The sequence below is a fragment of the Tenacibaculum amylolyticum genome (assembly GCF_964511145.1).
Classification (GTDB): Bacteria; Bacteroidota; Bacteroidia; order Flavobacteriales; family Flavobacteriaceae; genus Polaribacter; species Polaribacter amylolyticum.
Genome location: NZ_CAZEFZ010000064.1, coordinates 42198 through 86118, shown reverse-complemented (window position 1 = coordinate 86118; position 43921 = coordinate 42198). Strand labels below are relative to the sequence as shown.

32 protein-coding genes and 1 pseudogene (1 of these 33 running past the window's edge) are annotated in these 43921 nt (G+C 30.2%); 27 read left to right on the top strand and 6 right to left on the bottom strand.

Features of this window, described 5'->3' with window-relative positions; genetic code table 11:
• The 10 genes from ACKTTC_RS15025 to ACKTTC_RS14980 all read left to right on the top strand — a co-directional run.
• On the top strand, positions 1-1472 hold a 1472-nt coding region (locus ACKTTC_RS15025), incomplete at its 5' end, for a T9SS type B sorting domain-containing protein (protein WP_408040666.1).
• A gap of 29 nt (positions 1473-1501) precedes the next feature.
• Positions 1502-2443, top strand: coding sequence for a PorP/SprF family type IX secretion system membrane protein (locus ACKTTC_RS15020; protein ID WP_408040665.1), 942 nt, complete (start codon positions 1502-1504; stop codon positions 2441-2443).
• Between the two features lie 11 nt (positions 2444-2454).
• Positions 2455-4581 carry an OmpA family protein gene (locus tag ACKTTC_RS15015; protein WP_408040664.1) on the top strand — a complete coding sequence of 709 codons (2127 nt, stop codon included), beginning with the start codon at positions 2455-2457 and terminating at the stop codon, positions 4579-4581.
• 98 nt (positions 4582-4679) lie between these two features.
• Positions 4680-5153 carry a hypothetical protein gene (locus tag ACKTTC_RS15010; RefSeq protein ID WP_408040663.1) on the top strand — a complete coding sequence of 158 codons (474 nt, stop codon included), beginning with the start codon at positions 4680-4682 and terminating at the stop codon, positions 5151-5153.
• Positions 5154-6566: a GspE/PulE family protein gene (locus ACKTTC_RS15005; RefSeq protein WP_408040662.1), complete on the top strand. Its 1413-nt coding sequence runs from the start codon at positions 5154-5156 to the stop codon at positions 6564-6566.
• Positions 6567-6569: 3 nt separating this feature from the next.
• On the top strand, positions 6570-7022 hold the full coding sequence (locus ACKTTC_RS15000; protein WP_408040661.1) for a hypothetical protein: 453 nt from the start codon (positions 6570-6572) through the stop codon (positions 7020-7022).
• Positions 7023-7025: 3 nt separating this feature from the next.
• Positions 7026-8282 carry a hypothetical protein gene (locus tag ACKTTC_RS14995; RefSeq protein WP_408040660.1) on the top strand — a complete coding sequence of 419 codons (1257 nt, stop codon included), beginning with the start codon at positions 7026-7028 and terminating at the stop codon, positions 8280-8282.
• A complete protein-coding gene (locus ACKTTC_RS14990) occupies positions 8270-8611 on the top strand; it encodes a hypothetical protein (protein WP_408040659.1) in 342 nt (113 codons plus the stop codon). The genes ACKTTC_RS14995 and ACKTTC_RS14990 overlap by 13 nt, the downstream gene beginning before the upstream one ends.
• Positions 8598-9050 (top strand): prepilin-type N-terminal cleavage/methylation domain-containing protein, encoded by a 453-nt coding sequence (locus ACKTTC_RS14985; RefSeq protein WP_408040658.1) that lies wholly within the window; start codon positions 8598-8600, stop codon positions 9048-9050. The genes ACKTTC_RS14990 and ACKTTC_RS14985 overlap by 14 nt, the downstream gene beginning before the upstream one ends.
• Positions 9051-9053: 3 nt before the next feature.
• Positions 9054-10187 (top strand): type II secretion system F family protein, encoded by a 1134-nt coding sequence (locus ACKTTC_RS14980; RefSeq protein WP_408040657.1) that lies wholly within the window; start codon positions 9054-9056, stop codon positions 10185-10187.
• A gap of 182 nt (positions 10188-10369) precedes the next feature.
• Here ACKTTC_RS14980 and ACKTTC_RS14975 read toward each other — a convergent pair whose 3' ends face one another.
• Positions 10370-10783, bottom strand: coding sequence for a type IV pilin protein (locus tag ACKTTC_RS14975; protein ID WP_408040656.1), 414 nt, complete (start codon positions 10781-10783; stop codon positions 10370-10372).
• 153 nt (positions 10784-10936) lie between these two features.
• Here ACKTTC_RS14975 and ACKTTC_RS14970 point away from each other — a divergent pair, with 153 nt between their 5' ends.
• The 8 genes and pseudogenes from ACKTTC_RS14970 (at position 10937) to ACKTTC_RS14940 (ending at position 22992) form a co-directional block, all read left to right on the top strand.
• The gene (locus ACKTTC_RS14970) at positions 10937-12115 is read left to right on the top strand and encodes a hypothetical protein (RefSeq protein WP_408040655.1); all 1179 of its coding nucleotides are present in this window, start codon (positions 10937-10939) and stop codon (positions 12113-12115) included.
• On the top strand, positions 12116-12631 hold the full coding sequence (locus ACKTTC_RS14965) for a hypothetical protein (protein WP_408040654.1): 516 nt from the start codon (positions 12116-12118) through the stop codon (positions 12629-12631).
• A 104-nt stretch (positions 12632-12735) separates the two neighbouring features.
• On the top strand, positions 12736-15837 hold the full coding sequence (locus tag ACKTTC_RS14960) for a hypothetical protein (protein ID WP_408040653.1): 3102 nt from the start codon (positions 12736-12738) through the stop codon (positions 15835-15837).
• A 7-nt stretch (positions 15838-15844) separates the two neighbouring features.
• Positions 15845-19942 carry a DUF6443 domain-containing protein gene (locus ACKTTC_RS14955; RefSeq protein WP_408040652.1) on the top strand — a complete coding sequence of 1366 codons (4098 nt, stop codon included), beginning with the start codon at positions 15845-15847 and terminating at the stop codon, positions 19940-19942.
• Positions 19896-20267, top strand: a complete 372-nt coding sequence (locus tag ACKTTC_RS14950; RefSeq protein ID WP_408040651.1) for a hypothetical protein — start codon at positions 19896-19898, stop codon at positions 20265-20267. The genes ACKTTC_RS14955 and ACKTTC_RS14950 overlap by 47 nt, the downstream gene beginning before the upstream one ends.
• A gap of 208 nt (positions 20268-20475) precedes the next feature.
• Positions 20476-20640 (top strand): annotated as a pseudogene (locus ACKTTC_RS20605) (IS1 family transposase); the annotation flags it as partial.
• Between the two features lie 166 nt (positions 20641-20806).
• The gene (locus tag ACKTTC_RS14945) at positions 20807-21580 is read left to right on the top strand and encodes an XRE family transcriptional regulator (protein WP_408040650.1); all 774 of its coding nucleotides are present in this window, start codon (positions 20807-20809) and stop codon (positions 21578-21580) included.
• On the top strand, positions 21577-22992 hold the full coding sequence (locus ACKTTC_RS14940) for an exonuclease domain-containing protein (RefSeq protein ID WP_408040649.1): 1416 nt from the start codon (positions 21577-21579) through the stop codon (positions 22990-22992). The genes ACKTTC_RS14945 and ACKTTC_RS14940 overlap by 4 nt, the downstream gene beginning before the upstream one ends.
• A gap of 19 nt (positions 22993-23011) precedes the next feature.
• Here ACKTTC_RS14940 and ACKTTC_RS14935 read toward each other — a convergent pair whose 3' ends face one another.
• On the bottom strand, positions 23012-24697 hold the full coding sequence (locus ACKTTC_RS14935; RefSeq protein ID WP_408040648.1) for a T9SS type A sorting domain-containing protein: 1686 nt from the start codon (positions 24695-24697) through the stop codon (positions 23012-23014).
• 313 nt (positions 24698-25010) lie between these two features.
• On the opposite strand from ACKTTC_RS14935, the gene ACKTTC_RS14930 reads away from it, so the two are divergent.
• The 5 genes from ACKTTC_RS14930 (at position 25011) to ACKTTC_RS14910 (ending at position 32202) form a co-directional block, all read left to right on the top strand.
• Positions 25011-25973 (top strand): MAC/perforin domain-containing protein, encoded by a 963-nt coding sequence (locus ACKTTC_RS14930; RefSeq protein WP_408040647.1) that lies wholly within the window; start codon positions 25011-25013, stop codon positions 25971-25973.
• Positions 25974-26144: 171 nt separating this feature from the next.
• Positions 26145-27092 (top strand): hypothetical protein, encoded by a 948-nt coding sequence (locus tag ACKTTC_RS14925; protein WP_408040646.1) that lies wholly within the window; start codon positions 26145-26147, stop codon positions 27090-27092.
• Between the two features lie 124 nt (positions 27093-27216).
• Positions 27217-28917 carry an MAC/perforin domain-containing protein gene (locus ACKTTC_RS14920; protein WP_408040645.1) on the top strand — a complete coding sequence of 567 codons (1701 nt, stop codon included), beginning with the start codon at positions 27217-27219 and terminating at the stop codon, positions 28915-28917.
• Between the two features lie 8 nt (positions 28918-28925).
• On the top strand, positions 28926-30632 hold the full coding sequence (locus ACKTTC_RS14915; protein WP_408040644.1) for an MAC/perforin domain-containing protein: 1707 nt from the start codon (positions 28926-28928) through the stop codon (positions 30630-30632).
• Positions 30633-30681: 49 nt separating this feature from the next.
• Positions 30682-32202 carry an MAC/perforin domain-containing protein gene (locus tag ACKTTC_RS14910; RefSeq protein ID WP_408040667.1) on the top strand — a complete coding sequence of 507 codons (1521 nt, stop codon included), beginning with the start codon at positions 30682-30684 and terminating at the stop codon, positions 32200-32202.
• 68 nt (positions 32203-32270) lie between these two features.
• Here ACKTTC_RS14910 and ACKTTC_RS14905 read toward each other — a convergent pair whose 3' ends face one another.
• Positions 32271-32795 (bottom strand): RNA polymerase sigma factor, encoded by a 525-nt coding sequence (locus ACKTTC_RS14905; protein ID WP_408040643.1) that lies wholly within the window; start codon positions 32793-32795, stop codon positions 32271-32273.
• A 302-nt stretch (positions 32796-33097) separates the two neighbouring features.
• Between ACKTTC_RS14905 and ACKTTC_RS14900 the strand changes: the two genes are divergently transcribed.
• A complete protein-coding gene (locus ACKTTC_RS14900) occupies positions 33098-34729 on the top strand; it encodes a tetratricopeptide repeat protein (RefSeq protein ID WP_408040642.1) in 1632 nt (543 codons plus the stop codon).
• A gap of 267 nt (positions 34730-34996) precedes the next feature.
• Entirely contained in the window at positions 34997-36877 is a 1881-nt protein-coding gene (locus ACKTTC_RS14895) for a tetratricopeptide repeat protein (RefSeq protein WP_408040641.1), read from the top strand.
• 50 nt (positions 36878-36927) lie between these two features.
• Here ACKTTC_RS14895 and ACKTTC_RS14890 read toward each other — a convergent pair whose 3' ends face one another.
• The 3 genes from ACKTTC_RS14890 to ACKTTC_RS14880 form a co-directional block, all read right to left on the bottom strand.
• A complete protein-coding gene (locus ACKTTC_RS14890; protein ID WP_408040640.1) occupies positions 36928-39603 on the bottom strand; it encodes a TonB-dependent receptor in 2676 nt (891 codons plus the stop codon).
• A 22-nt stretch (positions 39604-39625) separates the two neighbouring features.
• The gene (locus ACKTTC_RS14885; RefSeq protein ID WP_408040639.1) at positions 39626-40546 is read right to left on the bottom strand and encodes a FecR family protein; all 921 of its coding nucleotides are present in this window, start codon (positions 40544-40546) and stop codon (positions 39626-39628) included.
• A gap of 84 nt (positions 40547-40630) precedes the next feature.
• Complete coding sequence (locus ACKTTC_RS14880) at positions 40631-41155, bottom strand: RNA polymerase sigma factor (RefSeq protein WP_408040638.1); 525 nt, start codon at positions 41153-41155, stop codon at positions 40631-40633.
• Between the two features lie 538 nt (positions 41156-41693).
• Between ACKTTC_RS14880 and ACKTTC_RS14875 the strand changes: the two genes are divergently transcribed.
• Together ACKTTC_RS14875 and ACKTTC_RS14870 are read left to right on the top strand one after the other, a co-directional pair.
• Complete coding sequence (locus ACKTTC_RS14875) at positions 41694-41867, top strand: hypothetical protein (RefSeq protein WP_408040637.1); 174 nt, start codon at positions 41694-41696, stop codon at positions 41865-41867.
• 1962 nt (positions 41868-43829) lie between these two features.
• Positions 43830-43921 carry the 5' end (the start) of an MBG domain-containing protein gene (locus tag ACKTTC_RS14870; protein WP_456243513.1) on the top strand. Its footprint extends 7093 nt past the window's final position, so 92 of the gene's 7185 nt are visible here — the first part of the coding sequence; it begins with the start codon at positions 43830-43832; its stop codon lies beyond the right edge, outside the window.

Genomic DNA, 43921 nt, shown 5'->3' with positions numbered 1-43921 from the left:
ATGCTAATGGCGATACAGATACCGCTACAGTTACCATTACAGTAACTCCAGTAAACGATACTCCAATAGCGAATAATGATACTGCTACAGTTGCAGAGGATAGTATGGTTGATATTGATATTTTATCAAATGATAATGATATTCCTACAGATGGAGCATTAACAGTTTCAGATCCATTAAATGGAACAGTAACGATTAATGATGGAGGTACACCAAATGATCCAAGTGATGATATTGTGAGGTATATTCCAAATACAGATTTCAACGGAACAGATACATTTACCTATACAGTTTGTGATAATGCTAGCCCCGTAAACTGTGCTACAGCTACAGTGACAGTAAATGTTTTCACAGATACAGATGGAGATGGAATTGGAGATGTAGTAGATGTAGATGATGATAATGATGGAATTCCAGATGTAGATGAGGGAACTGGAGATACAGATGGAGATGGAATTATAGATAGCTTAGATTTAGATAGTGATAATGATGGTATTTTAGATGTAGATGAAGGAGGTAATGGAAATTTAGATACGAATGAAGATGGAGTTATTGATAATAATGATACAGGATATCAAGATGCAAATAATGATGGACAAGCAGATGATTCGATAGACACAAATGAAGAACCAGATATAGATGGAGATGGAGTACCGGATTATCAAGATTTAGATAGTGATAATGATGGTATAAATGATGTAATTGAAGATGAAAATGTAGATGTAAATAATGATGGCGTTGCTGACGGTCCTGATACAGATGGAGATGGTATTGTAGATAGCGTAGATAATGATCAAAGTGGATTTGGTGAAGGAGTTGGAGGAGAGTCTACAAATACAGATAGCGATGGAGATGGAGTACCAGATTATCAGGATTTAGATAGTGATGATGATGGAGTTAATGATGTTGTTGAAGGAGGGAACGATGATCTTAATGGAGATGGTTTAGTAGATGATCCAGGTATAGATAGTGATGGAGATGGTATTGCAGATAGTGTTGATGAAGATGATTCAAATTTTGGAGATGAAGGAAATGACGATATTAACAATACAGATCCTACAGATCCAAACAGTGGTGGAAATGGAGTGGTTTTCGATAGTGGTAATGATATTGATGGAGATGGTATTGCAGATAGTGTTGATGGAGACAGTACAATATTTGGAGATGCAGAAACTTGTTTGGAGCCTTATAATTTAATGTCGCCAAATGATGGTAATTCAGCAAATCAAACATTATATATTCCTTGTATTGAATTATATCCTAACAATACGATCAAGGTTTTCAATAGATGGGGGAATCTAGTATATACTGCAAAAGGCTATAATAATAATTCTGTTTCATTTACTGGACTATCCAACGGTCGTGCAACTGTTGGTGTAGATGAAAAATTACCTGTGGGAACATACTTTTATGTAATGGAACTAGGAGATGGTTCTAAACCTAAAACAGGATGGTTGTATTTAAATAGATAGAAGGAAAACAAGTAAAGAAAGTATAATTTATGAAGGGACAAAGAAAAAAAATACTGTTGATGTTTATGCTGTTTTTATCAGTATACGAATTGAGTTTTTCTCAGCAAGATCCTCAATACACACAATATATGTACAATACAATGAGTGTAAATCCAGCATATGCAGGTTCTAATGGACATACAATTATTACGGCACTAGCCAGAACACAATGGGTTGGAATTCAAGGAGCACCAGATACACAAACGTTAAGTTATGATACAACTATTGGTTATAGTGGAGTTGGTTTAGGGGTTAATTTAACAAATGACCAAATTGGTCCTTCTCAGGAAATCTATTTAGATGCAAATGTGTCCTATACAGTCAGATTAAGTGAAGAAGGAAATCTATCTTTTGGTTTGAAATTAGGAGGACGTCATTTAGCTATAGATTGGAGCAAAGGAACGGCTCGCCAACAAGAACGTCCTTTTAGCCAAAATGTAAGTGAGTTTTTACCAACAATTGGAGCAGGAATCTATTATCATAAATCAAACTGGTATGCAGGAATAGCTGTGCCAAATATTTTACGAACAGATCATTATGATGATACGATTGCAACTATTGCGAATGGAGATGGAGATATTGCTGAAGAACGTTTGCATTTCTTTGGGATTGCTGGGTATGTTTTTGATTTAAACGCTAATTTAAAATTTAAGCCAGCTACTTTGGTAAAGGTTGTTAACGGAGCGCCTTTGTCTTTAGATATTTCAGCAAATTTTTTGTTTAATGAAAAAGTTACTGGAGGTGTAGCTTGGCGTTGGGACGATTCAATTAGTGCTTTGTTAGGATTACAAGCCACTGATAATTTGCATATTGGATTTGCATATGATTTAACAACTTCAAATTATAGTAATTTTAATTCAGGAACTTACGAATTAATGGTAAAGTGGGAGGCTTCAAGAGGACAAGTAATGAAATCTCCAAGGTTCTTTTAAATTGGTGATTTATGAAGAAAATATTGTGTTTTTATTTAATGTTTTTCAGTGTTTTTAGCTACACACAACGTAAGTATGCAGCAGATAGATATTTTAAAGAGTATGCATATAAAAAATCAGCAGAATTATATAAAACGTTATATGATAAGGGAGATGATTCACAGTTAGTGATAGGGAGATTAGGAGATTCTTATTATTATAATATGAATCTTACTACTGCAGAAAAGTGGTATAAATTATTGTTAGATAAATATGAAAAAACAGCTTCTCCAGAGCATATTTTTAGGTATGCACAAGTTCTAAAAAGTAACGGAAAAGTTAAAGAATCTGATAGTTGGTTACGAAAATTAAAGCAGGTTAGAGGAAAAGACTCTAGAGCATTGGCTTTAGATAATAACGAAGATTATTTTGTAGAATATTCGAATAAGAAGAAAACCTTTGTTAATTTAAAAAACTTAGATATTAATACGAAATATTCTGATTTTAGCGGTTTTATTTTTGGGAATAAACTATACTTTGCTTCTACAAGACCAGAAGGTAGCAAGTTTGATAGGAAGTTATATAAATGGAATAATCAACCTTTTTTAAATGCTTATGTGGCTGAAGCAAATTTAACTGATGATACTACTTTGAGCTTATCGGTAAATAATGCTAAAAAGATGCCTTCAATTAATACACGTTATCATGAATCGAATGTGATATTGACTATGGATGGAGAAACCATGTATTTTACAAGAGATAATTATAATGGAGATGAGTTAAAAGTAGATAAAGACAGGGTTACTCATTTAAAAATATATAAAGCTTCATTAAAAAATGGAAACTGGGATGAAGTAGAAGAGTTACCTTTTAATAATGACAATTATTCCATAGGTCACCCAGCATTGAGTCCAGATGAAAAAACATTATATTTTGTATCAGATAAACCAGGAGGAATAGGGGCAACTGATATTTATAAAGTAGCAATTAATTCAGATGGAAGCTATGGCGAAGTAAAAAATCTTGGTCCTACAATTAATACAGAAGGAAGAGAAATGTTTCCAAGCGTAGATAGAGATGGAACTTTATATTTTGCATCAGATGGCCATTTAGGACTTGGAGCTTTAGATATATTTGAATCAAAAACTTCAGAAAATAGTTTTACAACACCAGTAAATTTAGGAACGCCTATTAATGGAGCTTTAGATGATTTTGGTTTTGTTATTAGTGATGATAAATCATACGGATACTTCTCTTCTAATAGGAAAGGAGGAAAGGGAGATGATGATATTTATAGTTTTGTAATTTATCGTTGTAAAGAAGATATTGCGGGAATTATTACTGATTCTAAAACAGGAGAACCAATCTCAGGAGCGGTAGTTCGATTAATAGATGAAAAGGGTGAACCAGTAAGTAAACAAATTACAGGAATAGATGGTAAGTATGCATTTAAAGAAATTGCCTGCGAAAATAGTTTTACTGTTTCAGCAGTGAAAGACGATTATAGGAATAATCAGAAAATAGCAGCGACAGAAGACATAAATAAGAAAGTCATTAATACAGACTTAACATTAGAATCTTTAATTGTAGAAACACCAGAAACTGTAGCACAAATTATCATAAAACCAATCTATTTTGATTTTGATTTATATACTATTAGAGAAGATGCAGAATATGAATTAGAACATATTGTTTCTGTGATGAAAAATAATCCAGATATGAAAATTCGTATAGAATCACATACAGATAGTAGGGGACCAAGTGCATATAATCGTTTTTTATCAGATAAGAGAGCAAAAGCTACTAGAGATTATATAGTTTCAAGAGGCATTGTGCCTGAGCGAATTGAAAGTGCTATAGGATATGGAGAAGATCAATTACTAAATAATTGTAATAATACTAATAAGTGCACAGAAGCAGAACATCAGCAAAATAGGCGATCATATTTTTATATTATAAAAGAAGGAGATAATATATCAATAACTAGTACTATTAAAGGAGGAGATAACGAAGGTGAAAAGTATTACGTTGTATCTTCTAAAGATACGTTATATAGTATTTCTAAAAAATTTGAAACTACTGTTGCTAATATTAAGAAAATGAACGGGCTAACAACTAATAATATACAGTTAGGGCAAAAATTGAAGGTTAAAGAATAATAGATATAGATTAAAGATAGATTGACAACATTTTGTTAAATGTAAACTATTCGTCATTCACAATTAGTAATTTAATGGTAGTTTTGTAGGAAAAACAATTGATTTATATACAATTAATACTATTACTAGGAATCTTTTTACAAGACATAAAAGAAAGAAAAGTATATGTTTTTCTATTGCTATTAGCTCTTTTAGTAGGAGGATATACTTATTATGATAATACATTTACGCCACAACTCTTTTTTATAAACATATTTACAAATGCAATGGTAGTTTCAATCATTGTGTTGTTGTTGTTTCTGTATACAAAATTTAAGATTAGAAAAAACTTTTTTCAAGCCATAGGATTCGGAGATATACTTTTTTTTCTAGCATTGTCGGTTAGTTTTCCAACAATTACATTTTTAGTGTTATTCTCATCATCATTATTATTTTCTTTACTATTATTTATTTCCATAAAATCTAAACTAAATAATAAAGCAGTTCCTTTAGCAGGATTTCAAGCACTATTTGTATTTTTAATTTTATTCATAAATTTGGTGTTTAATATTTTAAATCTATATGCTATTTAAATGAAAGAGAAAGACTATGATATTTCTACCGATTTAATTCAACTAATTCCTTCAGAATTAGCATATCAATACAGAATTATACCTGTTGAAATAAAAGACGAAGCATGTGTTTTTTTAACTGATAAAGAAGATGTTGATGGACTTCAAAATGAGCTAGAGATCATTTTAGGAAAAACAATACACTTAAAAGAAGAAGAAGAAGAACATATCAATAATTACTTGCTTACTAATTACAGAAAGCGAAAAAGTAATTCAACTTCAACATTACATTATTCAGATGATTTTTTGTTGAATATTATACATGAAGCAAAAGAAATAGGAAGTAGTGATATTCATTTTGAAGCATTTGAAAAGCAAAAACGAGTGCGTTTTAGAATAGACGGAAAACTAATAGAAAAATATTTAATAGCTATAGAAGAATATCCCAAAGTTGTCAATCGTCTTAAGATTATGGCAGGAATGGATATTTCAGAAAAAAGATTGCCACAAGACGGGAGAATTAATATTACTACGCAATATGAAGATTTCGATATAAGAGTTTCTTCTTTACCAACGTTGCATGGAGAAAAGTTAGTGCTTCGTATTTTATCTAAGAATAATGTTGCTATTCAATTAGATAAGCTTGGATTTACTTCTGAAGAAATTAATGTTTATAAAAATGCAGTAAAAAAACCGAATGGAATTATATTAATTTCAGGACCAACAGGATCGGGAAAAACAACTACGTTATATGCAACATTAAAAGAATTAAATAAAGAAGAAACAAACATTCTTACCATAGAAGATCCAATAGAATATACCCTTGCAGGAGTGAATCAGGTACAGCTAAAAGAGGATATTGGATTAGATTTTGCGAGTACATTACGAACTTTTTTACGTCAAGATCCAGATGTAATTATGGTTGGGGAGATTCGAGATGTAGCTACAGCAAACATGGCTATTAGAGCAGCTTTAACAGGACATTTAGTATTATCTACAATTCATACGAATTCTGCTTGGGGAACCATTTCTAGATTGATAGATATGGGAGTGCCACCATTTTTGATTGCAAGCACATTAAATGTTAGTGTTGCACAAAGATTAGTAAGAAAATTATGCAATCATTGTAAGAAAGAAGTAGCTACAAAAGATACAGATTTACCTGAAGAAATAGCAAAAGAAGCTATAATACCAACACACTATGAGGCAGTAGGTTGTGAAGAGTGCTATCAAACAGGATATAAAGGAAGAAAAGCAATTTATGAAATTATTCCTGTAACAAAAGCGATTGAAGCAGCTATTAAGAAAGAGGAATTAGAAATAGATAATTATTTAAAAGAACAGCAAATAAAGACATTAAAATATAATGCTATAGAACTCATAAAAAATGGAACAACATCTATTGATGAGGCATATTCATTATTAATTTCGTAGGAAATGAAAAAGCAGCAAAAAACATATATTTTAGGAGTTGTCGTAGTTATTGTATGGGGAATTGTAGGCTATCAAATTTTTAGCTATGCTAATCCAGAATCTGAAGAAATAGCAGAAATAGATTACCAAAAATTCAGACCTAAAGAAAATAAAGAAAAAGAATTGTATACGGTTTCTGTACATGAAAGAGATCCGTTTTTAGATACTTATAAAGCGCCACCAAAGAAGAAAAAAGGAAATTATAAACCAAAACCTAAAACAACAATAGCATTTCCAAATATAGTGTATAATGGAATGGTTGCTAACGGAAATACAAAGTCGTTTATAGTAACTATAAATGGTGCACAACAAATTATGAATAGAGGAGGAGTAGCTAACGAAGTTAAGTTGTTATCGGGTACATTAAGTAAGATTAAAATACGTTATAAAGGAGTAACTAAAACGATTGTAAAATAAAAAATGATTAATTGGGGTAAAAAAAGCAACGCAGGAGCACTGCAATATGTACTTGTTATTGCCACCGTTATAGTCATTATTCTATTAGCTTTTATTCAATTAGTATACTTACAAGAAAAATTGGCAATAAAAAGAAGTCAGTTTAAAGAAGCTATTTATAATGTAAATAATGGATTTGCTTACACAGCGGGGCAAGAAATACCTTACGATGTTATTGTAACGAAAACACTGTCAGAAAATGAAAAAGAAGAGACAGAATTTCTAAAAAAATCATGGGGAGTTTTTGATCTAGTCACGATTACTTCAACAGTAAATAAAGAAACATTTAAAAAAGTAGGATTGTTAGGGAATACAATTCAAAAGGAAATAGCTATTTATTTAGTAGATAATAATACACCTTTAATTGTGGTAGGAAATACAAGAGTTAAAGGAGATGTGTCTTTACCAAAACAAGGAGTAAAAAGAGGAAATATTGCTGGGAACTCTTTTTACGGTAACGTACTCATTAACGGAAATATTCGTTTGAGTTCTAATTCTCTACCAAAGTTAGCACAAGAAACTTCGATTAAAAACATATATAACAAAAGATATTTAAACGATTCAATAAAGAGTATTGAATTAGAGTATGATACTGAACTAATTCAGTCATTTCAAAAATCAACTCAATATTACGGTGTAGATGAAACCATAAAATTAGAAGGTGTTAATTTAAAAGGAAACTTTATTATAGAGTCTACTAGAAAAATAACAGTAACTAGATCGTGTACTTTAGAAGATGTAATTTTAATAGCGCCAACTATAGAAATTCAATCAAATGTTGTAGGTAATTTTCAAGCTTTCGCAACTAAAAAAATTGAAGTAAAAAACAATTGTAAGCTAAAGTATCCATCTGCCTTAGTTGTCTATAATAAAGGTAAAAAAGTAGATGAAGAGGAAGGAATTTTCATAGGAAAAGGAACTACAGTAAAAGGTGCAATTGTGTTTAAACAAAAGGAACAAGAAGGATTTAATTATAATCCACAAATAAAACTAGATCAATCAGCAACTGTAGTTGGACAAGTATTTTGTGAAGGAAATACAGAAATATCAGGAGAAGTAATTGGAGGTGTATACACTAAAAACTTTATAACTAAACAGTACGGTAGTACATATATAAATCACTTATACGATGCAAAAATCAATAGTGAAAAATTACCCTTACAATTTGCTGGATTAGGTTTAGATGCTAAACATAAAGGAGTTGCAAAATGGTTATATTAAAAAAAATAAAAGCATCTTCATTAAATGAAGTAATTGTAGCTACGGTAATTATTGTACTCGTTTTTTCTATAGCTATGGGAATATTAACAAATATTCTAAGAAATAGTATAAAAAGAGATACGCATCAACAAGAATTACTCATAAATGAATTAATCTACGATTTTAAAAATGAAAAGATCACATTACCTTATCTCTCTGAAGAAAAAGACTGGTCTATAGACATTCAAAAAGAAAAAGAAGGCAACCTTACAGTTGTAAATTTTACAGTTATTTCTAAAAAAAATAAAAAGAAAATAACACGAAAAATCATCTATAATGAAGAAAGTTAACGCATTTACATTAGGTGAGCTTTTAGTAGTAATGGTAATAGCAACCATAGTGGTTTCTATGGCGTTTGTAACATTATCAATGGTAAAAAAGCAAGTGTTTTCTATTCAAAAGAATTTTACAGACAAACAGGAAGTGAATTTACTAGAACGTGTTTTATGGCAAGATTTTAATAGTTATGGAATAGCAAATCTAAAAGATGCAAATTCCTTCTATTTTACAAATGGAGTAGAAGCTATTGACTACCAAATTTTCAATAATTTTGTGTTGAGAGGGAAGGATAGTATTTTTGTAACGGTACAAAACAAAGCGATGTTTTTAGATGGAGAAGAAGTAAATAATGGCGTTTTTGATGCTATGAAATTAGAAACAAAAGAATTCTACAAGAGAAGTATTTTTGTGTACTTAGAAAAAGACGCATCATTTTATCTGAATGAATAATATATGGGATTTGAAATAAAAAATATAGAGAAAAAGAAAGGACAAGGAAGTGATGGTTTTGATATTGATCAACTTTTAAAAAAAGAAATTTCTTTTGGAGGAAATTCTTTTTCAAATAAGAAAAAAGAAGCCTTTTATACTGAGTTGTATGTATTGTTACAAGCAGGATTAGAGCTAAAGGATGCTTTACAGTTAATAGCAAAAGAACAGAAGAAAGAAAAAGATAAAGCTGTTTTCAATACCATCATAGAAGAATTGATATCAGGTAAAAACTTTTCAGAAACACTTAAATCGCAACGTTATTTTTCAGATTATGAATATTATTCTGTACAAATAGGTGAAAGAACAGGTACACTACATAGAGTAATTGAAGAATTAAGTCAGTTTTATAGAAGAAAGAACGAACAGCGAAGAATGGTAATTAGTGCATTATCATATCCGTTGATTATATTATTTACGGCTTTTTTAGCAATACTTTTTATGCTGCAATTTGTTGTTCCAATGTTTGCCGAAATTTTCAGACAAAACAAAGTAGATTTACCATGGATTACGAGTAAAATTATCAACATATCAAACTTTACAAAAGCATATTATTGGGTGTTTTTAATAATCATAACAGTGATTATAGTTTTTAGAAAAACATTTGAGAAAAAGTTATGGTATAGAAAATTTAGTGCTTTAATTATCTTAAAAATCCCTTTTGTAGGTGAATATTTACGAAAGATTAAAATAGCGCAATTTACACAAGCTATAACCTTATTAACAGGAGCCAAAGTACCTTTATTGAATGGAATTCAGCTAACTCAAAAAATGATTACTTTTTATCCATTGCAAGAAGCACTACACAAAGTAGAATCAGATATTCTTGTCGGTAAAACACTATCCGAAAGTATAGGGAAGTATTCAATTTTCGATTCTAAAATGGTTTCACTAATCAAAGTAGCAGAAGAAACAAACCAAAACCAAGTAATTTTTGGACGACTTACAAATCAATACAATAAAGAGATAGAATATAAATCTAAAATGCTAAGTTCAGTAATAGAGCCTGTTATGATTTTAATTTTAGGAATTGTAGTAGCCACTATTTTAGTAGCCATGTATATTCCAATGTTTAAATTAAGTACAGTAATTGGGTAATTATAGATAAAAATAATTCAATACAAATTATTGTTTTTTACCTAGTAATAATAAAACGTACTAATTAATGAAAGAGTTGGAATAAGCTAAAAAATACCTTTTCTTTTGGTTGGTTTAAATAATATAAAGACTTGTTAATGTAATACTCGAATAATGTGTGAGGGATAATTTTAGTTAAAAAACTAATCTTTTACAACCTCTTTCAATCGTTTATCTTGATCTATTTCCCAAACATTAAAAGTACCATCGCCATCAAAATCACTAACAGCAGTAGCTCTAGCTTTAAAAGAATTTGTAGAAGCATCTATTATTTCATAACTATAATAAGCCGTTCCTCCTTGTTTTAAATTTGTCGGAGGAATAAAATCAATATCATTAAAATTATCAGCATATTTAGAATTCAGATAGAAAAAGTTCTTCTGTAAACCATATACTTGATTTAATTGAATTTTTGCTTCAATAGCTTTTGCTTTTGTAATTTGAGGCATTAAATTCGGAATTGCAATCATAACCAAAATACCAATAATCACTAAAACAACTAAAAGCTCTTGTAAGTTAAATGCGTCTACTTTTTTATTGATATATTTCAATTTCATATTTTTTGTTTTGTGAGATCAAAAGTATAAAAAATGAAATTATTTTTTACTTTTACAACTTTAATATTTATTGCTACTATGAAAAAAGATAGAAAGTTACAAAGAATGCTCTTTTAAACTGTAGCTTATAAACCAAAACCAATTATCTTTTTAATGATAAAAGATCAATTAATTTACGGAAAAAGTTTTTGTGCGGTAGAACATTCGTATACTAACGAAGGAAAAGAAGTATACTATTGCTTACAACTAAAAAAACAAAAAAAAGAACTACAAGTAGCAAGTTCAGATCAGTTTGATGATTTTGAAGCACTAACTGCACATTTAAAAAGCATAGGACAGCAACATGTTGTTTTAATTGTAAATAATAATCAAGTTTTATCAAAAGAAGTAACAGGAGTAAATGACAATTTAAATGCGTTTCAAAATGCATTTCCAACATTATCTGCAACAAATTTCTATTCACATACACATAGTACTTCAGAAAAACTATTTATAGCAATTGTCCGTAAAGAAATTATAGACAATTTAGTAAATACTTATGCCAAAGCATCAATTGCTGTAGTTGATTTCTCATTAGGAAATTTAGCATTGGGAACATTATCAGAAATGCTAGATGATACAGAAATATATACATCTAATGCATTGGTAGTTATTACAAATCAACAATTAACAAGTATAAAAAGTAAGCAGTTCCAGTTAGAGGAGTATACCATTAATGGAATTGGAATTTCAAGTAATTATATATTACAATTAGGAGCAATTGTTGCATTTTATTTGCAAAAAAATGTTCATCACGACTCTGAAAACCTTGAAGAATTTAAGCAAAAAAGAATTTTTAATTTGGGATATAAAGTCGCTTTAGTTATTATCTTTTTTGGCTTGCTAGTTAATTTTATGGTTTTTAATTCTTACTATGGAAAAGTAAATAGTTTAAATCAAGAATTGTCTATACATCGTGATGCAAAAAATAGATTAAAAGCATTATCGGTAACCGTACAAAAGAAGAAAAAGCTATTATCAGAGTTAGAAAACTCATCAGCATTTTCAGTAGCAAAATACATAGACCAAATCCTAACAGATATTCCTAAAACTATTGTTTTAAAAGAAGCAGCTTATCAGCCTGTTATTGGTAATTTGAAGAAAGGAAAAGAAGCACGATTTTCAAACCATCAAATAGTAGTAAAAGGAGTGTTAAATAACAATATAGATTTTAGCAATTGGATAGATGAAATTGAAAGAAAAGATTGGGTGCAAAAAGTATCAGAATTATCAATAGCAAAAGATAGAAGAAAAACAAAATCTAATTTTCATATTGTAATAACCATTAAATAAATGAGCTTTAAAGGAAAAAACATACTATTACTAGCAGGAGTAATTTTATCGCTACCAATTATTTATTGGTTAAGTATTAAAAAAACGGTAGCTTTAAAAGCAGAATATGAAGTATTAGAAGAAGATAAAAAGGAAATAGAGAATATTTCTTCTACAATATCCTATTTAGAGCAAGAAAACCGTTATATAGATTCTATTTTCAAAAAAGAAAATGTATCAGTTAACAATTCCTTTCAACAAATTATTCTGAAAAAAATAAATGCTTACAAAGAAACAAATGCTATTGAAATTTTAGAATTTAAGAATCCAATTGAAGTTGTAGAAAATCAAATTAGAGTAGAGCTATACCCAATTACAATAAAAGGAGATTTTAATGTATTATTAAAGTTTCTAAGTTTTTTTGAACAAGAAGGATTAGGAGAAATAAAAACTTATACTTTCGAAAAGAAAAAAGAAATTGCAAGAAGAAAAGAATACTTAGTATTACAATTATACCTAAAAAAAATCCTTACATAGTTGGTCTAAAATTAACTTCAAAATTTTGCTAGTTAGGATTTATCCTGTAGCTTTGCTTTTGAAAAAATTGTTTAATTATAAATTGCTAAAATTTACAGATTTTTATGAGAAATTTTTTGTGGATTTTCATGCTATTAATTAGCATGAATAATGTTTTTTGTCAAAATAATGGCGGAGATCCAAACCTTCTTGCTAATTATTCATCTAAAATTTTAAACTTACCAAACTCTCCAAGTTCATATGAGTTTAGTAGATATGGTAATATTGGTCTATCAGAATATACAGGGACTCCATCTATTAATATACCTATATGCAATATTAAAGAAGGAGATATAAACATTCCTGTAACTTTAAATTATCTTTCAGGTGGAATAAAAGTGCCTCAAGAAGCTTCTTGGGTAGGATTAGGGTGGAATTTAAGTTTTGGAGGTATTTACCAAACTATAAATGATGTTGATGATTTAATAACTGTTGTGTCTAACAATAAAATAAGACCAGATTTTTCTAGCTCTAATCCTGGGTTAATAACTTATTATCCTAAACCTTCAGGGATAGATTATCCTGTTCCTAATCCGCGTCAAAATGATGTAGGAACTGAGATTCCTATGCAACCAATAACCAATACTTTTAGTATGATAAAGGCATATAAACATATGGTGCCAATGAATGGTATTTATACTAAGGTAGATAAACTTTTTGATAATGAGGATATAGATTCCGAACCAGATTTTTTTACAGCAAATTTTTTAGGACATAAGCTTGATTTTATGTTTGATTTTGAAACAGGGACAATAAAAATCTTAAATGAAGTAGGCTATAAAATTGAGTTGATAGAAGACGGTAATGATGAAGATTTCAGAATTAAAGGATATGATTTTACAATCACTTCTATGGAAGGGGTCAAATATTATTTTGAATTAGATGAACGAATATTAAGATTTGAATCTCATCCGTTTCCTGGAAGTAGAAATAAAATACGATCTAGAAATTGGAAGTTAACAAAAATAGTAGATCAAAAAGGAAATCAAATAATTATTACTTATCAGAATATAACAAATGCTTTAAATAGTCCGAGTTATACACAAACTTATACACAAACATTATCAAGTAGTACTTATGGGCCAATAACAGGGGCAGGAGGACATTTGAGTGATGCAAATGGAAGAGAATTTGATTTTTATGGTGGAAATTTTCCATATGAAACATATATACCATACAGAGAAAATGCAACCAAAGTAAATACGTACTATGATATTACTAGTCAAAATGTATTATTGCCTAATAAAATAAAATGGTCTTCAGGCGAACTTAATTTTTATACATCAAATCGTATTGATATTAATAAAAGAAAAAAATTAGACTCTATAGTTCTAAATAATGGTATAAAGGATATAAAAACTTTCACATTTAATTATAATTATTTTGATAGTCAAAGTGGGTTTAATACTATTAAAAGGAAAAATGAATTGAATCATTTTTCTGAAAGTGAAATAAATAAACGTTTAAAATTAGAAGGAATTGTTGAAAATGGAATAAAATCTCACGAGTTTCATTATAATACAATGCTATTACCACCTAAGAATTCAACAGCTATTGATTTTTGGGGATACTTTAATGGGAAAAATAATATTAGTATTACACCTAATCCAACAAATATTATAAATAGGTCGGCATTTACTTTATTATCTAATGGAAACGATAAATCTCCTTCTGAGAATCATAGTAAGGCTTGTATTTTAGAGAAGATTGTTTATCCTACAAAAGGGTATACAATTTTTAATTATAAGTTAAATGAAGCAGACAACTATTTTTCATCACCTAATATAGATTTCCTAAAAGAGGGTAATGGTTTAAGATTAGAAAGTAAAATAAATTACACAAAACTTAATGTGAAGAGTGATGAAGTTCATTATGAATATCATAATGGTAAAAGTTTACTTCCATTAAATGTAAAAAAGGAATATGCAGTTTATCATGGAACAAATGTAATTGGGCAAATGAATGGGGGATTATATAATTATCATTATGTAGACATTTTAGAAACAAACTCAAATAACGCAGTAAGTTTGAGATCTTTTTTAGGAGATAGTTTTGTAGGATATGGAAAAGTGGTAATAGAAAATAGAAATGGCAATGAAACAAATGGAAGAATAGAAAAGGAGTTCCAAAACAAAGCAAGTAGTGTTATAGAAATAGGTTATGGTAAATATGACATGAGTATTAGTACAAAAAGAAGGGAAATTAATAACGGATCTTTATTGGAAAAACGAACTTATGATAAAACAAATAATATTGTCGAAAAAGAAAAATATGAGTATACAAACTTTTCTTCTAGTTTAGACTATGGAGTGAAAATATCATATGCTGGTGGTCATTTTTATACTTTTTTGAGCCCAAATGCTGAGTATAATACAGTAAGTGTAACACCAGTACATTTATTAGCTTTCTATCCTATTTTTTCTAATAAAACATTATTAAAGAATCAAGAGCAAGTGTATTATTATCAAGGAGATAGTACAAAGACGTTTACAGAATATAGATACGATGGTTTACGAAGACTGACCCAAAAAAAGGTAAAGAATTTAAATGATAATCAATTTAATTATGTAAGTTATTTATATGCAAGTGGAGATGATTTTTTAGAAAAAAATATGTTAATGAGCATGAAATCAATGACTAATTTTAATGTAGAAAGTTTAAATCGTTCAATTGTAAATAGCGTGAGTTTAGAATACTTTAAAACGAATGAAGGTTTATTATTACCCAATATAATTAGAGAGAGCACAGCTAATAGTGTGCGTAAGGAAATAGTTTATAATAAGTATGACTCAAAAGGTAATATTATTCAATATACAATTAAAGATGGAATTTCTACGGTTCAGCTATGGGGCTATAATAAAAATTATGTAATTGCAGAAATTAAAAATACAACTATAAATGAAATAACTTCTGAGTTAGATATTACAGAAAATGAATTGTTAAATTATAATGAAACAAATCTCTCAATAATAAATGATTTAAGAACAAGATTACCAAATACAAGGATAACTACATATAGTCATATTCCTTTAATAGGAGTTTCGAGTATAACAGATCATAGAGGGCAAACTACCTACTATTCGTACGATAGTCAAAATAGACTAGAGTTTATTAAAGATTTTCAAAATAACATACTAAAAGAATATAAGTATAATTATAAAAACTAAGATAGCTATGAAAAGATATATATTACTATTAGTTTTTTTATTACCAACAATTGCATTATCTCAATTAGATGATAATATTATTATAGAAAATGAAATAATAACCAATGATAGAAAAGTAGAAGCAACGAATAGTATTTTAATCCGACCAAATACAATTATTCAATCTGGGATAACTTTTACAGCGAAAATAATAACAGATTCCTACCTGCCATTGTCTTTAAGTAATGAAAATTATGTGTTGACTAGAGATTTTCAAGTAGGAACAACTACAGGAGAAATTGATTTTAATAAAGATGTTATAGAATCAATAGTATACTTTGATGGTTTAGGTAGAGCCAAGCAAAGTATAGGTATAAAACAATCTGCAAACCAAAATGATATAGTAACTCATATTGCTTATGATGGTTTTGGTAGAGAAGCTGAGGAATATCTGCCATATGTTGTTGAAAATAAAACAGGAGAGATTAATTTAGAAGCAAAAAATAGAACACAGCAATATTATCAAACGAATTATAGTAATGATTTTATAGGTGTTGGAGATGTAAATGATATAAATGCTTATTCAAAAAAGATGTTTGATAATTCTCCTTTAAATAGAGTTTTACAACAAGCTTCTCCAGGTAAAGATTGGGCATTAGGAAATAGTCATGAAATAAGATATGAGTACCTATTAAATGATGGTCCGCAAGAAAATGGAATTATTCATCATACATTTTATGCTAATAGTGATTATAAAGAATGGGAACCAATAGGGGATACTTACTTGTCATCAGGTATGCAAGTTATTTTTAATGGAGGTCCTAATAGTGGAGGTTGGGGATGTAAGTTACCAATCAGTTCTAGCTTAACTGGAGGAGATAAAGTAAAAATTACTTATGATCTTAATAATCCAGATGTTTCTATAGAAACAAGACTATATTATAAGGTCAAAGGAGAAACAAATGCAAGGTCAATTATTTTAGCATATGAAGCAGCTCAAGGAATAAATTCTCATGAACTAACATTACCTGAGAATACTTCATCAGTTTTGTATTTTCAAGTTTTTGTTCCTTATGGAATAAAAAATCATTTTGACCTAGCATACTTTGACTTAAGAAAAGTAGAAAATATTATTGAAGAAAATCATATAAGAAAGTATTATACCAACTCAATATGGAATGATGCTGAAAATAAATATGATATATCACTTTTAAATAGTGGTGTTTATACAAAAGGAGCATTGTTTAAAACAACTGTTAAAGACGAAAACTGGCAGCCAAACCAAGAATTTATAAATGATCATACGGTAGAAGAGTACAAAAATAAAAAAGGTCAGATTATTTTAAAAAGAAGATACAATAATAATGTTAAACACGATACATATTATGTGTACGATGTTTTTGGTAATTTAGTATTTGTAATACCGCCTAAAGTTAATGTTACAGATGGAGTTTCTGATTTAGAGCTATCAGAGTTATGTTATCAGTACCTTTATGACGCAAGGCATAGATTGGTGAAAAAGAAAATTGCAGGAAAAGGTTGGGAATCTATTATTTACGATAAGTTAAATCGTCCAGTATTAACACAAGACTCTAATTTAAGAGCTAACAAAAAATGGTTGTTTACAAAGTATGATGTGCTAGGTAGAGTTATTTATACAGGTATTTATACAGATACAAGTGAACCGACTTTAGATCAAGCTGGAATGCAAAATCACTTTGATACAACCAATAATTCAGCTGAAAAGTATTATGAAGAGAAATTAACAACAGTTGGAACTTCTGGTGTGTATTATTCAAATGTTGATTTTCCAAGTGCAAACACGGAAATCTTAACAGTAAACTATTACGATAATTACACCTTCGATAGAGCAGGAGGACCAAGTTCGGTAAATTTATATGGAGAAACTGGAACTGCTACGACTAGAGTAAAAGGTTTAGCAACTGGTACTAAGGTGAAAGTATTAGATACAAATGATTGGATTACTACGGTTACCTTTTATGATGAGAAAGCAAGGCCAATCTATGTATACTCAAAGAATACCTATTTAGAAACTACAGATATCGTAGAATCTAAAATAGATTTTGTAGGAAGAGTTGAAGAAACGAAAACTACGCATCGAAAAACAGGTAAATCTGATATTGTAACGATAGATACGTTTGAGTATGATCATGTTGGAAGATTACAGAATCAAAAACAAATAATTAATAATCAGGAAACAGAGACAATTGTAGCGAACACCTATGATGAATTAGGACAGTTGGTTGCTAAAAAAGTAGGAGGGAATTTACAAAAAGTAGATTATACCTATAATGTACGTGGCTGGTTAACAAAAATTAATGAAGATGCTGATAATAATGACGATGATTTGTTTAACTTTGAGATAAAGTATAACAATCCAAGTTCAGGAGTGGCATTATTTGATGGAAACATAACACAAACAAGTTGGCAAACAACCAATGTAGGTACTTCTAAAAAAACGTATACCTATGCTTATGATGCGTTAAATAGAATCACAGCAGCCACAGGAGCTACTACTACAAATTATAATATTTCAGGAATTACCTATGATAAAAACGGAAATATCGAAAATCTCATTAGAAGAGGACATATAGTAGCGAATCCGGATATTACCAGAACAGAAGATTATGATGTAATGGATAATTTAGTGTATACCTACGACGGTGGAAATAAGCTCAAAAAAGTATTAGATAATGGAAACGGTACCTATGGTTTTAAAGATGGAACTAATATAGCTACAGAGTACATTTATGACTTGAATGGAAATATGAAAACTGATGCAAATAAAGGGATTGTAGATATTACCTATAACCATTTAAACTTACCTACAAAAGTAAGTATGGGAAGTAATGAAAAAGCAGGTGTAGTTCTTACTGGTACTATTGATTATGTTTATGATGCAGCAGGTATGAAGTTATCTAAAACAGTTACCGAACTTAGTAGCACAAAACCTCCAGCTATTGTAACAGAATATGCAGGTAGTTATATTTATGAGAATAATGAATTGCAATTCTTTAATCACCCAGAGGGATACGTAAAACCCGAAAACACTGGGTTTAGTTATGTGTATCAGTATAAAGATCATCTTGATAATGTACGATTAAGTTATACAGATGCAAATAAAGACGGTGTAATTACTCCAACCACAGAAATCATTGAGGAGAAAAACTATTATCCTTTTGGATTAGTTCAGAAAGGATATAATAATGTTGTAAATTCTTTAGGAAACTCTACTGCTGAGAAGTTTGGGTATAATGGAAAAGAGTTAAACGAAGAATTAGGTTTAGAGTGGCACGACTTCGGAGCCAGAAACTACGACCCTACATTAGGTAGATGGATGAATATAGACCCTTTAGCTGAAGAGTTTGAAAGTTATTCACCTTATAATTCTATGATGAATAACCCAATTAATTTTATTGATCCTGACGGTATGGCTGCGAGATGGGTGCCAGATGAGAATGGAGACTTGATTGCAGAGAAAAACGACAATAAAAAAACTTTAGCCGCCAACTATAATATGTCAGAGTCTGAGGCTCAAAAGTTAATCGACTCACAAGGATTGTCTCTAGATTCTAATGGAAATATTAAGGAAGGACAAAAGCTAACTTTGGATAATACTTATACAAGGTCTATAAAAAAATCTATTGGAAGTGATGAAAAAACAGATCCTTATGATGGTTATAATTGTTTTAGTTCTTGTGTAAAAGGAACTAATGGGGAGGAAATTAGACCAAGGAATGAAGAAGAATATTTTAATAGTTCTAATATGTATTCAATAGACTTCTATTTAAAAACTGAAACGACACCAGTAGCTGAGAGTGAAGCAAAATTTGGAAAAACAATTATTAGAGTAGCAAATGAAGCTAATGTTAGTGAGCATGCTGTTGTTTATTATGGTAAAAGTAATAATGGTACAAAATATGCCTATACAAAAGACGGTCCAATCGTAAAACCAAGAGTAACTACATTAAAAGATGCGGTTTCAGGTTACGGTAGAATTAGAGGAACGAAAGTTGAAAAAGGTATTATTACAAAAATATACGAGAAAATTACAGGAAATGTTTCAAAAAATACTTATAATTCTGGTTTTTATAACCCTAAGTAGTTGTTCTAAACAGTACAACAAAAATTTATTAGAAATTACTTCTGACAATAATAAAATTATTTTGAATGATAATGATTTTAAAATAACTAAAAATCTTAATCGTTTAGAAATTAAAATTATTGATACTAGTAAATTGGATTCAATTAAAAAGCTAAAAGATTGTAGCATGTTACTTTATTATAAGCATAAATATATTATCGAAGGTAACTTTTATAAAAGCTCTAAAAAACCTAAAAAAAAATGTGACTATTTTTTTCCTGAAGATAAAGATCAGAGAATCAAAATATGGGATGATGATTTAATTATTTTATTACCAATAAAATAAATTATAACGCCCTGCTAGTGCGGTGATGTATCAAAATGGAGCTTTTGATTTTTACTAAGAGATAAATGCTGTAATTCAGTTAATTATGAAATATATGCCGCTCTAAAAGGGCGGTATATTATATTCATAGAACTATTAAAGTTTTGTTAGAGCTTATAAAAGCTAGATTTATTTCTGCTTTGTGTACTAAATTGGCGCTTAAAAAGCTATGAGTTGTATAAAATGTAATTACAAACAACGATTTTATTGTAAAGATTGTAAGAAATATTTTTAATCAGGATATAGTTATCGGGCATACAAACCAGATACGAATACTTTTATTACAAAGCTTCTTAAGGAAGGGTGTGGTGACCCGATAGCTCGGATTTATAATCCGTGCAGAGTATGAGTAAGAAACTTGAATTTTACTATTATATAAATCACGTTATTTTAATATAACGTGGTTTTTAAATTTTTATGGAAATGCAATTACACCTTAACTAATTTCTAAAAAAAATAAAGCTACAATAAAAAACATTTAATGCTTATATTTGTAGCAAATGAAAAATATAGCAAAAAACATTCGTCATTTACGTAAACTAAAAAAGCTTACACAAGAGCAATTTGCAGATAATTTGTCAATTACACGTTCTAGAGTTTCTTCTTATGAAGAAGGACGCTCAGAGCCTTCTATAGAAACTTTAATAGACTTTTCAAACTACTTTAAGTTACCCATAGATATATTGGTAAAAAATGATTTAACCTACGCTACAGATACATCATTTATCGAGATAGGAAATCAGCGTGTGTTATTTCCTATTGCTGTAGATAGTGCTAACGAAAATATGATTGAAGTAGTTCCTACGGAAGCTTCTGCGGGGTATTTATTAGGCTATAACGATCCAGAATATATAGAACAATTACAAAAAATAAAACTACCATTTTTACCAACGGGAAAACACCGTGCATTTCCTATTAAAGGAGATTCAATGCATCCAATGAAAGATGGCTCGTACGTAGTAGCAAGGTTTGTAGAAGATATTAACGATGTAAAAGATGGAACTTCGTATATCATCATTACAAAAAATGATGGAATGACATACAAGCGTGCCTACAATAAAATAGAAGAAAGCAATACTTTATTACTTGTTCCAGATAATAAAAACTACGAACCATATAATGTGCCAATTACAGAAGTGGTAGAATTATGGGAATTTACTTGTAGCATTAATACACAAGAATATGATGAAAAAGAGCTGAAAATTAGTAGCATCGCTACTATGTTAACGCAGTTAGGAGTAGAGTTAAAAAGTTTAGCAGAATTACAAAAGTGAATTATGCAATAGTAGACATAGAAACTGATGGAGGTGTAAAAGTTACCGAGATAAGTATTTTCATTTTTGATGGAGAAAAAGTAGTCAATGAATTTACAACATTAGTAAATCCTGGAACCTATATTCCAGCGCATATTACGCGTCTTACAGGTATTACAAATGCCATGGTTAAAAACAGTCCTCGTTTTGAAGAAGTAGCCAAAGAAATTTACTTAATTACTGAAGGTTGTGTGTTTGTGGCTCATAATGTCAATTTTGATTATGGAATTTTAGGAAAAGAATTTAAGTCATTAGGATTAACATACCGAAGAAGAAAGCTTTGTACAGTTCGTTTATCACGAAAATTACTACCGAATAAGCAATCGTATAGTTTAGGGAAATTATGTCTTTCAGAAGGTATTTTTATAGAAGATAGGCACCGAGCAAGAGGTGACGCAGCTGCAACAGTAACGCTATTTGAAAAATTAATAGCGAAAGATAAAGTCGATGATTTTAAAGTTATCAATGCATTTTTAAATCCAAGATCTAAAGAAGCTACGCTACCACCATTATTACCTAAAGAGGTGTTTGAAAACTTACCTCAAAAACATGGTGTTTATTACTTTTGGAATGAAGATAAAGAAGTTATCTATGTAGGAAAAGCAAATAATATAAAGCAACGTGTACTGAGTCATTTCCACGACAAGAAAAAGAAAGAAATTACAATGTGCATGGCAACAGCTAACATAACCTACGTAAAAACAGGAAGCGAATTATTAGCGCTGTTATTAGAATCTGCAGAGATAAAAAGGCTTTTTCCTAAATTCAATAGAGCACAGAGGAGAATTCGTCATAGTTATGCATTATTCAGTTATGCAGACAGAAAAGGAATCATACATTTAGCGTGGAATAATTTAAAGTTGATAAAGAAACCAATACTAAAATTTTATACGGTAGCAGAAGCTAGAAGTTTTGTAGAAAAACTATGTAGTAAGTTTGAGTTGTGTCCTAAATATTGTCATTTACAAACCAATGTTACAACTTGTTTTCATTATCAAATTAAAGAATGCAGAGGGATTTGTAGAGAAGAAGAAGCAATAGAAAGTTATAATGCACGTGTACAAACTGCAATAGCATCATTAACTTTTAAAAGTGATGATTTTGTGTTATTAGAAAATGGAAGAAATGAAAAAGAGGTAGGGTATGCTTTAGTTGTTAATAGTATATACAAAGGCTATGGTTATTTAAAAAAACAGAAAAAAGAATATACACCAGAAGATTATATAAATCACTTACAACCGCAATTTGATAATCAAGATATACGAAGAATTCTAAATGCTTATTTACGAAAAAATGAAGAAGCAATAGTGTCTTTAAATATACAATCGCATTCTATGGATGCAGATGATGAACTAGTATTATTTAAAATTTAGTAAAGTTGATATTTTAGTTTCAGCGTTTTAAAAAAGTAATTGAATGTTCATTGTTTAACAATAGTATGTATAAACCACTAGTCAAATCTGCAACAGGAATTGCATTGGTGTATTCAGAATTCTCATATACTTTTTGTCCTGTCTGATTAAAAATAGCAATTTGTTGTATCACTTCTGAAGGATTACGTAAACCACCTATAGAAATTTCCTGTTGTGCAGGATTAGGGTATGCAAAAACACCGTCTGTTATATTTTTAAAAGCAGTAATGTCTTCATTATAAACACCTGAAACTTCATAATATCCAACTGAGTTATAATCAGAATAACCGTCTTGCAAGTTTCCTTCTCCGGCTCCTTGAACCGATAAGTAATATATTCCAGGAGTTACATCAGCTTCTAATGCAGCATACATATCTAAATTAGGGTTATTTGAAAGAAGCTCCTCTCCATTTACATCTAATAACTTAGCTTCTATGTTTAAATTGGTATAAAAACTAGAAGTAAAATTAAAACGAACTTGCCCACCAGTGGTAGCAAATTTAAAAACATCTACATCAGATGTAGTTTCAATAATTCCTGTATTATGCTGAGGAAATACCGCCATGTTTTGTAATGTATTTAATAAAGTAGCATGAGAAGTAGTAGTATTGGAGTGGTCATCAGGACGAAATCCAAAACCATTTTGAGAAGCCATAATAGCAATATCATCTTCCTTATTATTGGCATCTTCATATTCTCCTTTACTCCATTGCGTTACCAACCCTAAATAACTGACTCCCATAATAGGAGCCCAATCGCCATGTCCTAGATAATATTCAGACGTCAATGTTCCATCATGACTTAATCCTAAAGTATGTCCAATTTCATGAGAACCAGATTCTCCTGCACTCACATGATTAGGATGGAAAACCCAACAAGGTTCTTCTTTAACTCCATTTTTAGGCCATGTAAAAGAGTTTACGTAAGCAATACCGCCGCCGCCTGGGTTAGCGTCATCTGTTGGAGTAAAAATACACATCATACGCTGATTAGGAGGAGTGTTATTATAAACAGTTCTATTGGTAGTAATATTAAGATCAAATGGTCGGAAATCTTCAGAAATGATATTCCAGATTTCAGTAATTTCAAAAGCATCAAAACGAGAAGCTGCGGCATCTATAAAACCATCTTCAGTATCCCATGAAGTATCGGTAACTTGTTCGCCATCAAAATCCAAATACACGACAAAATTAGAACTGGGATAACTCTGTAAATCAGGGATAACAATATTTTTTTTTCTTGGAGCTGTATTAGAATATTTAGAGTTTGGATATCCTATGCAAACGATATCATCTATAGGTTGTTCTGTAATAATAATTTGATGATTAGTGTTCTCTGAAAAAACATAGGCTTTGTTAGTATTGTACATAAGTATTTTTCCATGTATAGTAGTATTATTCTTATATAATTGAAAAGAGCTGTGAGGCTCTTCAGTAATAGTTCCTAATAAACTCAAATTATTTTGTGTAGTTATGCGATGTTGTATTGCAATTGAAATGGCTTTACCATCAGGTAATGTTATGGTAGAAGAATTAGAAGTATTTTCTATAAATAACGAATTGATTTGCTTTTTAGAAACAATACTACTTTTTGTTTGTTTTTGAGCGTATAAAGGAGCTTTTAAAATAGTAAAAAAGCAACAAATAGAGAGAATATAGTAATACATACAAGGTTTTTTATAGGGAGAAATTGGCATGTATGTAAGTATTTTAAGGATTAAATTGTGCATGCAACAATATAAAAAATATTGATTTAAAAACATAAAATTATGAAATCTTAAAAAAATAAAAACTATTTAATGTTAGGTGTTTTTTTTGTTAAAAAAATATGAACGAACACGATTTAGTAATTTTTTATTGAATTATTCTTGTTTTTTCATATATTTGATCGACTATTTATCAAAAGCTCATGAGCGCAAAATAATATGGCGTCTGATAAAAGAGTCAACAATAAAAAATTAACCACCCAAAACTAAATTTATGACAACCCCCCGAATTTTAGTTGCCAGTCTGGCGGCTATTGTCCTTATGACCTCATGTCAAGACGAAGCTATCGAAAACAACGTATCAAGTACTACAGATTTAACACCACAAGGAACTATTATAGTAGATGGTGAACCTATGTATGCTGGATATGGATACGATCCTGTTAGAGACCGAGCTTTCAGGAATGCGATAGATCCGTGGAGTACTTTTGAAAGTACTGATATTAGAGAAGCACTTGCTGTAGAAGTAACTACCATAGAAACAAAAGAAGAAATAGAAAAATTTGTTGGTAGAAACTTCTCACTAGATGTAAATATTGGTATAGACATATTTCAAATAGGTCTCGAAATTTCTAATGACATTGAGAAGAAAACAACTATAGATGCAAATCATGTTACCGTAATTGCTAGAATAAAATCAAGAACAGGTAAATATCTATGCGATGCTTATCCTTTCTTAACTACAAGAGCAGAACAAACAATTAATAGAGGAAGTGCCAAACGTTTTATTGGTAACTACGGATTATTGTATGTTGATACTCGTATTGTAGGAGGTGAAGTGTACTATGTATATACGTACGATTACAGAAGAATTAGCCAATGGAATAAATCTGAATTTAAAGCAAAAGTAACTGCTCAAATAACAGAAAGATTTGGCTTAACAGCTGGCGGAGGTGTAACAAGTACCGATAGCCAATTAATTAGCAACGCGCAAAAAACAGCTAGTATTACATCTACAATTCCAGGATTCTCTCCTAGAATTATTACTGATTTAGAGCAAGTAAATGAAGAAATTGCTGGAATTCAAAACTACTTGAATAGCAATCCGCAAAAAGCTACTACTATAGAAATGGTATTAACTCCTTTCCATAATTTTATAAAAGAAGATTATCCATCTTTTGGTAGCGACTTGGAGAACGAATACACTAAGTATTTAAGTAATTTACAAGGAAACTAATAGCATAAAAATTTAAGAGACTGTCTAATATAAGTATCATTTTGAAAAAAATGACAAGGATTGATATGTCTAGAAATATGGAGAATTTCAAATAATAAATAAGCAAGACAATAGGTTCTTACATACTTTTTAGACAGCTCTTTTAAAATAGATATAAAACTTTTTACTAGTATGAGTTATAAACACATAATATTAGTTATAGTAACAAGTACGTTGTTATTTAGTTGCCAAGAAAACGAAAATATAACGCAATCAGATACTACATTTAATAGCGAACACACGATTATTGTAGATGGAAACCCAATGTATTCAGGATATGGATACGATCCAGCTAGAGATCGCGCTTATAGAAATGCAATAGATCCTTGGAGTACCTTTGAAAGTACTGATGTTGGAGAAGCTTTAACAGTAGAGGTAAAAGCTATAGAAACCAGAGAAGAATTAGAACGCTTTGTACAAAGTAGTTATTCGGTTTCTTCAAGTTTTAATCTAGGAATTTTTTCTCTAGGAGTTTCTGTAGCAGAAGATATAGAAGAAAAGATTACGGTAGATGCTAACCATGTAACTGTAATTGCAAGGATAAAATCTCGCAGTCATAAATATATTTGCGATCGCTATCCTTTTCTTACTTCTAGAGCAGAACAATTAGCAGAAAGAAAAGATACACGCCGTTTTGTAGGAAATTACGGATTAATGTATGTAGATACTCGTGTTGTAGGTGGAGAAGTATATTACATCTATAACTACGATTACAGAGTAGTATCGCAATGGAATAAATCTGTTTTTAGATCGAAAGTAACTGCCAATATAGGTTCATTATTTGGATTAAACTTAGGAAGTGGCGTAACCACGCAAGACAAACAGTTAATCAGTTCAGCTGAAAAAAGTACTAGCATCACTTCTAGTGTACCAGGATATGCACCAAGAATCATTACAGGATTAGATCAAATAAATAGAGAAATTGCTGCATTGCAAACCTATTTAAATAGAAATCCAGAAAAAGCAACTACTATAGAAATGAATGTAAGACCATTCCATAGCTTTCTACACTATGACTATCCTGAATTTGCTACTAGAATGGAAGTAGCTTATAATCAATATATAACTAATCATAACTAAATGTATGTTCACATATTTTTATTCCTTGTTTAGAAATGGAATATTGATTTGACATGCATAATTTTAAAGAGAAGAGTACCTAAAAGTATCTTTTAGGTAACTCATTCTTTCGCAAAACAAATTCATGAAATTACTACTAAAATATATATGTATTGGAGGGTTATTGTGTACCCTTTCTTGTGATAAAGAAATAGAAAATATTAATGAAAATTCGGAAAATACACTGCAAGATAATCAGAAAACTATCATAGTAAATGGGCAAGCTATTTATGCAGGCTATGGGTACGATCCTATAGAAGACAGAGCATATAGAAGTGCAGTTCTTTCAAATGAAATTTACGAAAGCACAAATATTAAACCAGCATTAAGTGTGGAAGTAAAGCGAATTCATAATCTTAAAAATTTAGAAGACTATGCTAAGAATACATACTCCATTACTTCTAAAAAAAGTGGAGGTTTCTTAGGTCTTGTTAAAAAAACACACACAACAATTCGTGAAATTGAATCAAGAATTAAAGTAAATCAAGAGCAAATATCTTTTATAGCCAGAATAAAAGTAAAACATCAGCGTTTTTTGGTGAATGAAGAAGCTGCATTAATTCCACCAGCAAAACGACTTTTAGAAACGAGAAAATACGATCGTTTTTTAGATAATTACGGTCTATTATACGTGAGTGATCGTACAACAGGAGGAGAAGTACAATTTATTTATACCTATAATTATTGCAATATTGATCGTTGGAGTAGAGATGTTTTTATCAAAAAAGCGGAATCGAACATTTTAGGGATCTTTAAGAAAAAGGGAAGTACTACAGTAACAAATGAAGAGAAACAATATTTAGAACAACGACAGGAACAAGTAAATATCATTTCGAATATTCCAGGATATGCTCCACAAATTATTAAAAGTGTATCAGATACAAATAGAGAGATTAGTCGTATACAAAACTATTTAAGAAGTAATCCGCATAAGGCAACTACTATAGATATGAAACTAAAGCCGTACAGCGATTTATTTGAGAGTAATACATTGTTGCAACGTTATCAAGCAAAGAAAACATGTTTACAGGCGGCTCAAGAACTAAATAGATACTACGACAAAGTAAATTTTGTTTATAATAATGCAAGAAATCATAGTGATATCGTAAAAGCAAGAGAAGAATTAAATATAATTCGTAACCAAATTAATAACGGTCAATGTCTTGCTGTACAAAATGCAGATCAAAAATTCAATAGTAAATTTGCAAATACAGCAATTGCTACACCATGTGATAACTATGTAAATACAATAGGAATTGGTTTACAGTTAGGTGATAGAGGAAAATGCAATAATCCTGGTGGACGTTATAATACTTCGATAACTAATCGTTGGACTTCTTGGGCAGGAGATGGTAATTTCTATGACCCAGATTGGATACGAATTTGGATTAATAAACGATCTGGATTAAACTATAAATTGGTTGACTTAGATTTTAGAATTGCAATTCAGTTAGCAGATGATCGTGCAACTGGAGGATGGGGACATGTACGTTATACGCCTTGGGCAAGTCAAGGTGGTGGTTGGTCTTCTTGGGCAACAGATTCTAATGCATATGATTTTGATGCAGTACGAATGCGTATAGAAACACGCTATAAACCGAATTTTTTCATTAAAGATTTTCGTTTAGGAATACAATTAACAGATCATGGTACTCATAGTGGGCATAGAGGGAGTGTAAAATTTACTTCGTGGTTTAGCCAAGGAGGAGGTCAGAGCGATTGTGCTGGTGATAGTAATTATTACGATCCAGATGCAGTTAAAATTAAATTAGAAGTAAGAAGATAATGAAGATTATGAATACTAAAAATTATTATAGGCTTCTCGTTGTATTACTCATAATAGCTGTTGCTTGTAATCATAATGATACTATAGAAGAAATTCAAGAAACATCTACTGAGACACCAGAAACTAGCGAAACAATTATTGTAAATGGAATACCAATGTATGCAGGATATGGTTACGATCCTATTGAAGACCGCGCTTATAGAAATGCAATATTTCCTGAAGAAGTTTATAAAAGTACAGATATTCAACCTGCATTGAGTGTAGAGGTAAAACGAATTCATAATCTTAAAAATTTAGAAGATTATGCTAAGAATACATATTCTATTACTTCTAAAAGCAGTGGAGGTTTTTTAGGGTTAGTTAAGAAAACACATACAACAATACGTGAAGTTGAATCTAAAATTAAAGTAAACCAAGAACAGGTTTCTTTTATAGCAAGAATTAAGGTAAGACATCAACGTTTTCTTGTTAACAATGATGCTGCATTAGTTCCACCAGCAAGAAGATTGTTAGAAGAAAAGAAATACGATCGTTTTCTAGATAATTATGGTCTTTTATATGTAAGCGATCGTACTATAGGAGGAGAAATACAACTTATTTATACATTCAACTATTGTAGTATAGATCGTTGGAGTAGAGACGTGTTTATAAAAAAAGCAGAATCAAGCATTCTTGGAATTTTTAATAAAAATAGTAGTACAACAGTAACTGATGAAGAAAAACAGTACTTAGAACAACGACAAGAGCAAGTAAATATAATTTCTAACATTCCGGGATATGCTCCTCAAGTTATTCGAAGTGTATCAGATATGAATAGAGAAATTAGTCGCGTTCAAAATTACTTAAGAAGCAATCCGCAAAAAGCAGCTACTATAGATATGAAGTTAAAACCTTATGGTGATTTGTTTACAGATGTTGAGTTAGAAAATCGTTATCGATCTAAGAAAAACTGTTTGAAAGCTGCGCAAGAGTTGAATAAGTATTACGATAAGGTCAACTTTATTTATTACAATGCATTAAGTAATAATGATAAAGTAAAAGCAAGAGAAGAGTTAAGTTTAATTCAAAATCAAATTAATAATGGACAATGTATAGCAGTAGCAGATGCGGAACAAAGATTCAATAGCAAATTTGCTAATACAACCATTGCTACACCATGCGATAATTATGTAAATGATATTGGTATTGGACTTCAAATGGGAGATCATGGTAAATGTAACGAACCAGGTAATCGTTTTAATGCTAGTATAACAAATCGTTGGACTGCTTGGGCTGGTGATCGAGATTACTATGATCCAGATTGGATTCGTATTTGGATTAACAAAAAAGGAGGAATAAACTATAAAATAATCGATTATGATTTTCGAGTTGCCATACAACTTGCAGATGCACATGGAACAAGAGATTTTGGCCCTGTACGCTATACACCTTGGGCAAGTCAAGGAGGAGGTTGGTCCGCTTGGGCAGCAGACACAGATTGGTACGATTATGATGTAGTACGCTTAAAAATAGAAACGCGCCCAATGCAAAATCTTTTGATAAAAGATTTTCGTTTAGCAGTACAGTTAACAGACCACGGAACAAACCCTAGGCATACTGGAGCTGCAAAATATACTTCTTGGTTTAGTCAAGGAGGTCACCAAAGCGATTGCGCTGGTGATAGCGATTATTACGATGCAGATGCTATTAGAATTCGATTAGAAGTAAGAAAATAACAATACGATGAATAGTAAAAACTATTATATATTTTTTCTGTTGTTTTTGATGATAGCTTGCTCTCAGAATGAAAATATAGAAGAAATACAAGAAGACGAATTAGTAGAATTACCAGAAAGCAGTGAGACAATTATTGTAAATGGTACTCCTATGTATGCTGGTTATGGATACGATCCTGCTGAAGATCGTGCTTATAGAAACGCTATTTATCCTGAAGCTGTTTATGAAAGTACAGATATTCAACCTGCATTAAGTGTGGAAGTAATAACCATTGATGAACAACAAAACTTAGAAACATTCAATACTTTTTATAAAGTAACAACAAAAACAAAAAAGCGATTTTTTGGATTGTTTAAAAAAAGCGTTACTACTTCAGAACAATTAGAAACTCGTACAAAAGTGCATAATACACGTATTGGTATAATTGTTAAAATAACGACAAAAACACAACGATTTTTAACAGATGCTTCGGCAACATTAATACCACCAGCGAAACGATTATTAGAAAGAAAACAATACGATCGATTTTTAGATAATTATGGTCCGTATTATATAGCAGATCGTACGGTAGGAGGAGAGTTGTATTACAGTTATGTATATGAATATTGTGGCATTAGTAATTGGAGTAAATATGAGTTTAAACAGAAAGCAAAAAGTAGCATTCTAAAACTTTTTAAAAAGCAAACTACTGTAAACGTTAGTACACAAGATCAGCAACTTTTAAATCAATCCTTGCAAGCTACATCAATACTGTCTAACGTGCCAGGTTTTGCACCAAGAATTATTCGTTCTATAAACGATGCAACGAACGAAATTAGTAGCATTCAAAATTATTTGCAAGCACATCCAGAAAAAGCAACTACAATAGCTGTTGAATTAAAACCATATGAAACACTTTTAGATGATGTTACATTAGAAAATATTTCAAATCAAAAACAAATTTGTTTAGAGTATTTACACGGTTGGAATTTACTGCATCAGAAAATTTATCATATTTACACAACTACGAAAAACAATTCAGTAAAACAGGAAGCTGGCGCTGCATTACAAATAATAAACAATGAAATAAGGAAAGCCACCTCGTGTGAAAATCCAACAAAACCAAACGAACAGAGATATCAATCTTTGTTAAGAGAAGTAAAGAAAGATCAGTTTTTAAAACCAGTGTATAGATATTATAATCGAGGTAATGGAGATCATTTCTATACTACAAGTTACAATGAATTAGGAGGAGGACGTAGTGGATATGTTCTTGAAGGCATTCAGTGTAAAGTATATGAAACTAAAATAGCAGGTACATTGCCCGTATATAGATATTATAATCGAAATAATGGCGATCATTTTTATACTACAAATTACAATGAATTAGGCGGTGGTAGAAATGGATATGTATTAGAAAGAATTTTAGGGTATGTGTATCCAAACTATGACTGCGACCGTATTCCTTTATATAGGTATTATAATAGCCGTAATGGTGACCATTTTTATACTACAAATTATCATGAGTTAGGAGGAGGGAGAAGTGGATATATATATGAAGGGATTTTAGGTTATGTAGCGCCAAAATAGAAGGGAATTACAATAAAAATACGCTGTAGTATTGAACTAAATAATACTACAGTGTATTTGAATATTACTTAAAACTTTAAATGCTCACCTAAAGTACTTCTTAAATTAACAAAAGCACTGCTCATTCTACGTTCTACGCTTTTTACAGAAATACCAATAATTTCAGCAATTTCTTTATAACTCTTTTTGTCTATTCTGCTTAATAAAAATACTTCACGTTCTTTCTCAGACAAACTCGAAATAGCATTTTCAAACTTTTTTCTAAAATCTTCTAACTCAAACAGAAATTCTGGGCTCTCGTTATCTTTATAATTCACTGTAGTTGTAGATCTGTATTTTAAAACTACTTTTTGATGATCAAATGCATTACGAAGCGCATTGTTACAAATGGTAAAAAGATAAGGTCTTGCTTTTTCAAAGTGTAAAGTATCGCGTCGTTCCCATATTTTTACAAAAGAATCTTGAACAATATCTTCAGCTTGTTCTATATTACCACATTTATAATAAATATAATTTCTAGCAGCTTCATAATAAGTATTAAACAAAGTATAGAAGTTGTGTTCGTAACCAAGGGATTTTTCAAGTCGTAACATCTGAGGGTTGTTTTAACAAGAATCTAGCAAGTAAAAAGTGGAACCAATTTAAAGACAATACACACAATTAATAAAAATGGAACCGAAGAATACCAACTAAAACTTGACAACAAAATTATAGAATTATAAGGCTCAAAATGAAGGAGTATAGATGAGTTGTTTTTTTAATGTGTTTAAAATGAGTTGTTTGTGTGTTTTTTGTATAAGTGTTTGTATAGAATTTTTCGAAAAAAAATAAAAGAAGCTATACATTAAAAAAGTAATTTTGTTGTAATCCTATTATTGTGAAAATTCTTTTTCAAATGAATGTAAGAATCTATCTATACTACATTGCGCTATTTTCTATCACTGTAAGTTTTGGTCAAACAAAAGTGAAAGATTCTATTCAATTTCGTTTAGAACAAGAGGTTGTAAAAGCAACATCAGACTCAACGAAAGTAAATGCATATTTAGCATTAGGAGACTATTTTTTAACGCGTAGTTTTGCTGAAGCAGAAGATGTTTATAAACAAGCAAAGCGACATTTAGAAAAATCATCTACAATCTTACCAAAGCAAAAAGCCAATATGTACGGCCAATTAGGAGTTATTTATAAGCGAAAAGGATTGTATCCTAAAGCAATGGAATATTACTTAAAGTCTAAAGTACTTTTTGAAAATTTAAAAGACTCATCTAATATTGCAAATTTAGACCATAATATAGCCATGATTTATCGCAGTCAAGGAGAAGATCGAAGAGCTATAAAAGTGTTTAAAAATGTAGCTGCCATAAAACATAAAATTGGAGATAAAAAAGGAGAAGGAATTGCATATAATATGATGGGAGTTTCTTTTAGGAAACTGAAACAACTAGACTCCGCTTTGGTGTATTATAAAAAGGCAGAAAAACTCTTCTTTGAAGCCAATGCATTAGATCAAATTCCAAGTGTAAATTCAAATCTAGCAACATTATACTATTACCAAAAAGAGTATAAAAAATCAATAGGACTCCATAAATTAAACATAGCATATAAAAAGAAAGAAAATAAATTAGGTTCACTTAACAGGAGTCATTATAATATATCAAAAAACTATAGTTTATTAAAAGATTATAAAAAAGGACTAAAGCATATAGACACCGCCATAACATTAGCTCGTTCTTTAGGATTAAAAGCTGATCTTTCTAAAGCATATCTAAGAAGAAGTTGGATTTTAGGAAAAATGGGAGATTATAAAAATGCATTTAAGTATCATAGATTGCATAAAAAGATTTCAGATTCATTATACAATAAAACTAACGTAAAGAAGCTGCAAGAGTTAGAGTTAACGTATAAGTTTAATAAACAGAAATTAGCAGATAGTCTTAATTATATAGCAGAGAAGAAAGAATTAGAATTGGTAAAAGCAAAAGAACAAATGCAAAAGCAATTGTATTTCGTTTTGTTTATAGTGGCAGTTTTGTTGGGAATTTTAGTGAATATTTTACTAAGAAAATATTACCAAAAACAACGAGAAGCAATAACTGCTGATTTTGAGAAAAAAGAAGCAGAGCTTAAATCATTGGCCAATCAATTAGTACAAAAAATAGAAAAGCAAGAAAAGTTATTAAAGAAAAAGAAGCAAGAAAAAGAAGAAAATACCAGAACGAAAAAATTGCATGTAACCGTATCAGAAAAAATCTTAACAAAAGACGATTGGTATAATTTTAGACAGAAGTTTAATCAAGTATATCCGTTATTCTTTAAGAAAATTAAAGAAAAGGGAATTAAGCTTACAAACTCAGAAGAACGCTTAGTATCTTTAGAAAAAATAGGATTAGATAACAATCAAATAGCAAAAGTTTTAGGCATTTCTACAGATAGTGTTTTTGTAAATCGTTATAGATTACGAAAAAAAATAAATGCACCTAAAGAAATAAGTATTGTTCAATTTTTAGAAACAATAGATAGTAAGTAGCACTACAAAATAAGAGTTGTTTTTATTCCTTCTTTATTTCAAGATTAAGCAGAAATATCAAGCAGATATAATTTCCCGTATGAAGCGTAAAAAAGTATTTTTGTGTCATAACTTATTGTAATTCTTTTTGTTTACTTCTTTTTTGTATAGTATTTTGTATAGAAAATTTAAAGGTGTTTAAAAGTGGCTTTTTTGTTTAAACAGTTAATTTTGTTTAAAGCTAGTCTTAGAGAAGCTGCTAGCTTATATGTCTTCAAACCTCTTATAATGTTTAAAAAAAACTTTTTTCTGTGGTGTGTATTGCTATGTATCTATACAAATTATGGTTACGTTAATGCACAATTAAGTAAAATAGATTCACTACAAACTGTATTAAATAGTACAACAAATAAAGAAGAACGTTTTAACATATTAAATGAGCTTACCAAAGCAATGATTCGTCAAAATCATAAAAATTTAATTCCTAGCTTAAAAAATTATATAACGTTAGCTAAAGAATTAGAAGAGTACGATAAAATGGCTTCCAAATCCCGTTTTTTAATTCAGCAGCAATTAATGAAAGGTGAGAACAAAAAAGGGTTACAATTATGCGATTCCATGCTTTCTTATCAATCTAAATTTAAAGAGTTAAAATCGAAGGCACATATTATATTAAAAAGAGGTGCAATTTATTTTACAGAGCTATCTTACGAAAAAGCAATAGAAGATTATCAACTAGCTGCCGATTTATTTTTACAAAGCAAAGACTCCATTTTTGCAGCAGATGCTCATTTTTTTAGCGGAACGGCATATTCTAATTTAGGAGATTTTGTAAAAGCGATTAAAGAATATGAAATAGCCATTGAATTATATGAAAAATTGAAAGATTATAGCTATATGTTTAAGACAATAAAAGATTTAGATATTATTTATAGAAGAAATGGTCTTAGAGATTTAGCAAATGAAAAACTACCAGCATTAATAGCAAAGAGTAAAAAATATAAAGCATTAGATGTATTGTCTTTATTTTATTTGTCTTACTCAGAGGAGTCTATAAAAGACAATCAGCTAGGGTTGGCAACGCAATACTTAGATTCTGCTAAAAAATATGCCCCGTATATTAAAGATATTATATTAAAACAATTAAACGAGTTTCAAGTAAACTCACTAGCATTACGATTAAGCTTAAAAAAGAATGATATGTTAGCTGCGGATAGTTTATATCTGGAAAAATTGAAAATAGAAGAAGATTTAAAGCAAAAAAAGATAACGAATAGTTTACTGAGAGATAAGGTAGACTATTTAATGAAAAAAAATAGGCTTCCTGAAGCATTAACAGTGATTTTGGAATATGAATCTTATACTAAAAATAGCACGGGAAAAAATAATGACTTGCTAGAAAGTGAAAAACTTTTAGCTACTATTTATGAAAAATTAGGACAATATAAAAAAGCAGCAGTACACAGTCGTAAGTATGTGAAGTTAAAAGATTCTATACATAAATCATCCTTAACAAACGCATTGGCTTTTCATCAAACAAAATTCGAAACAGCTCAGAAAGAAAAGGAAATATTAAAACAAGAAAATATAATTCAACAATTAGAAGCTGCACAAGAAATAGCAAAAAGTAAGAGAAATACAATAGTAGCGCTATCATTTTCAATACTATTAATTGTTTTAGGCCTTTGGAGAAATGAGCAGCAGAAAAAGAAAAAATTGCAAGAAAAGTTAGTGAAAAATAAAGAAGAACTTACAAGTTTTACCAACGAGTTACTACAAAAAAGTAAAGAACAAGAAGTCTTAAAAGCTCAATTAGAAAGTTTAAAAGGTGCTGTAACAGAAAAGGAAGCAGTTAATACAGTTCAAGATTTAATAACAGCAAAAATTCTAACAAAAAGAGACTGGTATATATTCAAAGAAAAGTTTACGAATGTATACCCAAATTTTTTAAAAAACATTAAAGAAAAAGGATATAACTTAACCAAAGCTGAAGAACGATTAGTGGCATTAGAAAAATTAGGTTTAGATAATACAGAAATAGCAAACATGTTAGGAGTTTCTGTAGAAAGTGTATTTACAAATAGGTATAGACTTCGTAGAAAAATAAATGTACCTAAGAAAATAAGCCTTATTCAGTTTTTAGAAGATACAGAAAAATTAACAGCTTAGCTATAGTATCAAATAGTTTATTTACGTAGTTCATTATAAAGAAGTACCTTCTAAAAGGTAACCCTAAACACTGCATTAGGGGTAATACCTAAAGAAAATCGTTGAATTACTTGCTCTAAAATAACTTCAAGTTCTTCTGGTGTAGCACCTGAAGTTCCTGGTATTGCAATACCACCATCATCTAAAGGTTTACGTTCTGCTTTATAAATTAAATTCAAAGGCTTTACGCGGTTGTATAAGTTCAATACAGAAACACCAAACTGTGCATTTAATTTTTTCTTTCCGATGTTGATGTTGAAATCATGTAGTACCGAAGCATCTAATCTGTGAAAATCTGGTAAACGAGCACTGTTTACAGCTCCAAAATTAACAACACCAGCATTTTCGCCATCAGCATCTATTTGAATATTATAACTATTTACAGGCGTAATAGGACTACCAGTTCTATATTGCCAACCTAAAGAGAATTGCCAATTGTTTAATTGTAAAGTATTAGAAATTCTAAACTGATGTGTAATATCATTATTTCCAGGGAATTTTTCAGTAGTATTTTTTAGATTTGGAAACTGAAAAGTAATGTCATTATAAGTATATCCAGCCCAGATTTTATAGTTGTTGTATTTATATTTTAATAACACATCAATTCCTTTAATAGCACTGCTTCCTACTTCTAAATTTTCTAAAGGATTGCTAAAACCACTTGTAAAAGTTGTTAAACCATCTAATGTTTTAAAATAGGCATCTATATCAATATTTAAATTTTTGTAATGATATAATAAACCTCCAGAGATTTGATTACTACTTAGCAAAGGAAATTGTTGGTTATCAGATAAACGCCATAAGTTATTTTCTAAACGCAATTCAGTATGATTAAATTCTACTAACTGAGAAATTGGTTGGTTTCGTCTTTCTATCGCAGTCTTTATACGGAAACGATTCCCTAAAGGATGTTCAAAGTTAATTCTAGGTTCTACTAAAAAATCATTTAAAGAACCATAATGTACCAAACGGACTCCTGCATTTATATATCCTTTATTTTTAAAGTAGTAAGTATATTCACTAAAAAAAGCATTCTTTAAATTGCTGACATCTTGTCCAGAAGATTCAAATTCAGCATCTATAGGATTTTCTTTACTAATTACAACTTTTAAATCGGTATTTGATAATTGATAACCAAAGGTAATTTTTTGATTTTCTTTAATTTGTGTAGTAGAGCTAATATTTACACCTACATCGCTAATCACATTGTCTCTAATGTTAATTTCCGCTAGATCTAACATACTATCACCTGTTTCATCTTTAAATTCATCATTTTGATAAAAAGAAGTGTACTCAGAAAAATAAGCGGTTATTTGTTCTTGTTGTTTGTCGCTACTAATATGCTTCCACTTAAGACTAGCTCCTTTATTTTGTGTAATTAAAGAATCTATTAGTACTTCTTCAGTACCACCATTAAAATTAAAATCTAAACGATTTCTAGTATACAAACCACTAATAGCAATACTATTCTTCTCGTTAGGTTTTATAATGACTTTAGCATTAAAATCGGTAAAAGAAAAATCATTGGTACTATTTTCTTGATTAAAGTCATCATCGGTTTCTAATAGTAAAACATTTCCATTAACATCTCTAGCAACACCAAAATTGGTGAAGATTTTGTCCGCATAACTATCGTAAGTAGGAGTTTTTAAAATATCGTTGTACGATCTTCTAGCAAATCCATAAACAGCTACTTTTTCAGAAATAGGTGCTTTTACATATGCATTTGCAGACAAACCGTCAATTTCAAATCCACCTTCTGTTTTCTCAGGAATAAGATCACCACTAGAAATATCTATAATACCAGAAATACGATCACCATAACTAGCGCTGGTTCCAGATCTAAAAACAGTAGCTTCTTGTGTTGCAAATGGATTGAACAAAGAGAACATGCCATACAAATAACCTGTATTATAAAGTTTTATATCATCGTATAAAATGAGATTTTGATCTGGTGATCCTCCACGAATTTGAATACCAGTAGCAGATTCATCTAAAGTAGAAATTCCAGGAATTAACTGAATACTCTGAGAAATATCTGGACTTACCAAACCGGGTAAAATACCCAAACGCTGCGTATCTACAGAAATAGAGCCGTCTCTATTTCTGTCAATTCCAGAAGTAATATAACCAGAAACAACCACTTCACTTAGTTGATCTAATTCAGATACTAAGGCAATAACAGCACATTTTTCTTGAGAATTTACAGGGATTTCTAGTTTTTTATATCCTAAAATAGAAAGCTGTAATGTGGCTTTAGAACGAGTAAAAGGTAACTTAGGAAACTCAAAAAAACCGTTATCATTTGTAGTTGTGTATGTATTCTGATCTAAGAGTACATCTACATATGGAATAGGTTCTTTAGTAACAGCATCTACCACGTAACCACAAATTGTAACTTCTTTGGTAATAATAACTTGTTTGGGAGATACTTGTTCAAAACGTAAACTAGTCTGTTGTTCTAGTTTTGTAAAAAGTAAATGAATACGAATGCTTTTTTCAGTTATCGTAACGTTCTTGTTAAGAACAATTTCTTGTGCATACGAAAATAAAATACCAGTTTTGGTTTCTATATCTTTTAAAGCTGTAGTTAAAGGTGTTTTATTATATGAAACAGAAACTGTTTCCTGTGCATACGAAAATAACGTAGTACAGAAAAGTAACAGAGATAATAAGCGTACTTGCATCCTAAAATATAAACTAATGTTTTTAAGGTAAATAAACAGTCTTTTGATCTTCCGATAGTCTGTAAGAAATACCCATTGGAGTTAATGTTGTTTTTAAGGCAACGTCTAAGTTGTTATGAATGAAACTTCCAGAAAATAAACGATTTAAATCTGTATTTTGAGATTCAAATTGCACGTTATATTGAATGCTTAATTCATCTAAAACGGTACCTAATGGTTGCTCTTTAAAAATACTTATTTTTTGAATCCAATGCGGAATATTTTGAGTAGATTTTTCTTCAGTTATAGTCGTGTTGTTAACAATCGAAATACGGTCATTTTTATATAATGTTTTAGATACTTCTGTGTCTTTTTGATCAAAGCGAACAGCACCTTCAAAACAATTCAAATCAAAACTATTTTTACGAGCTTTTACATTGAATTTTGTTCCTAATACAGATACTGTACCATAAGAAGTAGCTACACTAAAAGTTTCACCTTTTTCAACTTCAAAATATGCTTCACCTTTTAATTGCAGTGTTCTATTATTTGTCCAGAAAAAACGTTTATGAGTCAATTCAGAACCTGCATTTAATTGCACTTTAGAACCATCAGGTAGGTTAATTGCTAGAAGATTAGCACCTTTTGGAGTTGTGTAATTTACAGTGCTAGTTAAAAATCTAAAAAGACCAAACAAAATAACTACAGAGGCAGCTGCAGCATACCAATACGGTTTTATAGAAATTACTTTCTTTTTCCCGTTAATTTTTTCTTTTACTTTATCTAAAGCTTTTGCTTTATCAACAGGCGGAGCCGTAAATTGTTGGGCAATGGTATCTATCAACTGAAATTCTTTATAAGCAGCTGTTTTTTTGAACTCTATAAGTTCTTCTTCAGTCAGCTTATTTTCAGCCCAACGAGCTAAAAAAGAAGGATCAGATTCATATATGTTTTTCTTACTCATTTTTTTTATCTAAATAATGATAGAAAACCTAACAATAAATAGGTCTCTTTATTATTGTACAGTTGAATTGCAAATTACCCTAGTTTAAAATTTTAAATGTGTTCCTAAAGCAGTTCGTAAATTAATAAAAGCATTACTCATTCTGCGCTCTACAGCTTTTACAGAGATATTGGTTATCTCAGCAATTTCCTTATAACTTTTTTTATCAATTCTGCTTAATAGAAATACCTCACGTTCTTTATCGGATAAATTTGCAATAGCATTTTCTAACTTTTTTCTAAAATCTTCCACTTCTAATATAAAATCAGGACTTTCATCGTCTCTATCTTCTTTAATTAAAGTAGCTTCGTGTTTTAAAACCACCTTTTGATGATCAAACTCATTACGAAGCGCATTGTTACAAATAGTAAATAAAAAGGAACGGGCTGTTTTTAGAATAATATCGGCACATCGTTTCCACATTTTAACAAAGGAATCTTGAACAATGTCTTCTGCCTGTTGCAAACTCCCACACCTATAGTATATGTAATTCCTAGCCGTTTCATAATGGGCATTAAACAAAGCGTCGAAATTACGCTCTTCGCAAAGAGAATCTTTTTGTTTAGGCATTCATTAGAGAATTATACAATGCAATAATAAAAAATAAAGATGAAAGAGTATCTAAATGAAAGAGATAATCAAAATGGGATTCATCTGTGCATTTAGAAATTTAAACAACCCTAAATTGTCAGTTCGAATACTTTTTGTGATGATTGAGCTTAGTAGAAATACAATTTTTCTTCATTTCATTCCAAACAAATATTCGAATTGATAGGGTTCTGTATCCAACGCTGTTGGCAAGGTTTCGGGATTAGTTCTTTTGTTCCCAATGTTGTTGAGAAGGTTTCGGGATTTGTTTTTTTGTTCCCAACGCTGTTGGCAAGGTTTCGGGATTTGTTTTTTTATTCCCAACATTATTAAGAGGCGTTCGTGGATTATTCTTTTGTATCCAGCGTTAGAAGTAGCCTCCTTTTAGTGTTAATATACTTTTTCCTATATCATAATTTACCTTCTGAGAAAACAACCTTTTTATAAAAAAAAACTAGGGTAATATAAAGTTTAGCTGTACAAGAATTAGAACAAATAAATATTTAAACAAACTACAACTATGTTCATTTTTCAAAGTAAAGCAAGAAAAAAGTTTAGAGTAAGAGAATCAATTGAAAAGTTTTTATTCCTACCTATTGTTTATAGGGGAAGACTACATTGGTTATCACAAGTAAAGTTAGAAAGAGCTTTTAACGGATATAAAATGATCATTATTAATATTCAAAAAGCTTAAAAAGAATTTTTTCAAAAAAAAATAGGGTAGGCAAATGTTTACCTGTACATACTATATAACCCAATTTTAAACTATTTAACAAAATCCCACATATGAGAAAAATTACTTTTATTTATGTAGTACTCTTGTATTTGTTTAATACACAAGTATTCTCACAAACTTTTACTGAGGTTGAGAACAATAATTCTGTCAGCAATACACTGATAAGTTCTCAAAGCCGTATTTATTCATCTGCTAATTATCAGGGAACGGTAACAAGTTCTGATTCTGATTTTTGGATTATTTCAAGAAAAGCAAATCAAGTTTCAGATATTACACTTTACTTTGATAGACTTTGGGTAAATAGTAATCCTGATTTTGACTTTCGAGTTTGGGAATATCGAGGAGGTAATTGGGGAGTGACTCCGGTAAATATAGGAACCCTTAGAACGTTAATGCAAACATCAGGGATTTATAATTATAGCCTACGTCTACCATATAGTAGTAATGTGAGTAACGGAAATAGTAATAATTATTATGCTATTGAAATAATTACGGGAGCGGCAAGTATTAATTATAACTTTAATATTGGAGCTAGCTCAGTAAACTCTTTTTATTATTGTTATGAGCTTAATTCTGTAGCCCCAACGGCTATACAAGTAAATGATACAGACGTAGCATTAAATAATTTAGGTGTAAACGGTATTGATGATATGTACTATATCGTAAAGTTTTCTGCTACAAATTCATTTACTGATTTTACAGATGCTTATATCCAAAATCAAGCATTACCAGCTGTTGCTGCAAGTAATTCTTATAGTGGTTCGGGTGAACATATTGTGTATGTAGGAACTGACAATGGAGCGGTACAATCTGCTTTAACAATGACTAATTTACAACGTAATACTACCTATTATTATAAAGTATATACTTATAGTGATTGTCAAGGATACATTAATTATAATAACTCAATTGCACCTGTTTCAATAACTACTTGTCCAGGAACAGCTCCAGGAGTTGGTTCTGTAAATTCAGTAACTGCAACGTCACCAACTACTGCAACAATTAATACTTTAGGAAGACCTGTGGGAGCAGATACTTCAATGGGGTATTTAGTAAAGTTTAGCGATACTAATAGTTTTACAGCTCCAGTAAGTGGAACAACAATACCAACAGCTTCTTTAGATTATTTTGGCAAAACAGGAGAACAAGTTGTGTATACAGGAGCTGTTGGAAGCGGTGCAGGAACTACAGATGATATCAATCAAGTAATTACTGGATTACAAATAAATAAAGAGTATTATATTAAAGTATATACATACGATTTATGTGGAGGGAAATATAACTTTGAAACTACAGGTTCTTCTGTAGTTACAACTAATTATGTGTGCGAAGCACCATCTGTGGTAACAAACGTAATGGCAAGTGCCACAGGAACAACTACAATGGATGTAGCATCTTTTACAGCTCCTTCAATTGTTAATGGAAGCTTGAGTTATATTATAAAAGTTAGTGATATAAATTCATTTACGGCACCAAGTTCAGTACCAACTTCTCCTAGCACAGTATATAATTCAGCTACAGGTGGAGAACAAGTTATGTACGTTGGTAATTCGGTAACTCCGAATTTAAACATTACTGGTTTGACAGAAAATGGAACGTATTATGTAAAGATATATACTTATAATACTTGTGCAGGAGGAGATTATTTTGAAACAGCAGGAAGTACACCAATAACTGTTGCAATGTGTGGTACTCCAACAGGAAATGCTGAGTTAGCTTCCTTTAGAGAAGATTTGAACTGGGAGAATAGAGTATCTCCTATTATTTCAAATGTTCCAGCAGGAGCAGAAGGGCAAGTAGTAAAGATTAATATTGAAAACTCATTTAATGATATAACAGGAGTACAAAGTTCATTACCAACAGCAAATACAACGTATTCAGGTTCTGGTGATCAGGTAATTTTAGCAGGAGCTTTTCCAAATGGTCAAGCTTTTACGGGACATAATTTATTACCAAATACAGAGTATTTTTTTAGAATATACTCATATAGAGAATGTAATGGTCAATTTTAT

Bases quoted from the DNA above. Each gene is read 5' to 3' on its own strand.
- ACKTTC_RS15020 (WP_408040665.1), top strand. From the start codon at position 1,502: ATGAAGGGACAAAGAAAAAAAATACTGTTGATGTTTATGCTGTTTTTA.
- ACKTTC_RS15015 (WP_408040664.1), top strand. From the start codon at position 2,455: ATGAAGAAAATATTGTGTTTTTATTTAATGTTTTTCAGTGTTTTTAGC.
- ACKTTC_RS15005 (WP_408040662.1), top strand. From the start codon at position 5,154: ATGAAAGAGAAAGACTATGATATTTCTACCGATTTAATTCAACTAATT.
- ACKTTC_RS15000 (WP_408040661.1), top strand. From the start codon at position 6,570: ATGAAAAAGCAGCAAAAAACATATATTTTAGGAGTTGTCGTAGTTATT.
- ACKTTC_RS14995 (WP_408040660.1), top strand. From the start codon at position 7,026: ATGATTAATTGGGGTAAAAAAAGCAACGCAGGAGCACTGCAATATGTA.
- ACKTTC_RS14990 (WP_408040659.1), top strand. From the start codon at position 8,270: ATGGTTATATTAAAAAAAATAAAAGCATCTTCATTAAATGAAGTAATT.
- ACKTTC_RS14985 (WP_408040658.1), top strand. From the start codon at position 8,598: ATGAAGAAAGTTAACGCATTTACATTAGGTGAGCTTTTAGTAGTAATG.
- ACKTTC_RS14980 (WP_408040657.1), top strand. From the start codon at position 9,054: ATGGGATTTGAAATAAAAAATATAGAGAAAAAGAAAGGACAAGGAAGT.
- ACKTTC_RS14975 (WP_408040656.1), bottom strand. From the start codon at position 10,783: ATGAAATTGAAATATATCAATAAAAAAGTAGACGCATTTAACTTACAA.
- ACKTTC_RS14970 (WP_408040655.1), top strand. From the start codon at position 10,937: ATGATAAAAGATCAATTAATTTACGGAAAAAGTTTTTGTGCGGTAGAA.
- ACKTTC_RS14965 (WP_408040654.1), top strand. From the start codon at position 12,116: ATGAGCTTTAAAGGAAAAAACATACTATTACTAGCAGGAGTAATTTTA.
- ACKTTC_RS14960 (WP_408040653.1), top strand. From the start codon at position 12,736: ATGAGAAATTTTTTGTGGATTTTCATGCTATTAATTAGCATGAATAAT.
- ACKTTC_RS14955 (WP_408040652.1), top strand. From the start codon at position 15,845: ATGAAAAGATATATATTACTATTAGTTTTTTTATTACCAACAATTGCA.
- ACKTTC_RS14950 (WP_408040651.1), top strand. From the start codon at position 19,896: ATGTTTCAAAAAATACTTATAATTCTGGTTTTTATAACCCTAAGTAGT.
- ACKTTC_RS14945 (WP_408040650.1), top strand. From the start codon at position 20,807: ATGAAAAATATAGCAAAAAACATTCGTCATTTACGTAAACTAAAAAAG.
- ACKTTC_RS14935 (WP_408040648.1), bottom strand. From the start codon at position 24,697: ATGTATTACTATATTCTCTCTATTTGTTGCTTTTTTACTATTTTAAAA.
- ACKTTC_RS14930 (WP_408040647.1), top strand. From the start codon at position 25,011: ATGACAACCCCCCGAATTTTAGTTGCCAGTCTGGCGGCTATTGTCCTT.
- ACKTTC_RS14925 (WP_408040646.1), top strand. From the start codon at position 26,145: ATGAGTTATAAACACATAATATTAGTTATAGTAACAAGTACGTTGTTA.
- ACKTTC_RS14920 (WP_408040645.1), top strand. From the start codon at position 27,217: ATGAAATTACTACTAAAATATATATGTATTGGAGGGTTATTGTGTACC.
- ACKTTC_RS14915 (WP_408040644.1), top strand. From the start codon at position 28,926: ATGAATACTAAAAATTATTATAGGCTTCTCGTTGTATTACTCATAATA.
- ACKTTC_RS14910 (WP_408040667.1), top strand. From the start codon at position 30,682: ATGATAGCTTGCTCTCAGAATGAAAATATAGAAGAAATACAAGAAGAC.
- ACKTTC_RS14905 (WP_408040643.1), bottom strand. From the start codon at position 32,795: ATGTTACGACTTGAAAAATCCCTTGGTTACGAACACAACTTCTATACT.
- ACKTTC_RS14900 (WP_408040642.1), top strand. From the start codon at position 33,098: ATGAATGTAAGAATCTATCTATACTACATTGCGCTATTTTCTATCACT.
- ACKTTC_RS14895 (WP_408040641.1), top strand. From the start codon at position 34,997: ATGTTTAAAAAAAACTTTTTTCTGTGGTGTGTATTGCTATGTATCTAT.
- ACKTTC_RS14890 (WP_408040640.1), bottom strand. From the start codon at position 39,603: ATGCAAGTACGCTTATTATCTCTGTTACTTTTCTGTACTACGTTATTT.
- ACKTTC_RS14885 (WP_408040639.1), bottom strand. From the start codon at position 40,546: ATGAGTAAGAAAAACATATATGAATCTGATCCTTCTTTTTTAGCTCGT.
- ACKTTC_RS14880 (WP_408040638.1), bottom strand. From the start codon at position 41,155: ATGCCTAAACAAAAAGATTCTCTTTGCGAAGAGCGTAATTTCGACGCT.
- ACKTTC_RS14875 (WP_408040637.1), top strand. From the start codon at position 41,694: ATGTTCATTTTTCAAAGTAAAGCAAGAAAAAAGTTTAGAGTAAGAGAA.